This window comes from Thermococcus waiotapuensis, assembly GCF_055384795.1.
In genome coordinates this window covers 1697392-1753844 of the sequence record NZ_AP042429.1, presented here as the reverse complement: position 1 = coordinate 1753844, position 56453 = coordinate 1697392, and the positions used below count along the sequence as shown (strand labels likewise).

59 protein-coding genes, 4 pseudogenes and 1 CRISPR repeat array (2 of these 64 only partly in view) are annotated in these 56453 nt (G+C 52.3%); of the genes and pseudogenes, 24 read left to right on the top strand and 39 right to left on the bottom strand.

Going from position 1 to position 56453, the window contains the following annotated elements; translation table 11 throughout:
* Positions 1–156 carry the 3' end of an iron-sulfur cluster assembly protein gene (locus tag ACZ47M_RS09685; RefSeq protein ID WP_315341433.1) on the top strand. The gene continues 183 nt to the left of window position 1, outside the view, so 156 of the gene's 339 nt are visible here — the last part of the coding sequence; its start codon lies off the left edge, out of view; its stop codon occupies positions 154–156.
* 14 nt (positions 157–170) lie between these two features.
* Positions 171–521 carry an iron-sulfur cluster assembly protein gene (locus ACZ47M_RS09680; protein ID WP_315341435.1) on the top strand — a complete coding sequence of 117 codons (351 nt, stop codon included), beginning with the start codon at positions 171–173 and terminating at the stop codon, positions 519–521.
* A 178-nt stretch (positions 522–699) separates the two neighbouring features.
* On the opposite strand, the pseudogene ACZ47M_RS09675 reads toward ACZ47M_RS09680, so the two are convergent.
* Positions 700–3095: pseudogene (locus tag ACZ47M_RS09675) on the bottom strand (heavy metal translocating P-type ATPase).
* 111 nt (positions 3096–3206) lie between these two features.
* Here ACZ47M_RS09675 and ACZ47M_RS09670 point away from each other — a divergent pair.
* Positions 3207–3803, top strand: a complete 597-nt coding sequence (locus tag ACZ47M_RS09670; protein WP_315341438.1) for a TRASH domain-containing protein — start codon at positions 3207–3209, stop codon at positions 3801–3803.
* Positions 3804–3814: 11 nt separating this feature from the next.
* Here ACZ47M_RS09670 and ACZ47M_RS09665 read toward each other — a convergent pair whose 3' ends face one another.
* Positions 3815–3976, bottom strand: a complete 162-nt coding sequence (locus tag ACZ47M_RS09665; protein ID WP_315341441.1) for a hypothetical protein — start codon at positions 3974–3976, stop codon at positions 3815–3817.
* Positions 3977–4060: 84 nt separating this feature from the next.
* On the opposite strand from ACZ47M_RS09665, the gene ACZ47M_RS09660 reads away from it, so the two are divergent.
* Positions 4061–4204: a magnesium transporter gene (locus tag ACZ47M_RS09660; RefSeq protein ID WP_315342179.1), complete on the top strand. Its 144-nt coding sequence runs from the start codon at positions 4061–4063 to the stop codon at positions 4202–4204.
* Between the two features lie 13 nt (positions 4205–4217).
* A complete protein-coding gene (locus ACZ47M_RS09655) occupies positions 4218–4310 on the top strand; it encodes a TRASH domain-containing protein (protein ID WP_464883413.1) in 93 nt (30 codons plus the stop codon).
* Positions 4311–4331: 21 nt separating this feature from the next.
* Here ACZ47M_RS09655 and ACZ47M_RS09650 read toward each other — a convergent pair.
* From ACZ47M_RS09650 to ACZ47M_RS09635, 4 genes and pseudogenes are all read right to left on the bottom strand, one after another.
* Positions 4332–4836: pseudogene (locus tag ACZ47M_RS09650) on the bottom strand (SagB/ThcOx family dehydrogenase).
* A gap of 100 nt (positions 4837–4936) precedes the next feature.
* Positions 4937–5155 (bottom strand): heavy-metal-associated domain-containing protein, encoded by a 219-nt coding sequence (locus ACZ47M_RS09645; RefSeq protein WP_315342182.1) that lies wholly within the window; start codon positions 5153–5155, stop codon positions 4937–4939.
* 87 nt (positions 5156–5242) lie between these two features.
* Complete coding sequence (locus ACZ47M_RS09640) at positions 5243–5617, bottom strand: DUF302 domain-containing protein (RefSeq protein ID WP_315341443.1); 375 nt, start codon at positions 5615–5617, stop codon at positions 5243–5245.
* 2 nt (positions 5618–5619) lie between these two features.
* Complete coding sequence (locus ACZ47M_RS09635) at positions 5620–6012, bottom strand: CoA-binding protein (RefSeq protein ID WP_315341445.1); 393 nt, start codon at positions 6010–6012, stop codon at positions 5620–5622.
* A gap of 198 nt (positions 6013–6210) precedes the next feature.
* Between ACZ47M_RS09635 and ACZ47M_RS09630 the strand changes: the two genes are divergently transcribed.
* Both ACZ47M_RS09630 and ACZ47M_RS09625 read left to right on the top strand, forming a co-directional pair.
* Positions 6211–6327 (top strand): hypothetical protein, encoded by a 117-nt coding sequence (locus ACZ47M_RS09630; RefSeq protein ID WP_315341447.1) that lies wholly within the window; start codon positions 6211–6213, stop codon positions 6325–6327.
* Between the two features lie 69 nt (positions 6328–6396).
* Entirely contained in the window at positions 6397–7356 is a 960-nt protein-coding gene (locus ACZ47M_RS09625; protein WP_315341449.1) for an aromatic ring-hydroxylating dioxygenase subunit alpha, read from the top strand.
* Between the two features lie 34 nt (positions 7357–7390).
* Here ACZ47M_RS09625 and ACZ47M_RS09620 read toward each other — a convergent pair whose 3' ends face one another.
* A complete protein-coding gene (locus ACZ47M_RS09620; RefSeq protein ID WP_315342185.1) occupies positions 7391–7960 on the bottom strand; it encodes a peroxiredoxin in 570 nt (189 codons plus the stop codon).
* A 138-nt stretch (positions 7961–8098) separates the two neighbouring features.
* Between ACZ47M_RS09620 and ACZ47M_RS09615 the strand changes: the two genes are divergently transcribed.
* Positions 8099–8662 (top strand): NADPH-dependent FMN reductase, encoded by a 564-nt coding sequence (locus tag ACZ47M_RS09615; RefSeq protein ID WP_315341452.1) that lies wholly within the window; start codon positions 8099–8101, stop codon positions 8660–8662.
* Positions 8663–8665: 3 nt separating this feature from the next.
* On the opposite strand, the gene ACZ47M_RS09610 is transcribed toward ACZ47M_RS09615, so the two are convergent.
* The 7 genes from ACZ47M_RS09610 to ACZ47M_RS09580 form a co-directional block, all read right to left on the bottom strand.
* A complete protein-coding gene (locus ACZ47M_RS09610) occupies positions 8666–9112 on the bottom strand; it encodes a hypothetical protein (RefSeq protein WP_315341455.1) in 447 nt (148 codons plus the stop codon).
* A gap of 97 nt (positions 9113–9209) precedes the next feature.
* Positions 9210–9332, bottom strand: coding sequence for a hypothetical protein (locus ACZ47M_RS09605; RefSeq protein ID WP_315341458.1), 123 nt, complete (start codon positions 9330–9332; stop codon positions 9210–9212).
* Positions 9333–9901: 569 nt separating this feature from the next.
* Positions 9902–11925: a CRISPR direct-repeat array (repeat unit 30 nt; unit sequence GTTGCAATAAGACTCTGAGAGAATGGAAAC).
* 126 nt (positions 11926–12051) lie between these two features.
* The gene (locus ACZ47M_RS09600) at positions 12052–12816 is read right to left on the bottom strand and encodes a sulfite exporter TauE/SafE family protein (protein ID WP_315341461.1); all 765 of its coding nucleotides are present in this window, start codon (positions 12814–12816) and stop codon (positions 12052–12054) included.
* A gap of 4 nt (positions 12817–12820) precedes the next feature.
* Positions 12821–13246: a type II toxin-antitoxin system VapC family toxin gene (locus ACZ47M_RS09595; RefSeq protein WP_040681371.1), complete on the bottom strand. Its 426-nt coding sequence runs from the start codon at positions 13244–13246 to the stop codon at positions 12821–12823.
* Complete coding sequence (locus ACZ47M_RS09590) at positions 13212–13484, bottom strand: AbrB/MazE/SpoVT family DNA-binding domain-containing protein (protein WP_237705083.1); 273 nt, start codon at positions 13482–13484, stop codon at positions 13212–13214. Before ACZ47M_RS09590 ends, ACZ47M_RS09595 begins: the two co-directional genes overlap by 35 nt.
* A gap of 34 nt (positions 13485–13518) precedes the next feature.
* The gene (locus ACZ47M_RS09585) at positions 13519–14514 is read right to left on the bottom strand and encodes a M42 family metallopeptidase (RefSeq protein ID WP_315341470.1); all 996 of its coding nucleotides are present in this window, start codon (positions 14512–14514) and stop codon (positions 13519–13521) included.
* Between the two features lie 10 nt (positions 14515–14524).
* Positions 14525–15526 (bottom strand): 2-hydroxyacid dehydrogenase, encoded by a 1002-nt coding sequence (locus ACZ47M_RS09580; RefSeq protein WP_315341473.1) that lies wholly within the window; start codon positions 15524–15526, stop codon positions 14525–14527.
* 126 nt (positions 15527–15652) lie between these two features.
* Here ACZ47M_RS09580 and pdxS point away from each other — a divergent pair, with 126 nt between their 5' ends.
* On the top strand, positions 15653–16660 hold the full coding sequence (gene pdxS / locus ACZ47M_RS09575; protein ID WP_010476996.1) for a pyridoxal 5'-phosphate synthase lyase subunit PdxS: 1008 nt from the start codon (positions 15653–15655) through the stop codon (positions 16658–16660).
* Positions 16661–16688: 28 nt separating this feature from the next.
* A complete protein-coding gene (gene pdxT, locus ACZ47M_RS09570) occupies positions 16689–17282 on the top strand; it encodes a pyridoxal 5'-phosphate synthase glutaminase subunit PdxT (RefSeq protein WP_315341476.1) in 594 nt (197 codons plus the stop codon).
* A 61-nt stretch (positions 17283–17343) separates the two neighbouring features.
* Here pdxT and ACZ47M_RS09565 read toward each other — a convergent pair whose 3' ends face one another.
* On the bottom strand, positions 17344–18012 hold the full coding sequence (locus tag ACZ47M_RS09565; protein ID WP_315342189.1) for a TIGR00703 family protein: 669 nt from the start codon (positions 18010–18012) through the stop codon (positions 17344–17346).
* A 122-nt stretch (positions 18013–18134) separates the two neighbouring features.
* On the opposite strand from ACZ47M_RS09565, the gene twy1 reads away from it, so the two are divergent.
* The 10 genes from twy1 to ACZ47M_RS09515 all read left to right on the top strand — a co-directional run bounded on the left by twy1 (position 18135) and on the right by ACZ47M_RS09515 (position 29554).
* Complete coding sequence (gene twy1 / locus ACZ47M_RS09560; RefSeq protein WP_315341479.1) at positions 18135–19136, top strand: 4-demethylwyosine synthase TYW1; 1002 nt, start codon at positions 18135–18137, stop codon at positions 19134–19136.
* Between the two features lie 139 nt (positions 19137–19275).
* The gene (locus ACZ47M_RS09555) at positions 19276–20376 is read left to right on the top strand and encodes an FtsZ/tubulin family protein (RefSeq protein ID WP_315341482.1); all 1101 of its coding nucleotides are present in this window, start codon (positions 19276–19278) and stop codon (positions 20374–20376) included.
* Complete coding sequence (locus ACZ47M_RS09550) at positions 20369–20989, top strand: hypothetical protein (RefSeq protein ID WP_315341485.1); 621 nt, start codon at positions 20369–20371, stop codon at positions 20987–20989. Before ACZ47M_RS09555 ends, ACZ47M_RS09550 begins: the two co-directional genes overlap by 8 nt.
* Before the next feature lie 36 nt (positions 20990–21025).
* The gene (locus ACZ47M_RS09545; protein WP_315341488.1) at positions 21026–21634 is read left to right on the top strand and encodes a class III signal peptide-containing protein; all 609 of its coding nucleotides are present in this window, start codon (positions 21026–21028) and stop codon (positions 21632–21634) included.
* 2 nt (positions 21635–21636) lie between these two features.
* Entirely contained in the window at positions 21637–22071 is a 435-nt protein-coding gene (locus ACZ47M_RS09540) for a hypothetical protein (protein ID WP_315341491.1), read from the top strand.
* Positions 22072–22096: 25 nt separating this feature from the next.
* Positions 22097–22531, top strand: coding sequence for a hypothetical protein (locus tag ACZ47M_RS09535; RefSeq protein WP_315341495.1), 435 nt, complete (start codon positions 22097–22099; stop codon positions 22529–22531).
* Positions 22528–24027 carry a hypothetical protein gene (locus tag ACZ47M_RS09530; RefSeq protein WP_315341498.1) on the top strand — a complete coding sequence of 500 codons (1500 nt, stop codon included), beginning with the start codon at positions 22528–22530 and terminating at the stop codon, positions 24025–24027. The genes ACZ47M_RS09535 and ACZ47M_RS09530 overlap by 4 nt, the downstream gene beginning before the upstream one ends.
* The gene (locus ACZ47M_RS09525) at positions 24024–26264 is read left to right on the top strand and encodes a hypothetical protein (protein WP_315341501.1); all 2241 of its coding nucleotides are present in this window, start codon (positions 24024–24026) and stop codon (positions 26262–26264) included. Before ACZ47M_RS09530 ends, ACZ47M_RS09525 begins: the two co-directional genes overlap by 4 nt.
* Complete coding sequence (locus ACZ47M_RS09520; RefSeq protein ID WP_315341505.1) at positions 26264–28780, top strand: DUF2341 domain-containing protein; 2517 nt, start codon at positions 26264–26266, stop codon at positions 28778–28780. The genes ACZ47M_RS09525 and ACZ47M_RS09520 overlap by 1 nt, the downstream gene beginning before the upstream one ends.
* 9 nt (positions 28781–28789) lie before the next feature.
* Complete coding sequence (locus ACZ47M_RS09515) at positions 28790–29554, top strand: DUF2101 family protein (RefSeq protein ID WP_315341507.1); 765 nt, start codon at positions 28790–28792, stop codon at positions 29552–29554.
* A gap of 322 nt (positions 29555–29876) precedes the next feature.
* Here the strand turns inward: ACZ47M_RS09515 and ACZ47M_RS09510 are convergent, their stop codons facing one another.
* The 7 genes and pseudogenes from ACZ47M_RS09510 to ACZ47M_RS09480 all read right to left on the bottom strand — a co-directional run.
* Positions 29877–30446, bottom strand: a complete 570-nt coding sequence (locus ACZ47M_RS09510) for a GMP synthase subunit A (protein ID WP_315341510.1) — start codon at positions 30444–30446, stop codon at positions 29877–29879.
* 49 nt (positions 30447–30495) lie between these two features.
* A pseudogene (locus tag ACZ47M_RS09505) lies at positions 30496–30624 on the bottom strand (antitoxin AF2212-like protein); the annotation flags it as partial.
* Positions 30625–30634: 10 nt separating this feature from the next.
* Positions 30635–31558: a glutamine-hydrolyzing GMP synthase gene (guaA, locus tag ACZ47M_RS09500; protein WP_315342192.1), complete on the bottom strand. Its 924-nt coding sequence runs from the start codon at positions 31556–31558 to the stop codon at positions 30635–30637.
* Between the two features lie 67 nt (positions 31559–31625).
* The gene (locus ACZ47M_RS09495; protein ID WP_315341516.1) at positions 31626–32621 is read right to left on the bottom strand and encodes a formate--phosphoribosylaminoimidazolecarboxamide ligase; all 996 of its coding nucleotides are present in this window, start codon (positions 32619–32621) and stop codon (positions 31626–31628) included.
* On the bottom strand, positions 32618–34756 hold the full coding sequence (gene purL, locus ACZ47M_RS09490; protein WP_315342195.1) for a phosphoribosylformylglycinamidine synthase subunit PurL: 2139 nt from the start codon (positions 34754–34756) through the stop codon (positions 32618–32620). Before purL ends, ACZ47M_RS09495 begins: the two co-directional genes overlap by 4 nt.
* Before the next feature lie 245 nt (positions 34757–35001).
* Positions 35002–36162 (bottom strand): ABC transporter permease subunit, encoded by a 1161-nt coding sequence (locus tag ACZ47M_RS09485; protein WP_315341519.1) that lies wholly within the window; start codon positions 36160–36162, stop codon positions 35002–35004.
* A pseudogene (locus ACZ47M_RS09480) lies at positions 36155–36802 on the bottom strand (ABC transporter ATP-binding protein); the annotation flags it as partial. The pseudogene ACZ47M_RS09480 and the gene ACZ47M_RS09485, both read right to left, overlap by 8 nt.
* A 106-nt stretch (positions 36803–36908) precedes the next feature.
* On the opposite strand from ACZ47M_RS09480, the gene ACZ47M_RS09475 reads away from it, so the two are divergent.
* On the top strand, positions 36909–37415 hold the full coding sequence (locus ACZ47M_RS09475; RefSeq protein ID WP_315341522.1) for an ATP-binding cassette domain-containing protein: 507 nt from the start codon (positions 36909–36911) through the stop codon (positions 37413–37415).
* 5 nt (positions 37416–37420) lie between these two features.
* Here ACZ47M_RS09475 and purQ read toward each other — a convergent pair whose 3' ends face one another.
* The 7 genes from purQ to purD all read right to left on the bottom strand — a co-directional run bounded on the left by purQ (position 37421) and on the right by purD (position 44393).
* Entirely contained in the window at positions 37421–38092 is a 672-nt protein-coding gene (purQ, locus tag ACZ47M_RS09470; RefSeq protein ID WP_315341525.1) for a phosphoribosylformylglycinamidine synthase I, read from the bottom strand.
* Between the two features lies 1 nt (position 38093).
* Entirely contained in the window at positions 38094–38336 is a 243-nt protein-coding gene (gene purS, locus ACZ47M_RS09465; protein WP_010476954.1) for a phosphoribosylformylglycinamidine synthase subunit PurS, read from the bottom strand.
* Between the two features lie 125 nt (positions 38337–38461).
* Complete coding sequence (locus tag ACZ47M_RS09460; RefSeq protein WP_315341528.1) at positions 38462–39664, bottom strand: MFS transporter; 1203 nt, start codon at positions 39662–39664, stop codon at positions 38462–38464.
* Between the two features lie 167 nt (positions 39665–39831).
* The gene (locus ACZ47M_RS09455; protein ID WP_315341530.1) at positions 39832–40653 is read right to left on the bottom strand and encodes a hypothetical protein; all 822 of its coding nucleotides are present in this window, start codon (positions 40651–40653) and stop codon (positions 39832–39834) included.
* Positions 40650–41825 carry a hypothetical protein gene (locus ACZ47M_RS09450; protein ID WP_315341532.1) on the bottom strand — a complete coding sequence of 392 codons (1176 nt, stop codon included), beginning with the start codon at positions 41823–41825 and terminating at the stop codon, positions 40650–40652. The genes ACZ47M_RS09455 and ACZ47M_RS09450 overlap by 4 nt, the downstream gene beginning before the upstream one ends.
* 98 nt (positions 41826–41923) lie before the next feature.
* The gene (locus tag ACZ47M_RS09445) at positions 41924–43066 is read right to left on the bottom strand and encodes a formate--phosphoribosylaminoimidazolecarboxamide ligase family protein (RefSeq protein ID WP_315341535.1); all 1143 of its coding nucleotides are present in this window, start codon (positions 43064–43066) and stop codon (positions 41924–41926) included.
* Between the two features lie 10 nt (positions 43067–43076).
* Complete coding sequence (gene purD, locus ACZ47M_RS09440) at positions 43077–44393, bottom strand: phosphoribosylamine--glycine ligase (RefSeq protein WP_315342201.1); 1317 nt, start codon at positions 44391–44393, stop codon at positions 43077–43079.
* Positions 44394–44727: 334 nt separating this feature from the next.
* Between purD and ACZ47M_RS09435 the strand changes: the two genes are divergently transcribed.
* The 3 genes from ACZ47M_RS09435 to purE all read left to right on the top strand — a co-directional run bounded on the left by ACZ47M_RS09435 (position 44728) and on the right by purE (position 46418).
* Positions 44728–45168, top strand: a complete 441-nt coding sequence (locus ACZ47M_RS09435; protein WP_315341538.1) for a hypothetical protein — start codon at positions 44728–44730, stop codon at positions 45166–45168.
* Positions 45155–45916, top strand: coding sequence for a hypothetical protein (locus tag ACZ47M_RS09430; RefSeq protein ID WP_315341539.1), 762 nt, complete (start codon positions 45155–45157; stop codon positions 45914–45916). The genes ACZ47M_RS09435 and ACZ47M_RS09430 overlap by 14 nt, the downstream gene beginning before the upstream one ends.
* A gap of 67 nt (positions 45917–45983) precedes the next feature.
* A complete protein-coding gene (purE, locus tag ACZ47M_RS09425; protein WP_315342204.1) occupies positions 45984–46418 on the top strand; it encodes a 5-(carboxyamino)imidazole ribonucleotide mutase in 435 nt (144 codons plus the stop codon).
* On the opposite strand, the gene purT is transcribed toward purE, so the two are convergent.
* From purT to ACZ47M_RS09375, 10 genes are all read right to left on the bottom strand, one after another.
* Positions 46419–47708 (bottom strand): phosphoribosylglycinamide formyltransferase 2, encoded by a 1290-nt coding sequence (gene purT / locus ACZ47M_RS09420; RefSeq protein ID WP_315342207.1) that lies wholly within the window; start codon positions 47706–47708, stop codon positions 46419–46421.
* 82 nt (positions 47709–47790) lie between these two features.
* Positions 47791–50232 (bottom strand): 6-pyruvoyl-tetrahydropterin synthase-related protein, encoded by a 2442-nt coding sequence (locus ACZ47M_RS09415; RefSeq protein ID WP_315341541.1) that lies wholly within the window; start codon positions 50230–50232, stop codon positions 47791–47793.
* 13 nt (positions 50233–50245) lie between these two features.
* Positions 50246–50998, bottom strand: a complete 753-nt coding sequence (locus ACZ47M_RS09410; protein ID WP_464883399.1) for a hypothetical protein — start codon at positions 50996–50998, stop codon at positions 50246–50248.
* A 168-nt stretch (positions 50999–51166) separates the two neighbouring features.
* Positions 51167–51940 (bottom strand): oxygen-binding di-iron domain-containing protein, encoded by a 774-nt coding sequence (locus tag ACZ47M_RS09405; RefSeq protein ID WP_315341546.1) that lies wholly within the window; start codon positions 51938–51940, stop codon positions 51167–51169.
* Positions 51941–52747, bottom strand: a complete 807-nt coding sequence (locus ACZ47M_RS09400) for a hypothetical protein (RefSeq protein ID WP_315341548.1) — start codon at positions 52745–52747, stop codon at positions 51941–51943.
* Entirely contained in the window at positions 52744–53058 is a 315-nt protein-coding gene (locus tag ACZ47M_RS09395) for a hypothetical protein (RefSeq protein ID WP_315341551.1), read from the bottom strand. The genes ACZ47M_RS09400 and ACZ47M_RS09395 overlap by 4 nt, the downstream gene beginning before the upstream one ends.
* A 147-nt stretch (positions 53059–53205) precedes the next feature.
* A complete protein-coding gene (artF, locus tag ACZ47M_RS09390; RefSeq protein ID WP_315341553.1) occupies positions 53206–53694 on the bottom strand; it encodes an archaeosortase family protein ArtF in 489 nt (162 codons plus the stop codon).
* Positions 53672–54835, bottom strand: coding sequence for a helix-turn-helix domain-containing protein (locus ACZ47M_RS09385; RefSeq protein ID WP_315341555.1), 1164 nt, complete (start codon positions 54833–54835; stop codon positions 53672–53674). Before ACZ47M_RS09385 ends, artF begins: the two co-directional genes overlap by 23 nt.
* Positions 54829–56184, bottom strand: coding sequence for a glycosyltransferase family 2 protein (locus tag ACZ47M_RS09380; protein WP_315341558.1), 1356 nt, complete (start codon positions 56182–56184; stop codon positions 54829–54831). The genes ACZ47M_RS09385 and ACZ47M_RS09380 overlap by 7 nt, the downstream gene beginning before the upstream one ends.
* On the bottom strand, positions 56181–56453 hold the end of the coding sequence (locus ACZ47M_RS09375) for a beta-galactosidase trimerization domain-containing protein (protein WP_315341561.1). 1035 nt of this gene lie beyond the right edge of the window; the window shows 273 of its 1308 coding nt (coding positions 1036–1308); its start codon lies beyond the right edge, outside the window — the gene reads right to left on this strand; the stop codon is at positions 56181–56183. The genes ACZ47M_RS09380 and ACZ47M_RS09375 overlap by 4 nt, the downstream gene beginning before the upstream one ends.

The window sequence follows — 56453 nt, the reverse complement described above, 5'->3', positions numbered from 1 at the left end:
AACCTGATCGGCGAGAGCGCTATTGCCTACTCGAAGATAATCGGCGACATAATGGAGCGCTTTGCCCTCGTGAAGTTCCAGAACGTTTACGTCTACGACCTTGGCAACAACATCGTTGGGGTCTTTGAGAACAAAAAGTATAAGCCAGAGATCTGAGAAAGGTGGTTTGGATGGGTTTGTTTGGCCTTTTTAAATCCCGCGGATCCCGGAATGAGGCCACTGGAAAGAGGCTTCCTCCAGAGGTTCAAAGCGTCGTTGAGGTTCTCAGGAGCGTTAAGGACCCGGAAACGGGCCTTAATATCGTTGATGAGGGTCTTCTCTACGGCCTCACCGTTGAGGGGAAGAACGTTGACGTGTTCTTCCTCATGGCCCGCTCAACGCCGGAGTGTCACTTTTGCCAGATGCTGGCCATAAACGTCCAAAATCGGATTCTGAGGGATGTTATCTCAGCCCTCAAGAGCGCGGGATTTGAGAAAATCAGGGCCTACAACGAGCTGGGTCTGCTTCTGGCCGAGGGATGAACTTTCTGGTGCAAGGGGAGTTAGTCCTGGCAGGGTTGGAAGGGCATCAATAGACTGCGTGGCTACACAGCCTTAAGCTTAATCAGGTTCTGCCTCGCTACCCTCTGCCGTCTTTCAGATAGACGATAGTAGGGACGTAAAGCTTTCTATTCACCTCCGCGAAATAAGAACAGAGGGCTTAGATTTTGGCCCTTTTGAGCAGGAGCGAGTTTGTAACGACGCTCACGCTGCTCATGCTCATCGCCCCGGCGGCCCACTCCGGCCTGAACTCTATCCCGAAGAGGACAAAGGCCAATCCCGCCGCGAAGGGTATGAGAACAGCGTTGTAAAACATCGCCCAGAAGATGTTCTGCTTTATTTTGCCGAGGGTCTTCTGGCTGAGCTTTATGGCCTTCACAACATCGAGCGGGTCGTTCCTCATGAGAACTATGTCGCCGCTCTCCATCGCTATGTCAGTCGCGTTTCCGATGGCTATGCCTATGTCGGCCCGGGCCAGGGCTGGCGCGTCGTTTAGGCCATCCCCAACGAATATCACTATCTCCCCTTTTTCCTGGAGCTTTTTCACTTCGCTGGCTTTCTCGCCGGGCATAACCTCCGCGAGGACGTAATCAACGCCGAGGGCCCTTCCTATAGCCTCGGCCGTTCTCCTGTTGTCCCCGGTTATCATGCCCACCTTCTTGCCCATCCTCCTGAGCTCCTCGATGGCCTCTCTGGCGCCTTCCTTTATCGTGTCCGCTATGCCGAGGACTCCGGTTATTTTCCCGTCCACGGCAACTATTACGGCCGTCTTCGCCTCGTTCTCAAGCTTTTTCAGAGTTTCCTCGACTTCGTCAAGGTTTAGGCCGCTCTCGACCATGAGCTTCCTGTTGCCCGCTAAGACCTTCCTCCCGCTGACCACTGCTCTAACGCCCTTCCCCGTTATCGCCTCAAACCCCTCGGGCTCCCAAAGCTCAAGGCCGAGTTCCCCAGCCTTCCTCACCACCGCCTCACCGAGCGGGTGCTCGGAGCGTCTCTCTGCAGAGGCAACCAGCTTTAAAAGCTCTTCCTCGCCCATTCCGAAGGCTATAACGTCCGTAACCTCCGGCTTTCCCTTTGTGAGCGTCCCTGTCTTGTCGAAGAGCACCACCGTTGCCTTCCTCGCTATCTCGAGCACTTCGCCGTTTTTAATGAGTATACCCATCTCGGCCCCCTTTCCCATGCCGACCGTTAAGGCTGTTGGAGTAGCAAGCCCAAAGGCGCAGGGGCACGCTATAACCAGAACGCTGAGTAATGTAGTGAACGCGAAGAGGAGAGGTTTACCCGCCACAAAGTACCAGTAGGCAAAGGAGAGGAGCGCTATGGTGAGAACCGCGGGTATGAAGTAGACCACGATTTTGTCTGCTAATCTTTGTATCGGCGGCTTCGTGTTCTGGGCCTCCTCCACGAGCCTTATTATCTGAGCAAGAACCGTGTCCCTACCCACGCGCTTCGCCTCGATTTTAAGGACGGAGTTTTCGTTTATCGTCCCTCCTATGACCTCGTCACCCTTTCGCTTGATGCTGGGCATCGACTCGCCCGTTATCATGGACTCGTCAACGTAGCTCTCCCCCTCGAGAACGATGCCGTCTACCGGAATCCTCTCCCCGGGCTTCACTATAACTACATCCCCCACCCTGACCTCGCTTAGTGGTACCACGACTTCCCTCCCGTCCCTTAGCACGGTGGCCCTCTTTGCCTGAAGGCCCATCAGCTTCTTTATTGCTTCACTCGTTCTTCCTTTGGCCCCCGTTTCGAGGTACCTCCCGAGGAGCAGAAAGGCCATTAGCAGAACGCTCGCCTCGTAGAAGTTGAACTCCGTGGGAATTATTCCGGCAGCTGCCAAAACGCTCGCGAAGTAAGCCGAGCCTATCCCGAGGGAGTACATGACCTCCATCGTCAGAGTCCTATGCCTGAGCGAGGAGAGGGCCTTCCCGAATATGCCCCTGCCGGCGTAGGCTATGGCAAGCGTCGCCAGAACGAACTGGAGCGGCATTAAATGAGGCATCTCAAGCCCGAAGCGACTGGCCTGCATCGAGGCGAAGAGCGCTATCCCTATACTCCACGCGACGGCCAGCTTCCTCTTCATCTCCCTCAGGGTTTTTTCCCTCAGTTCTCCCTCGATGTCGTGTGTTTCTTCTCCCTCCACGCCGATGAACCGGTAGCCCAGACTTTCAATAACCTTTCCGAATCGGTATTGACCACGCTCGGGTCGTAGCTCACCATGGCCCTCTCGGTTCCCAGATTCACGCTCGCGTTGAGAACGCCGGGAAGCCCTTTGAGCCCGGTCTCTATAGTTCTGGCGCACATGGCGCACGTCATTCCTCCGATTTTAAGTACCGCTTCTTTCCTCTCGCGCACCACGGTGTAGCCGGCGTTTTCTATGGCCTTAATGATCTGGTTCAGACTAACTTTCGACTCGTCGAAGTTTACAAGGACAGTTTCTGTTTCTATGTTTGCCCTGGCGTCTTTAACACCCGGAAGCTCCCTGAGGGCCCTCTCTATGGTTTTAACGCACATCGCACAGGTCATGCCGCTGACCTTGAGGGTGATCTCCATTTTTTCACCCGTTGATTACTACGTTGCCGGCCTTAATGGGGTTATTTTTTCCAATCTGGAAAGCAGAGCCAGAAAATTTTTATAGTTTGGAACCGAGTTAGGGGTATAGGCGTGAAGATTGACGAACTTGACCTGAAGCTTATCTACCTTTTAATAGAGGACTCAAGGCTCAGTATCTCGGAACTGGCTGAAAGGCTCGGGGTGAGCAGGCCTACCGTTCGGGCGAGGCTTGAGAGGCTTGAGAAAGAAGGAATAATCCAGGGCTACACCGTAAAGCTCAACCCCGAGCTCCTAAGGGCGCACAACGTCGTCGCGCTCATCGTGGAGACGGATGAGCCAGAGAAGATGAACGAGTTCGAGGAGATAATCGAGATAAACCGCTTCACGAGCAGGAAGTACCTAATAAAGATAGCCGTTGAGGGCATGGAGGAGCTCAAAAAGGTCATCGAGGGAGCCGGTTTCGAGGTCATCGAGATAATGCCCATCCTGGAGAGCGTGGAGAGGGAGAACCCGCCAAAGGTCAAGGTGACCTTCAAGTGCGACTACTGCGGGAAGGAGCTCGTTGGGGAACCCCTGGTGTACAGGTACCGCAACAAGGTGTATTTCTTCTGCTGTCCGACCTGCCTGAGGGAGTTCAAAAAAGCCAGGGAAAGCATAGAAAAGTTCAAGCCAAAGGAAGAAGAAAACGCCCACGAAGGGCACCACTGAGGGGGAGCCGGTCACTCTTCTCTTTCTTCAATTCCCATGTATCTCTCGCAGACCTCATGCATCTCCTTCATTTCTTCCCAGTCAATACCCATGTGCTCCTCCATCTCGGCCTCCATTTCCTCATGGATTTCCGTGGAGTCCTCGCTGGCCCTCATTGGAAACTTCATAGGCATCGGCATCGTCCGGTTTCTTTTTAACAAACCGTTGGAATAGTCCTGCCGTTCATTCTCCTCTACCCGCTCCCCGTCTTCGTGGCAATGTGGGTTGCCTACTTCGCCGCGATACTCGGAGACAGGCTCGGACCTGACCCGGACAATGTAACGGTGCCAACGATAACGACGCTGGCGGACATATTATCGACGCTCTTCGTGGTTCTGGTGGCCCGTCTGATGGTGAGTTGATGAAAAATACGGTATCCTCTTTATTTGCGACTGCTGCGGGAAAGAGATTACCAACGAGCCGATACTCTACAGGCTCGCACTGCGATTTAGTTTTGGGAACTTCTAATCTATTTCTAAACCACTGCTTTTACTCTGCAGGTCTTCCAACTGGGAAGATGTAGAGAGGTTCTCCTTCAACGCCGATTATTCTCTTGACCTCCTCGTCCCTGAAAGCGCCAACGGCAACGGTTCCAAGGCCTAAAGCCGTCGCCTGGAGATAAATGTTCTGCCCCATATGCCCCGCATCAATGTGGACGTACCTTATCCCCCTCTGCCCGTACCTGCTCGTCGTCCTTTCGTAGTGGGCCACTATTACGATGTTGATGGGGGCTACCTCAACGTGCCCCTGTCCAAGGCATGCGCTTGCGAGTTCCTTTCTCATGTCCCCTTCGCGAATAAGCCTTAGGGTGTGATTCCTCCCATCGTAGTGGTAGAGACCCGGCCTAAGGCCTTCCACATTGCCCAACACCATGGGAAAGCTCTTCAACGGTCAGCGGTTCCGCCCTATATCTCCTTATGCTCTTTCTCCTGTGTATTGCTTCCTCGAGGCTCATTTCACCTTGAGTCCTCGGCCCGGGCAGTTTGACCTCCATACCATCACCTAAAATTAGTGAGCGTTTTTTCACATAAAGGTTGCCCCCTGTTCTGGGCCCAGGGAAAAGCGAAAATAGTGGGGTTTCCGCTTCCGTTCAATCAGTGTTCAGCCAGCTTTACCTCGTAGCCGTACCTTTCGATAGCTTTTATTATCTCCTCCAGGCGGACCTTTCCGGGGTCGAACTCCACCACGGCCGTTTTAGTCTCTAGGTCAGCTTTCCCCTCTGCGCCAGCACTCCTTATGGCATTCTCAATCCTCATAACGCAGTGCCTGCAGCTCATGTTGGGTATCTTCAAAACAGCCTTCGTCATTAACATCACCACTCGGAACTCGGAGGGAAAGCTTATGGGGCTTATCCTTCCCGGAATGGAAAACCCGCAGAAAAAAGCCTGAAAAATTGGAAATCATAGGGAGTTTATAATCTTGACAAGTCTTTCCTCCATGGGCCTCACGAGCCTGACTACCTCTTCTCCGGCTATTCTCCATGCTACACTCGGCAGGGTAACCCCGAGGTAGTTCCCGTCCTCCCTACGGTAGCCGAAGCCAGTGCAGGGGAGAAGGGCGCCTATGTTGGAGTCTATTCTGACCAGCTCTGCCACGAGCTCCCTGTCGCAGATGAAGAGGAGGTGATAGTCCGCTATTACCCCGTCTTTCCGCTCCACAATGGCCACGGGAACGCGCTCCCCGATCAGGAGAAAGCCCTCCTCCTCAAGCTTCTTCTTAAAGCGCTCCCAGAGGAAGTCAAGGTCTTCCTCAAACTTTCTCACATAGTAGAACACCCTCACACCTCCAGGAACAGCTTCTTATCGCTTGTTTCAACCATTATGCACTTCCCAATGCTGTATTCAACGCCAGCTCTTTCAAGGAACTCTCTTATTTCCTCGCTCTCAGCCCCCGGCTGGAACCAGAGCTTTTTGAAGCCTGCTTCAACGGCCTCTTTTGCAACTTCAAGCCCTACTTTTGGCGGGACGACGAAGACTATGACGTCAACGTCCCCCGGAAGCTCCCTGACGCTCCTGTAGCACTTTACGCCTTCAATTTCCTCGTAGTTTGGATTGACTGGAAAGACTTCAAAGCCCTTCTTCAGGAGGTCATTGAGGATTATGTTCCCGTACTTGGTCGGGTTCGGGCTTGCCCCAACGAGCGCTATCCTTCTAAAATTTTTCACGTCCATCTCTTCTCACCGCCCCTGAATCGCGCACACCCTTTTTATACGTTTCTGGGCAAAACTGTATAAAAATGTACGCTGAAATCCCATAGGGCACCGCGAAGAACTCTCTGAAGTTTGATGGGGCAAGCCGCAGTCCGGCGAAGGTAACGGAGAACCTCCGGCTGGCGTATCTGATAGCCCCGTTCCCTCTCCTCACGGCAGTTGCCCATTTTAGGGAGCCGCCAACATTATAAAGGAGAGAAGGTCTACATACTGCTGAGCCTCACTTCAAAGAGCATACTCGTCTGGCAGGTTTACGCGGGAACATTGCAACCTTGAGGTGATGGCAATTTGGAGGCTCGGGGTGTTGTCCGAAATTCGGCCTGACCGCTGGGAGGCGGGGAAAACATGTGGTTCGCGATACTCTCATCGAAAGAGGTCAGAAAGGACAGGCCCGTTGGCGTTGTGAGGTTTGGGAGGAACATAGTCCTGTGGAGAGATGAAAACGGAAAGGTAAACGCAATCGAGGACTTCTGCGTCCACAGGAGGGCTAGACTTTCTGCAGGCAAGGTCATAAACGGCAGACTCCAGTGCCCCTTCCATGGCTTTGAATACGATGGGGACGGCAGAGTAAAGCTTATTCCCGCCCTCGGGAGAAGCTACAGAGTCCCTGAGCGGTTTTCGGTTAAAGCCTATAATGTGGTTGAAAAAGCTGGCATGATATGGATGTGGTTCGGAGATGGAGAACCGAGGGGTGAGCCAAGGTTCTTTGAGGACATAGACGAAAAGTTCGCCTGCGCGGAGATACGGGAAACCTGGAACGTCCCGTTTCCGAGGGCTGTGGAAAACCAGCTCGACGTCATGCACCTTCCCTTCGTCCACAGGACTACGATAGGCAGGGGAAACAGAACCCTCGTCAACGGTCCAGTTGTGAAGTGGATCGATGGGGACAGCTTCGTCTTTTACGTTTTCAACGAAGTCGATAGAGGACAGATCGCCAAAAAGCCCGAGGAGCTCGAGGGTCTCGAATCGAGGGTCTACCTTGAGTTTATATTCCCCAACGTGTGGCAAAACCACATCTCAGAAAAAGTGAGGGTTGTAGCGTTCTTCGTGCCCGTGACCAAGGAAAAAACAATGATTTACCTGCGGTTCTACATTAAGGCCACTGGAATAAGGCCTTTGGATCGGTTAATCGCAAAGCTTGGAATGCAGTTCAATAAGGTTGTTCTGCATCAGGACAGACGCGTCGTCGAGACGCAGGAGGGGGACATAAGGAAGGACAGCCTCGTCCAGGGCGATCTTCCAATCATGGAATTCCGCAAAAGACTTTATGGGGAGAAAAAACTCGTGGAATTTTTGTTCGGCTGAGGGAAGGCCGGGAAACCTTTGAAAAATAGAGGAGTCAGAGCTTCCCCACGAGGTCAAGGCTGACCTCAAGGGCCTCCCTGCCTGGCTCCCAGCTCGCGGGGCAGACCTTGCCCGGGTTCTCCCGGACGTACTTCGAGGCCCTGAGCCTTCTGAGTATCTCCCTGGCGCTCCTGCCTATGCTTAAGTCGTGCATCTCCATGTGGACGACCTTTCCGTCGGGGTCTATTATGAAGGTGGCCCTCCAGGAGAGTCCCTCGTCCTCGATGTAAGTGCCGAAGAGCCTGCTCACCTTTCCCGCTGGATCGGCGAGCATCGGGTACTTGATTTTCCTTATTCCCGGGGAAGTGTCGTGCCAGGCCTTGTGGACGTAGGCAGTATCGGTTGAGACGCTTATTATCTCCGCCCCTTCCTTTTTGAACTCCTCGTAATGGGCAGCGAGCTCCTCAAGCTCCGTCGGGCAGACGAAGGTGAAATCGGCCGGATAGAACGCTAAGACGACCCATTTTCCTCTGTAGTCAGAGAACCTCAGCTTCCCTATCTCGTCCTTCTCGGGGAAGTAGGCAGTTGCCTCAAAGTCCGGAACGGTTTCTCCAACCTTCACCATTCGCATCACCGCTTGATATTAGGTATTCCTAATTTAAAAAGGTTCCTCTAACAAAATGGGAAGTTTCGAAGTCCTGCGCTTTCCGATTTGGAAGGGAAAGTTAAATAACCCCTGGAACGAACCCTCTCAGGTGGTTGTATGAAGGTTAAGATAATTCTCGGGACGGCAAGAGAAGGGAGGAAGAGCGAGAAGGTGGCAAGGTATCTCCTCAGAAAGGCGACCGAACTTGGCTGGGAGGCGGAGCTGATAGACGTGAAGGACTACCTCCTCTGCTACACCCACCGCTGGAAGGTAACGCCCGAGATGGAGAGATACCGGGCAAAAATCATTGAGGCCGATGCCCTCGTCATAGTTGCGCCCGAGTACAACGGGAGCTATCCGGGAGAGCTCAAGATACTCCTCGACACGATTTACGACGAGTACGAGGCTTTGCCCGTTGGAATAGCCACTGTTTCGGTCGTCACAGGTGGGACGAGGCTCCTGATGGAGCTGAAAACGGCCATGCTCAACTACCACATGTTCCCCGTTGGGCAGGTGCTCTTCTACAACGTTGACGATATCTTTGAGGGCGAGGAGCTTAAGGACGAGAAATACAAAGAGAGGGTTGAACGGCTTTTCGGGACCCTCGAGAAGTACGCAAGGGCACTAAGGCCGATAAGGGAAGAGGTTAGGGAAAAGCTTGGGGTGAACGGGCACCCCTAAACCTCAGTCACCCATCGTGGCGAGGTGGATTCCAAGCAACAGGAGGAAAACTGCCGCGAGGATCACATGGAGAACCTTCCACCGTCTCATGACCCTCACGAGCTGCTTAAGAGCCCTGCTTTCCTTTTCCCTCGCGGCCTTTTCGATCTTTGTGTGGATGTACCTCCCGTAGAAGCCGCTGATGTTCAGGAGGATTAAGGTTATGGCCATTCCGAGTCCGGCTTTGCCGTAGGGAGTTGAGTAGTCGGTGCACGTCGCGAAGTGAGCCAGGGCCAGCAGGGTCCCCACTACAGTGAAGGCGTGGTGTATCGTCATCGGATAAACCGGGCCAAAAACGGTAATGTAGGGCCTTTCGGGCCTCACAACTATCCCCGGTTCCCCCTTTCTGTGCTCGATGAAGAGCCTCCTCTTTGTGAGTGCGTAGTAGGCCGTGCCGGTGAATATCAGCATTACTCCAAGGGCGGCCAGACCGCTGAATTTGGCTTCTCCCTTTTCACCTCCCCCTCCGCGAGCACAGGGCCCGGAAAGAGGAGGAGGGCCAGAGTTATCACTGCCAGAGCCTTCCCTTTGGCTTTCGTTTTTCCTTCCCTCCTTCCTTAATCGCGAGCGGAACGTAATGATACCGGTAAACATCGAACCGCTCAACCCTCGCAAAGAGGCGCCCCGGCATTTTAATGGCTTTTTCCTCGGCTATCCTTTCTTCATGAGGCCCTTTGACGATTTACATACCACCATCAAATAAAGTAGGCCGCTGAGGTTTTAAATTTTTTGTATCACGTTTAGGCTGTTTTGTTTCTGGAATTGTTCTTTCTGAGGGCTGTTTTTCTGGAGACCTCCCCGGTGGCGGCCCTGGAAGTCTTTAGTAACCTTTTGTTATTATCTAACATTTTGTTACAGGTTTTTGTGCGTTTTGTAACGAATTTTTTTCGGAGTTTTGAGCGGAGGAAGGGGAGGGCCTGGAATCCAGCCCTTCCTATGGAAATTGGAGTTTTTTGAGTTTAAATGGTTTAAACGCCATTTTTGCCTGTTTGGGCTCTTTTCCTTCCTTTGGAAGTCCCATGCTCATAAGAGTGCACCATGGGAAAAGTCCTGCTTGTTAGCTTTGTCCGTTGAGTTTGGCCTTTCAATAGCCGGAAATCCGGTCTTTTGGGGGCTCTTTTAAGGCCCCTCCATAGAAAAACTTATAAAATCCGGGGATTAATATGGTCTTGCAGGACAAACTGAGGAGAAACCCGCCCTGTTGCAATAAGACTCTGAGAGAATGGAAACGTAGCAGGCTTTTGAGAGCTTCTGCGAAGCAGTCTATGGTTGCAATAAGACTCTGAGAGAATGGAAACCAATGCAAGAACAGGACTTGGAAATGGCCCTCTTAATCGTTGCAATAAGACTCTGAGAGAATGGAAACATATTAGTATCAACAACTAAAACTTTCTCATCCATACCAGTTGCAATAAGACTCTGAGAGAATGGAAACTACGGTTCACAACATGTAACACAATGTTACAAGCAAAGTTGCAATAAGACTCTGAGAGAATGGAAACGCATAGTCGGGTGGGCAACAGGACTCTTCGTAGTCTTTAGTTGCAATAAGACTCTGAGAGAATGGAAACCATCAACTGATACGCCCAGCACTACAGAATCCGGTTGTTGCAATAAGACTCTGAGAGAATGGAAACTACGGAATAGCATTTACTGGGGAAGTATATGGAGGGTGTTGCAATAAGACTCTGAGAGAATGGAAACGTAGAACCACTAACAGTCCGAACATACGCCTCAATCATGTTGCAATAAGACTCTGAGAGAATGGAAACACATCACCATAAACTATAACAGGCGTATAATCACCACTACGGTTGCAATAAGACTCTGAGAGAATGGAAACTGGTGCTTACCACACTTACATTCTGAGCAAGAAGTTCTGTTGCAATAAGACTCTGAGAGAATGGAAACCTTTTGAGGGGACAACTACAGCTTTTCCCATAACCCTGTTGCAATAAGACTCTGAGAGAATGGAAACATGGAAACCGGTGACATCATAGGCGCCGGCATAATGGCCCACGTTGCGTTGCAATAAGACTCTGAGAGAATGGAAACAGATTTTAAACCCCGTGTGCTGATGACCCCGAACGAGGTTAGTTGCAATAAGACTCTGAGAGAATGGAAACCGACTTCTGTGACAGGGGCACGTGCCCTCTGGCGAACAATGTTGCAATAAGACTCTGAGAGAATGGAAACCCGAGGGAGACAGGTTCGCCGTCACCTTTGACACTAACTGGGTTGCAATAAGACTCTGAGAGAATGGAAACACTCGGCGGGCGTGTGTGCCCAGCCTTCAGGCGGCTGGGTTGCAATAAGACTCTGAGAGAATGGAAACTCATGGTCTATCATTACACCGGTCTTCAGAACCTTCCCGTTGCAATAAGACTCTGAGAGAATGGAAACAATAGCCTCTATAGCTCTTATGGTCTCCCTTAAGGGCGTTGCAATAAGACTCTGAGAGAATGGAAACCCTCATATTCGGCGCCTGCAAACTATTCCTCGCAACCAGTTGCAATAAGACTCTGAGAGAATGGAAACGACAGTCGCAGCTGGGTGATTGATAGGACTTGGAAATCGTTGCAATAAGACTCTGAGAGAATGGAAACCCACCGTGTGGGGAAGCGGCTCTTCGGGGAGCTTGAGGGTTGGTTGCAATAAGACTCTGAGAGAATGGAAACCTCAAAATCTCTTTGATTTCATTTTCTAATATCTCCAGAGTTGCAATAAGACTCTGAGAGAATGGAAACCCCTTTCTCTGTCGTCCCAGCGTATAAGGTAACCTTATCATGTTGCAATAAGACTCTGGGAGAATGGAAACCATGACATCAGATATCTTATCAAAAATCCATCTCTTCTGTTGCAATAAGACTCTGGGAGAATGGAAACATGTAGACACTGCTCCCGACTGTCTCGTTCTTGAACTTGTTGCAATAAGACTCTGGGAGAATGGAAACTGAACTTTCTTATCGCCTCGACCTCGTCCCTCATCATGTTGCAATAAGACTCTGGGAGAATGGAAACCCTACCCTCTATTTTCTCCAAGCCCCGCGACATAGATGTTGCAATAAGACTCTGGGAGAATGGAAACGAAGTCCTTCATGCACATCACCACTGATATATGCGTTTGTTGCAATAAGACTCTGGGAGAATGGAAACTCGGCGTGGTCAGCCTGACTTTCTCTGGAAAGTCCTGGGTTGCAATAAGGCCCTGAGAGAATTGAAAGATAAGAACACAGTTCTAACCGGGCTTTGATGGGAGTCTTAGGAAACTTCGAGGGGGTGGGGGACGGGACGTCCCCCCAGACAATAGGACTCTGGGAGAATCGAAACAGGAAGACATAAACAAAAGCTCACGGGACGGCAAAGCCGAGTCCCCGGAGCACCATCCTGATGGCCAGGAGGGCCAGGACAACCGCAAAGGCCTTGCTGAGTGAAGAGGCTTTAGTTCTCTTCGCTATCCTCGCACCGATCTGGGCGCCGATTATGAGGCCCGGCACGAGGAGGAGAAGCCACTCCACCTCAACGTTGCCCATCATGTAGTGCTTCAGAGCCCCGCTCGTTGAGGTGAAGACTATCGCAAAGCTCGAGGTGGCTACCGCATAGTGTATCGGCATGCCCATGGCAGTAAGGAAGGGCACGTTTATAACCCCTCCCCCGACGCCCAAAAGCCCGCTGGCTATCCCCGCTATGAGGCCGCCGAGGAGGATCAGCTTGTGGTCGAGCTTTACCTCCTCAATCCTGACCTCGTGCGGCTCGGCGCTCTTCTTCCTGTAAATCCCTATCGCGACGAGGAAGAGAACTATACCGAAGATCACATTCAGCTGGGAGGCGCTTATGTAGGCCGTCGCCCACGCGCCTATATACGCCCCCGGGACTGCTGTTAACGCCAGCAGAAGACCGGCTTTGTAGTGTATCCTGCGCTGCCTTTGGTAGGCTATGGCAGAGCTGAGGGAAGTAAAGACTACGGCCGCGCTCGAAGTTCCAACGGCGTGGTGCATCTCGACGCCGAGGAGGTTAAGGACAGGCACTATCAGGAAGCCCCCGCCGAGGCCGAACATTGCCGCGAGGGCTCCGATGAGGACTCCAACGCCGAAGTAGCCCAGGTATTTGAGCACGGAATCACCTCCGGATTAGTCTTTTAATTGCAGTTGTAACGCTCCAGACTTCAATCAGGCCTGCTTTAGAAATCTCCTCAAAGTGCCTGTCGTTCGTGATTAATACGGCTCCAGTTATCAGACAGGTCGCTGCGTGAACAGCATCCGCAACCTGGCTTTTTGGGAAGTAGGACAGCACCTTTCGAACGTCCTCAGGCTTTGGGTTCACAAGATCAACCCTACTCACCAAAAACTCATAAAAATCCATGGCATCGAGCCTCTCCGCGTATTTCCGGTACTCTGCAAGCAGGACGTCGTTTGCTATGAGTCTATACCTGCTGCTGGAGAGTAAGTGGAGGAGTAGCTCGGTCGTGTCGGTCCATCCCCGCTTTACTGCGGCAATGAAGACGTTGGTGTCAATCAAAAACTTCTCTGTACTTTTTCCTGGCAACCCTGTTCCCCTCTTCGGCTGTCTCCATCTGGAGCTTCTCAAGGTCGACGTCTTTTGCCTTTTCTATCAGGCCCTCGAGCATCTTTTTAACGTTGAAGCGCTTTACAATGAGAGTATCGCCGTCTAGCTCTGTAACCACAAACTCTTCACCAGGCTTTATCTTCAGCTTTCTCCTTATCTCCTTCGGGATGACTATCCTGCCCTTTTCGTCCACCTTAGTCAGTCCCACTTTTCCCACCAATCCCACTTTTCCTGGGGGTTATAAAAATTTCTCAGAGCTCAAAAGCTATCGCCTCGATGAGCTTTATCAGCGCCTCGAGGTCAGCTAAATGGAGCGTCTCGACCTCGCTGTGGAGGTACCTTATGGGCACGCTCAAGGCCAGAACCTCGCTCTTGTGCTGGAAGACCGATGCGTCCGTCCCACCGCCGGTGACGCCGACCTGGAGGGGGATCCCGTTCCTGCGGGCGATTTCAGCGACTTTTCTCGCGAGGGCCCTGGTGTAGATGGCAGAGCCATCGACGGCCCTTATCACGGCGCCCCCGCCGAGCTCAACGTCGCCGGTTAAGTCCCCGCAGCAGGCGAAGGAATCCACCGCAAAGGCGTACCTGGGGGAGTACTTTTCGGCCAGGAACTTCGCCCCGTTGAGGCCCACCTCCTCCTGGACTGTGAAGGCGAAGATGTATCTGCCATCGAGGTCATGGTCAACGAGGTCTTTGATGGCCTCAACGAGGGCAACCACCCCAAAGCGGTCGTCCAGCGAGCGGGTCGAGACGTAGCGGTCGTTCAGAACCGCGAAGTGCTTCTTGAAGACGGCATAATCAAGAACCTTAACGCCGAGCTTCTCCGCTTCTTCTCTGCTCTCCGCACCTATGTCTATGACGAGCTTGCTCCATGGCACCGTTTCGAACTTCTGCTCAAGGTTGAGGTGCACCGGGAGTGCCCCGATAACGCCGTCGAGCTTCCCTTTCTCGGTGATGACATCTAAATGCCTCCCGTACAGAAGGCGGTCGTCGATTCCCCCAACTTTTCTGAAGGTCAGCTTCCCGTCGGGCCTTATTCCAGTGATGAGAAGACCTATCTCGTCCATGTGGGCCATGAAGATGGCCTTAAGCTCGCCCTCGCCGAGCTCAACGACGAGGTTCCCGATGGTGTCAACGGCATAGTCCGCGTATGGCTCCACCCACTCAGCTATCTTTTCCCTGACCTTCTCTTCATAGCCTGAAACACCCGGAATCCGTGTAATCTCCCTGAGTTCCTCAACCAGCATTCCAGCCACCTCAGAGCATCTTGACTTTCTCAGGCGGACGGATTTTAACTACTTCCCGGTTCACGAGGTCTTTCGGAACTTCGCCGCGGAGGACGGAGAGGAGGTTTCTCACGGCCTGAAAGCCCATGTCCTCCATGGCTTCCCTTGAGAGGCCCGCGTGGTGGGGCGTCAAGACGGTCTCCCGCTCGTACTTGAAGAGCTCGTGCTCCCGAACTGGCTCTTTCTCGAAGACATCGGTGGCGTAGCCCTTGAGCCTGCCCTCCTCGATGGCCTTAACGACGGCTTTCTCGTCCACGAGGGTCCCCCTGCCAATGTTCACAAGGTACTTACCCTCAAGGAGCTTTATCCGCTCCCCGTTGATGATATGGTATGTCTCGGGCGTTGCTGGGAGTGCTAAGATAACGATGTCGCTCTCCCTCAGGACGTCCTCCAATGGTTTGTAAACTGCCCCAACCTCTTGCTCCACAGCTTCTTTCCTCGAGCGCGACCAGTATAGGATTTCCGTCCCTAAGGCCTTCATCCTCCTCGCTATCGCCTCTCCTATCGCCCCCATGCCGAGGATTCCCACCTTCTTGCCGTAAACCGTCTCTACGTCCTGGAAACTGCTCCATATCATGGCATGGCTCTCCCACTTTCCGGAACGGACGAGCTTATCGGTGTAGGCTATCTTCCTGAGGAGAGCGATGGTCAGGCCGACGGCAAACTCAGCGACTGCCTCGCTCAGAACTCCGGAAACTTTTGTAACGTAGATCCCACGTTCGGTCGCCGCTTTCACATCGACGTGGTCGTAGCCAGCCGAGTGGCAGCTTATCACCTTCAGCCTCCCGGCCATCTCAATGACTTCCCTCGGGAAGGGGTTCAGGGGCGAGATTATGACGCCGTCGAACTCCCCTATGCGCTCCCTGAGCTCTTCAACGCTTGGCTCCAGGATGAACTCAACGTCTGCATACTTCTTGAGCTCTTCAAGCGGTTTGCTCTTCATCTTAAAAAGAACTGCCACCTTTGGCCTCACAGTACCACCGTTAAGATATCTGTCGAAATGGTTAATAAACCTGTCGGGGAAACTGTGGGGGAAAACATCCAAAGTGGAAAGGCTTATATCTTCCCCCTCGAACAACAAGTGGACGGGGTGATCGATATGGGAAAGCTCGACGTTATCGAGGTTAAGGGCACGGAGAGATTGAAGAGGGGCTTCGCCAGGATGGTGAAGGGCGGCGTCATAATGGACGTCACCAACGCCGAGCAGGCGAGAATCGCTGAGGAAGCTGGTGCAGTGGCCGTTATGGCCCTCCACCGCGTTCCGGCAGATATCAGGAAGGCCGGCGGAGTCGCGAGGATGGCTCCGATAGAGAAGATCCAGGAGATAATGGACGCGGTAACTATTCCCGTGATGGCCAAGGTCAGGATAGGCCACGTCGCAGAGGCGAGGATACTCGAGGCCCTGGGCGTTGACATGATAGACGAGAGCGAGGTTCTCACCCCCTCTGACCCGTACTTCCACATCGACAAGCGCGAGTTCAAGGTTCCTTTCGTCTGCGGCAACAGGAACCTCGGCGAGGCCGTCAGAAGGATATGGGAAGGCGCGGCCATGATGAGGACTAAGGGTGAAGCGGGAACAGGAAACATCATCGAGGCTGTAAGGCACGTCCGCCTTCTCCAGGACAACATAGCCCTAATCCAGCGCATGACCGACGAGCAGGTCTACGGCGTTGCAGAGAAGTTTGCTGAACCCTACCTCAGGCTCGCCCTGGAGGTCAGGGAGATAAGCGGCCTCCCGAAGCAGGTTCTTGAGAACGAACCGGTCTACGGCCACTACACCTACCGCGAGATCGTCGAGGGCCTCTACAGGATCCTTTTAGAGATCAAAAAGCTCGGAAGGCTCCCCGTCGTCAACTTCGCGGCTGGAGGAGTTGCCACCCCCGCAGACGCCGCCCTGATGATGCAGATGGGCATGGATGGGGTATTCGTCGGCTCCGGAATCTTCAAGAGCTCCAACCCGCCCAAGATGGCGAGGGCCATAGTTGAGGCCGTAAACCACTGGGACGAGCCCGATGTATTGGTTGAGATAAGCAAGGAGATCGGAGAGCCCATGCACGGCCAGGAGATAGAACAGCTCGAGGTTCGCCTCGAGGAGAGGGGCGTCTGAGCCTTTTTTCTTTTTTGGGGTGGTCGGAATGGTCAAGGTAGGGGTCATCGGCCTCCAGGGGGACGTGAGCGAGCACGTCGACGCAGCTAAAAAAGCCCTCGCAAACCTCGGTGTTTCCGGCGAGGTCTTCTGGCTCAGAAGGCCGGAGCAACTCGAGGGAATCTCCGCGATAATAATCCCCGGTGGGGAGAGCACGACGATTTCAAGGCTTATGCTTAAAACCGGCCTCTTTGAGCCGGTCAAAAAGCTCGGTGAGGAAGGATTGCCAATAATGGGAACCTGTGCCGGGCTGATAATGCTCTCGAAGGAAGTTGTAGGGGCAACGCCGGAGCAGAGGTTCCTTGAGCTACTCGACGTTAAGGTGAACAGAAACGCCTACGGCAGGCAGGTGGACAGCTTTGAAGCACCTATAAAGCTTGCCTTCAGCGATGAGCCTTTCATAGGTGTATTCATCCGCGCCCCGAGGATAGTTGAGCTTTTGAGCAGCAGGGTGAAGCCGATAGCCTGGCTCGGGGACAGGGTTGTTGGCGTTGAGCAGGACAACCTGATAGGCCTCGAGTTCCACCCCGAGCTGACTGATGATACGAGGGTCCACGAGTACTTTTTGAGGAAGGCCCTTTGATTTTATCTTAACTTTAAAGGCAAAAAGAGGCTGAAGCCGGCTGGGCCTCTCCGCTATTTTTTCAGTCGAGCATGGCCAGGACTTTGTCTACTTCGTTTGAGACCTCGACGTCGAAGAGGTGTATCGTCGGCAGAAGCCACCAGAGGCGGTAGTGGTGTGCCTTGTCCTCCTCGCCGAAGTACTGGAAGACGAACCTTCCAAAGCCAGTCATGTCGCGGTGTATGTCCCTTACCTCCCTCAGAACCTTTCTGACCTTCGGTGGATACTCCTCGTAGGTCAGGGGCAGGCTCTTCACGAAAACCCTGTCCTTGAAGAAGTCCGTGGTAAGGCCAACGCTCCCAACGTGCTTCTCCAGCTGGTTGAACTTCTTCTCAGTCCAGAAGCGGTGGAGGATCAGTCTCGGGTCTTCCTTCGCGAGTGGAAAGTCCCCTTCTTCCGTGTCGAGCCAGAACTCCAGATAGGGCTGGCCCTTTTCTACGACTATCCTCGCCAAAAGTCTGGCGTCCTTTGGTATTTCCCTCCGGGTCTCGCTGATATGGTACTCCTTACCGTCCTGCCTATAGGTTTCGCCCTCCTCCCTGGTTCCGACGTTTGAGACAAAGTAGGCCTCCCTGCCGTCGATAGTTCCGAGGTGAAGGTCGTAGCCCCAGGCTTTTAGGTCTTTAAACCCGAACCTCCTCACGGCAGGGACAATCCCGGTGTTCTCGACGATATAGTAGCCTTCGAGCATTTTTCTCACCGTTAGTAAATAAAATTGCTGGCCTTATAAAGTTTTCCTGGAACAGGGCTGGCCAATCAGGTTTTTAAAGCACCCGACGAAGACTCAACAAAGATTGGAGTTAGGTGAGGCTAATGGCGATAGTGGTGAACTCAAACCCAAACATGCCTGAGGAAATCGCTCTCCTCTTCAGGAAACAGCACTACGAGCTCGTGGGGAGGCACAGTTCGGTGAAGCTCTGCCACTGGCTCAAGGAGAGCCTCACCGGCGGGAGGTTCTGCTACAAGCAGAAGTTCTACGGTATAGCGAGCCACCGCTGCCTCCAGATGACGCCCGTCACAGCATGGTGCACCCACAACTGCATATTCTGCTGGCGCCCGATGGAGGGCTTCCTGGGAACGGAGCTTCCCCAGCCATGGGACGATCCGGCATTCATCGTCGAGGAGAGCATAAAGGCCCAGAGGAAGCTTTTAGTTGGCTACAAGGGCAACCCTGAGGTTCCGAAGGAGAAGTTTGAGGAGGCCTGGAACCCAAGGCATGCCGCCATAAGCCTCTCGGGCGAGCCAATGCTCTACCCCTACATGGGTGACCTCGTTGAGGAGTTCCACAGGAGGGGCTTTACCACATTCATAGTCACGAACGGAACCGTCCCCGAGAGGCTCGAGGAGATGATAAGGGAGGACAAGCTCCCCACCCAGCTCTACGTCTCGCTTACTGCGCCTGACATAGAGACATACAACAGGGTGAACGTCCCGATGATACCCGACGGCTGGGAGAGGATAAAGGATACCCTACGGCTCATGAAAGACGCTCAGACGAGAACAGTGATAAGGCTGACCCTTGTTAAAGGCGAGAACATGCACAACCCGGAAGGATACGCCGAACTGATTAAGATAGCAAACCCGATGTTCGTCGAGGCAAAGGCCTACATGTTCGTTGGCTTCTCAAGGAACAGGCTCACCATCAACAACATGCCAAAGCACGAGGAGATCAGGACCTTCGCTGAGGAGCTTGTGAAGCACCTCCCCGGATACCACATCGAGGACGAATACGAGCCGAGCAGGGTAGTTCTCATAATGCGCGACGACGTAGATTCCCAGGGCAGGGGCCTGAACGGGAGGTTCATAAAAGGCTGATTCCGCTCAGGCAACCCTTTCTCTTCTTTTTCTAAACTCACTTAGGTGCAAGCAACGTCCAGAAAACTTTATGTATTCCCGGGGAGTTATTACAGTCAGGGTCACGGGAGCTTTCAACCGTTGAGTTGGGTGATGTGACGTGAGAGCTTTGATAATAGGGGTCGGACAGTGCGGGACTAAAATAGCGGACATCTTCTCCCTCGTGGACTTTGAGAGCCTGGCCATAAACACTTCAAGGGGCGATTTGGAGTATCTAAAGCACATTCCGCCTGAGAGAAGAATACTGATAGGAGAGAGCTTAACCGGGGGGAAGGGGGTAAACGCCAACCCCGTTCTGGGGAGAGAGGCCATGAAGCGCGATCTCCCCATGGTTATGAAGAAGGTTTCCTCGATCGTTGGTTACGAAGACGTTGATGTATTCTTCCTCACTTTCGGCTTTGGCGGCGGAACCGGGGCCGGGGGAACGCCCGTCCTTGCCGAAGCCCTGAAAGAAGAATACCCGGACTCGCTGGTGGTTGCGATAGGGGCACTGCCCCTGAAGGAAGAGGGGATAAGACCGACGATAAACGCGGCGATAACCGTAGATAAGCTTTCAAAGGTTGCCGACTCAATAATCGCAATAGACAACAACAAGCTCAAGGAAGGGGACCTGGACATAAGTCAAGCGTACGAGAAGATAAACTACACAATAGCCGAGAGGATAGCATCGCTTCTGGCACTCATAGACGTCCCGGGTGAGCAGACGCTGGATGCGAGCGATTTGAAGTTTGTCCTCAAGGCCTTCGGAAGCTTTGCCACGGTTGGCTATGCCAAATCCCGGGCCGATCAGGTGAAAAGCCTCTCGAGGCTTATAGCAAGGTCTTTCGAAAGCGAGGGGCTCTACCTTGAGGTCAACGTTGAGTCCGCTCTCTACGGCCTCGTGGCAATTCACGGGCCCCCTGAAGTGCTGAAGGCGAGGGAGATATTTGAAGCCCTGGACGAGCTGACCGGAAGAATAAAAGGCAAGCAGATTTTCAGGGGTTTTTATCCAGATCCCCGGGAGAGGGATGTTGAGGTTGTGACCCTCCTGAGCGGGATTTACGAGAGCAAAAGCATAGAGGACATAATAACCACGGCAAAGAGGTACGCTGAGTCCTTCATGAAAGCAAAAGCCGAAGCAGAAGAAAAGAAAAAAACCCTCCTGACCGGACTCCCGGACTTCGATGACATTTACCCTGCGGAGGGGGAGCTCGATGGATGAAATAAGGGACTCCGTGGAAGTTGCCTTAGAGCTGGACGCGAAGGGAGTTTATTCTCACATAGCAGAGGAGAGCGCTGAGGACATCAGGAGGATAATCTCCTCCATAGATGCCGAAAGGGCCATGAAAAAGGGCTTTAAGGTCTACTACAAAGACGACTGGGACGAACTCATAAGGGAGAGGATAAAGAAAGGAAAAAGGCACACCGCATTCGACTTCTACAACCCGGCGCTCTTAGACATATGGGAGGCAAAGGTTAAGGAGCTCAAAAATGTAAAAAAGACCGAGTATTTCCTTTACGCATTAATAGGAGCCGCGTCTTTATCGTTAATCCTCGCCGGTCTGTCTCTCTGGTGGCCCATGGCGTTGCTGGGCTTAATCCCGCTGCCCCTGGTGGTGTGGGTCCACGACAGGGCAAGGGAGAAAAGGGATCTCATATACCACCAGCTCGCACAGTTCTTCATAGACGAGATGAGGGCCCTCCTAACGAGACATTCCCTTGACCCGGAGAAGTTCAGCTTCAAGGTCTTCAACGACGACTATTTTGAAGTTAAAACGGTAAAGAAGGGGCCGGAGACAGTTGCAGTTGTCGATATATCCCATGGCAAGGGTTAAATACACCCAGCCTCAAAAATATTATGAGGGGGAGAGATGGGTAGGAAGGGACAGGTCTCACTGGAATTCCTCTTTGTGTTCGCGATAATGATGATTCTCCTGGCTTATTCAATCAACAACGTAACGTTCAAAGAGGGCTCAACATCGGTTGAAAACCTGAGGATACAGGTGGCACTGGAGGAGAAGAGCCTCGCAAATGCCATCTCGAACACGATAAACCAGGTCTATGCCCAAGGGCCGGGGGCCAAGGCCACCGGTTACGTCCGCGTAAATTACCTCAGAGACCCTCAGATGCTGGAGAAGGCGACCGGAGTAAAAAGCCCTAAAGTGTTCATAACCTACGAAAACGGCCCGCTCATAACGATTAACGGAACAGGATCCACTGTGGTTCTCGCGGGGCCTGATAAGAACGCCTTCTGGAGCGAATCCATGTATAAAAAGATACTGTCCTCGAATAGCTCAATCTGGTCACCCAAAGGAAGTGTTAACGTGGACTCCAAAACGGCATACGGCCTGGAGATAAACCCGAACGACCTGCCCCCAACCCTTAGGATAGTGGTTGAATGGAACCCCGATGCACCCGAGGGCTGGAAATTCAACTCAACGACTGGAGAGATCAGGATAAACATAAAACCCGGTGGGTGAAGATGAAAAGGGCGCAGATCACGTTTGATTTCCTCATAGCGGTAATGCTCATAACCGTGACAGTTGCGGGGATTGTCTCGGTGGCCTCCGGTGAGATAGAGAGCGCAGGGGTACTCGACACCACGGCAAAATTGAAGGTCTTTGCCGTTGACCTGAGGGACACGGCGGTTAAATCATATTCGGTGGGAACAAACTTCACAATAATCAAGAGCTCCCCGATCGGGCTTTCAAACGGCGACGAAATAACAGTAAAACTCTATTCCAGCAATTCCACGATACTAATCACGGCCAAACTCGGTGGAAAAACTTTCGTTGTCGGACAGAACGTGCCGGTCCCACTATGCGACTCGGAGGTTGAGCTAACGCCCGGAGGCGAGAGCTTTAACGTAACTGCAGTCAGCGCTGGGGGGCGGAGATGTGTTACGGTTAAGAAGTAAAGCCAGAGCTCAGACCGCCCTTGAGGTGCTGTTCCTGACGGGGATAATCCTCCTGGGGGCGGCGTTAGTGGTGGGGCCGTACCTTAAGACAAACAGCAGCTCGGAGCTTATATTTCACGTTAGAAGTCAAGCAGAGAGCGCGTGCGCGTATTTAAACACCGGGGTGGTCTCAAAGGATGAGAAATACGGGCAGTTAAACGCTGTGATAGTCTCGGCCAACTACTCATCGATTGGATGCATAGTGAGAGGCGTCGGGATAACGCAGGAAGATGAGGGCTCGGTGTCCGTTAAAGTGTCCGTGGGATACCACAAAAACCTGGATCAGGACCTGCTCAAAAACGCTGTATCTGACTTCATAAAAAGGGAGCTGAAGTCGAGGGGCGGGTTCAGTGAAAGGGACGGGGAACTGTATTACTGGGGGAGGAGAGTTATAATAGACCTCGAGGTGAGAAAAGAATGAGCTCGAGACGTGCCCAGCTTCTCTCCCTTGACGCCATGGTTTCCCTCGTGATAGTTGTGTTCGTCTTCACCGCAGTGCTCAACACCTCATCCGCCCTAAAGGGGGAGATAACTTCAATGCTCGGCTGGTACGAGAGGGCTAACATAGCGGACAACATGCTTGATATCATGATAAAGACCCAGGGCGAGCCGGCGGACTGGTACCAGAGCCCAGGTTCCGTTAAAATCGTCGGACTTCGCAGCGACTCCTCTTTGACCGGTGTGGACTACAAGCGGGTTAAGGCCCTGGCCCTGAATTTTAATAACAAAAACGTCTCAGGCGCCCTGAATAACATGGGCACGGGCAAAGACTTCCTCCTCGAGTTTTACATTTCATCCTTTAATGTAAGCATCGAGGGAAGGTTTCCGAGGGTTCACGTACCAAACATTACGTTTGCAGATAAAAAGGGTGGTGGGGTTAGATTTGACATTCAGGGAAGCCCCAATGGCAACGACTACTTCTCTGTGAGTTACATTAAGATCACAAAGGCAAACGGTAGTGTCTACAAAAATGAGAACATAACAAGGCTCAGTAATAACCTGAACATCGAAGTAAACCGGGGGGACATAGTTGAAATCGTCACTGCTTCAACCACCTACATAACGACTACGAACGCCGAGGTTCCTTCCGGGCTTTGCAACAGTGCTTACTCCCGTGGAAATACCTGTGTGATCGGGCCCCTCCCTGAAAACACAAGGATTACCATATATGCCACAAACCCACAAAGTAACTTCAAGATACAGTTGGAAAATAAAAATAATTGGAAGCGCATCCGCCTGACCTCCGGAGAAGGAAACGTCGTCGTCACGGTTTCTGCCTACGACAATACCACTCCCAAGATCTCCTCCAGCTACACCTTTTACACGAGCCTTATGGAAAAGAAGACGCCCACCTACTGGTTCGCCGTCATCAACGGAACACCCACCCAGGATAGGAACAGTGTCCTCGCCTCCATGGACAGGTCACCCTGGATAGAGCCCGCTGAGAGAAGGATAACGATAGCTCGCCTCGAGTATAACCTGTCTGCGGGGCCGTCAGCAACGGACCCAATGGTTTACGGCCTGCTCACCAGTCAACTACCCCAGGGTGCTTATCTCTCGGTCAGCGCTCCGAATAGCCAGGGGAACGCCACGTTCGTTGCATTATCCGGTTCACGTCTCCTCGGGCTGATGGTATACAGGGATAAGACGGGGGGCATTCTCAGGGGGGTTCTGGTGGAGAACAGGACCTCGGGCGTTGTTCTCAAGTATTACTCGGGAACGGCTTCCTCTATTTCAATCCCTCTCAAGGACATATTCGGCGAGGGGAGTGGCATGGTGTTAGGTCTCTGGTTCTATTCCCTCAACGGGTGGGCGAGGGGTGATGTTTCCATCAATATCGAGCCGAGCATAGAGTGGAGCCTCAAGCCGAAGGCCGAGCCGGCCCTTGTAAAACTGACGGTGTGGGATGACTCATGAGGAGGGGGTTTGTTTTCACGCTCGATGCCATGCTTTCGCTTGTCCTGGTGGCTTTGTTCATAACCAGCATGGTAGCGATAACCGACAGTACTTCCCAGGTTTATTCAACCTATATGCGCTCCCAGTCCCAGTACATAGCCATGGACACCCTCCAAACGCTTAGAACTGTCTCGCTGAACCAGCTGGTTCCTCAGGAAAAGATAAATGAGTGGTTGAAGGATGGAACCCTCGATGAAGAACTCGTGAGCCCCGAAATGACCCCACTGGACATAGTCGCTACCTACTGGGCCACAGAGCCCTTGTATCCCTCCATGAACCTCCGCCACAAGGCGGAAGTGATCCTCGGCTACGTCCTTAATCAGAGTTTGAAGGGGTACAACTACGAGCTCCTCATAAACAACTACACGAGCCCCTATTTGAGGGAGGTTGGCTCCAACTATTCGAAGGCGCCTGATGTTTCCCCGGCGACACTGATTATGAGTGGCTACGCCTACAACCAGACGCCGAGGGGCTACATGGCGAGGGCTTATTTGACGAAGATAACGGAGAAGACAACTAGTTACACATACTTTGGAAGCTCCGCGTTCGCCTATGCTCCAACCAACACAGATTACACTATCGTGCGATACTACATTCCAAATGAAAACGAACTCCCGCCCGATGCAAATATAACTTCAGTGGAGTGGTTCCCTCAGCCAAGATGGTTTAGCCCATCTTCCTACATGAGGCTGTTTATAGACGGGGAACCCGTGAAATGCGGACAGTTTAGTAGTAGTGGGTTTGTGAAGTACTCCACGTGGGAAATACTAAAGGACAGCAATCCAAACGACGAGAACTCGTGCAACATGCTGGAGATACTTCAGAGACACAGAGACCTTAGGAGACATATTTTTGAGGTGTGGGTCTATAATCCGGGTTATCAGGATGGAGAAAGTTATAGCGGTGGTGTTCACCCCAATTCATTCATAACTTTAACTTACACTACATCCCAGCCCGGTACGTTTAGATACCCCCAGACAGTTCACTTTGACGGTATTAAAACTTCTCATCCCTTCCAAGTTGAAAACGCTGTGTTTATACCCGGCAAGTTCAGGGGTATTAACGTCCAGGTAAAGATAGTGAACGCATCGAAGCTCAATATAAAGCCAAAACTCTACGTGACGTACCTAAACACAAGAGTCGAGATTGGAGAAGGGACTACCAGCGGTGTGGACGTGTTCACTTGGGACAATTCCACGATTATGAACGCACTCAAAAATTCAAAAATCTACCCACAAAATCTCTCCAACGCATATCTATGGATCGCAGTGACCTTTGGAATGGAATATAAGTCCCCCTCATATGGAGATACAACAACCTTCAAATACCCTGTCAGAATGGATGAAACGGACTCTAAAATTGACCTTGAATACATCCCCCCTATATACCTCGACCAGTATACAATCGACTTTACAAAACCTATTGGCCCTTCAAGTGTTACTGATTATACTTTTCAAGAAAGTGCTTATCAAACGGACTTCTACACCATGCTGGAATGGAAATTCAGCATTCCTCAGGGGACCCAGCCGTTGCTCTTCAGACTCCATATTGTTAGACTTTGGAATGTTAACTGTAGGGATAGTGATGATTATAAACAAAGTCTCAGTATCAAAAACGATAAAACAGGTGGATGGATCACAGTGTACTCCCACCCCCCAAAACCCTTTATAGATCCCGCCTTCACGAGATGGGGAATCGTGAACGGAATAGTAAGCAACTCAGGGAACCCCATAGAGAATGCCCTGGCGGAAGGAGACAATTACATTAAAGCTGAGACAGGGATTTGCTACGTCATGTCAAAGGAGTTCACCACTGGTGATTTCACTTATGCCATAAAAGCCTACGCAGGCTACGGCGATGTCTTCCCAAGGTTCATGCGTCCCGGGTGCAAGGGGTACAACATAACCTACTACTGGCAGGACAGTTCAGTAACCACGCCACAACAGGCTTACATCCTTGCTGGGAATGAACCCTACTGCAGTGTTACCACTGATGAACTCCTAAATGGAAGAAGAACCTACGCCGTTGATGACGCAATAATAAGGCTCTTCAACAACCTCGGTGGCGATGGCACCCAGAGAAGTCCTATACTCGTAAAGCTCCCAAATGAGGTGAACATAGACTTCGCCTCGATGGGCAACATACCCGGTCTATTCCAGCCCATCCAGATAACGTTAAGGGTGTGGAGGGAGGGATAATGAAAAGGAGGGGCTTTTTCCTGAACTCTGCGGCAATAATCCTTCTCATACCGCTCCTTCTCCTCCTCGCGACCTACGAGGACGTATCGTCCCAGATAATAACGGCCCAGAGCGAGAGGTCGCAGATAGAGAGGACCTATGATGTTGTTTCTTTCCTCAATTCAGAATTCCAGAAAGCCCTTGAGATTTCGGGGAAGAGGGCCGTAGTTGCGGCCGTTGATTACGTCGCAACAACTGGCAACTTCATAAATCCAAGCTACAAAGCCAACAAAACGATAGCCGATTTGATGCTCAACGGTAATTCTGAGTCAATAACAAACTACGACCCGGGCAGAATTATGCAGGACCAAACCCTCAGAGTTTGGTTCTCCAACCTTGGCTCTCTGCTACTGAAGCAGGGTTACGATTTGTCTGGGGATATCTCAAAGGCGGACATCACAGTTGCGCCACTCGACGCGTTTACCCTCGTTATCAAGGCGAGGATCCCCCAGGTGACGGTTAAGGACTTATCGGGTAAAGTCGTTTACAGCGGCCCAATTCCTTCAAGCGGGGGCTACATATACTCAACCGTTGATCTCCGCGATCTTGAGGACCCGATGTTTTCGGCCTTTACGGGGGGAAGATATCAGCGCTCTATCAAGGCCTGTCCAATGAGCTATCCTCAACTGGGCCAGCTACCGATTTCATATGCCAACGGCTCCGGAGTTTCATCCATGGGGTATATTGTGGGAAACTTCAGAAGAACCCCTGCATATCCTTCTGACCTCGAGTACCTCGGGTACAACGAGACCCATGTCTGGGATCAGAATGGGAACTACCTCACGAACTTCACGATCAATGGGATACAGGCGAAAACAACGGACTTCATAGGATTCGATGGTGACTTGGGTGTTCTGGTGTTCCCGGGAATACAGGACGGCTCCGGAAGCGGTGGTGCGGGCAGTAACTGGTGCTCTCCGCTGGAATACAGGATAAATCTGACCATTCAAAACCAGGCGGGAATCGATTTGAACGATTACCAGATTCCAATTTTAGTAGGCACTGAGAAGGGATTTACAGTGCAAATCTTGGACATTATCTTCCAGAACACCTCAAACACGTACTCCAACACCCGTGATAAGTACAGGACGAATGCCTCCATAGCTATCTACGACTCAAACTGCAATCCAGTGCCTTTCTGGATTGAGTACTGGGATCCAGCAAATAAGAAAGCACTGATCTGGATAAGGGACACAGTTCCCAGGGATAATCAAAAAACATACTCTCTTTATTTCGGTTCAGGAACACCTACAAAGGGAAATGGTAACGATGTTTTTATATTCTTTGATGACTTTGAAGATGGGGTGTGGAGTGACAAATGGGTACAGGTTGATGAAGCACCCACTGAGAACGGGGGGTACTTATACATAAACGGGGGGAGGGACTCTGTCGCCGTGCGTTCTAAAAACGAAATAAACTATGACGGATCATTTGCCATAAGATTTAGAATGGCTCCAAGCAATAATAACAAGGACTGGGACAGTGGGGTTGGATTTCAAGACAGCACATCTGGAAGATTATGGCCAATGTATTTTACGGATGATGTAAAGGACAGAAATGAGGGACTAGTTATTCACGAGGGTGAATGGTGGCAGAGAACTACAGCAAACTCCAAGAGAACAGGCACCGATTTCCACCTCTATGAGGCGAGACTCAGAGATTCAGGTAGTTGGTATGATCAAAATACTAAAAGGTATAGCGCTAATTTTGTTGATATAACGGATGGGAGAGCCAACTATGATAGCTCATATAATAACCAAAGGTTACTTGATCCTCCAGCGTTGAAGTACCTCTACATTGTGAATGACAATGATGGAAGCGGAAACCAGGGAATTTACGACTACATCCTTGTAAGGAAGTACCCCTCCTCAGGTGATGCCTTGAATGATCCAAACTTCAATGGAATAACCCTCTATTGGAGGACTACGGATCTTTCTCGGGTTATTGAGCGGAGACCTTCGTCTAGTCCCCCTGGTCAAGCCCAAAATTCCCTTGGTAAGGCATATGATATCCAGACCTTTGTGGACTGTTTGATAGACCAGAGATACATCGCAACTGAAAGTGGCTGGTCGTTCTTTGAGAGGCTTGAGGGTAGCAACGGAAACCATAACAGCTACGTAAACCTCGCCCACAGCATTCAGGATGAAATGAAGTACAAGTATGGGGACAAGTACTACCCAATAGGCCTTGTCAGCTTCATGATTCCCCACGCCCTCTACGACGGAAAGCTTCTCAACCTCATGAAAACTCTGGGGTTAGCGAGTACGAACGTTAGTAGCGCTGATTACTACTTCCTCACCTATTACTTCAAAAGAGGGCCGAAAGTGGAAGGCTACCGCGTCTGGGGAATATCCCAGGGAGTTTTATCGACTGGAGACCTCAGCAATGTTCCATTCTTTATCGATCCAGGGACGGCAAAGGAAGTCCTCGGGACTATAGGTGCCTGTGATTTACTCTATGGATACAGATGCAGCTGAGGTGAAATCATGGGGTTAGATGACCTGCTCTACTCGCTTGGAGAGGCCACGGAAGCGCTCGTTTCAGGGATAGGCAGTGCAGTAAAGGACATAGTGTTTCCGGAGAAGGCAGAGAGGCCACCTGAATTCAGATTCCTGAAGAAGCTGACAAAAAAAGACCTCACAGTGCACGAGTTCATCAGCCTCAAACTTCAGCTCGTCCTCCTGGCTTATCTCTTCCTTTCACTGCTTACAGCAGTTGCATTGAAGGGCCACGCGTACCTTTTCCTCCTGTTCATCTTAGAGTTCCTTTACATGCGGTACATCATAAGGAAGACCTGGGACTTCATAATCAACCCCGGGGCGTACCGCTTTTTCTATTACGGGATATCCACCCTGGCTTTCCTCTCCTTTGAGGGGTACCTGATCCTTAGGGAGCTGAAGCCCGAGGTCTATCACTACTACGCTTACCTGCTAACGGTCTTAGCCGCTGTTCTGGTTTTTCGGTGGTATTTCAAGAGGAAATACGGCAGGGACTACACCTTCGGTGTCATCGAGGAGGTCAAAAACGGTTTAGTTAGGGTTTTCGTGCACGATGACATAGCGGCCAACATTAAGCCGGGTTATTACTGGCTTCCCGAGGTAGAGGAGGCCAAACCCGGGCGCGTCGTAAAAATTCTCATTGAGGATAGGACATTTAGAAGCTCAAAGCCCGTCAGAATCCTCGAGGTGTATTTAGAGGACATGGCTCAGTCCTCCGAAACGGAGACGGAACCAAAGGAAGAAATCGAGTAGAGGATGAGGAGATAAACCGAGTGGTGCGGTTCTATCAGGTTCGTCTTGACAAAGCTTTCGCCTTTTCTCGGTATTTTCAACGATTCCACCGCACTGCAGTGGGGGAAGACGAAGGCCACCTCCCCCCGGAACTCAACGTCGTAGCCCAGGCCCCGGCAGACTCGCCGAAGGAACGACCTAAATTCCCTCCACTTTGGGATGTCTGTTTTATAATAGATCGTGTGCCCCAAAGTATCACCAAAGAAAGTAATGAGGGAACCTTTAAAAGTTTTTCGCTGGAGTCGGTGTGATGGCCAAACCTCGGCAGAAAGAGGAAAGATGATTAGCCGAGCTCCCCGCAAAGTTTCGCAAAGTTGCGGTAGACCTCGACACCCATCTCCGTGTGGGCCACCTCTGGGTGGAACTGCACGCCGTAGATTGGAAGGCTCTCGTGCTTCATAGCCTCAACCGGGCAGGTCTCGCTCCTGGCGAGCAGCTTAAAGCCCGGCGGGAGTTCTTTGACCTCGTCCATGTGGCTCTCCCAGACCTTAAGCCTCTCCGGCAGGCCCTTGAAAATGTCGTCCTCCTCAAGGATTTCAATCTCAACTAAACTGTATTCCGCTTTATCGCCCCTGCCGACTTTCCCGCCGAAGTGCCTCGCTATCAGCTGGTGGCCGAGGCAGATTCCTAAAATCGGCACGTTAAACTCGTCGTAGTGCTCCAGAACTGCCCCACAGTTGCCGGTCCTGTCTATGTCCGGCCCGCCGGAGAAGATTATGCCCTTTGGCCTCATCGCCTTTATTTCCTCAAGCGGCGTCGTGTTGGGGATTATCTTCGCCTCCACTCCCAAATAGCGGAGCGTCCTCCAAATTCTGTGGACGTACTGCCCGCCGTTGTCCATAATCACTATCATGAACTCACCCCCAGGGATTTGAAAAACTCGTCGGATTCTTCAACCAGGGGTAAATCCACACCATGAACTTCTGCCCCTCCTTCAGTTTCAGGGGCTTTAGGGGCTTCAGCACGCCGTTTTCGTAGACCACCTCAATTACCTCCCCATGCTCCCACCGTTTTAGGCTCGACTCAAAGATAATAAAGTTCTCACTCGAACTCTATCGTCGCGGGGGGCTTGTTGGTGATATCATAAAGCACCCTCCCGACCTCTGGAATCTCGCTCGTTATCCTGAAGGCTATCCTCTGGAGAACCTCGAAGGGGACGTTCATCGCGTTTGCCGTCATGCCGTCGAGGCTCTCAACGACGCGAACGGCCACCGTTTCCTTGTAGGCCCTTATATCCCCCTGGACTCCGACGGTTTTGACGCCGAGGAGAACCGCGAAGGCCTGCCACGGCCTCAGCCCGGCCCTCTGGATTTCCTCCTCGACTATCGCGTTCGCTTCCCTCACGATTGCAACCTTCTCCGGTGTTACCTCCCCGAGGACTCTAACGGCCAGCCCGGGCCCCGGGAAGGGCATCCTGTTGTATATCTTCTCTGGAAGGCCGAGCTCCCTGGCGAGCTCCCTTACTTCGTCTTTGTAGAGCTCCCTCAGCGGCTCTATCAGCTTCAGGTTGAGCCTCTCCGGAAGACCGCCGACGTTGTGGTGGCTCTTTATCCTACCCTGGCTCTCGATCCAGTCCGGGGCGATGGTCCCCTGGATGAGGAACTGGGCATCTATCCCCCTCGCGACTTCTTCAAAGACCTCGATGAAGACCCTGCCGATTATCTTCCTCTTCTCTTCTGGATCCGTTACGCCCTTAAGCTCCCTGAAAAAGCGCTCGCTGGCGTTGATGTAGTGCAGGTTGAGCCCGAGCTCGTCGCGGAATGTCTTAACGACGAACTCAGGTTCCCCCTTGCGCATAAAGCCCGTGTTGACGAAGACCGCGTGGAGCCTATCGCCTATTGCTCTGTGGGCAAGAACCGCGGCAGTTGAGCTGTCTACACCACCGCTGAGCGCTATTATAGCCTTCCCGTCCCCGACGGTCTTCCTTATCTCTTCAACCTTCTCCTCGATGAACCTCTCCCACATGGGCACCACCTTTTTGCGGGCATTTGGAGGTCAACATATAAACTTATCCTCGTGAGTTTTGGCAAGTTTATGTCAAAATTTCCCCGAGCCTATCCTCCTCAAGGGCCTGCCTCAGTTCCATCGCAATCCTCCTGCCGGTGCTCATGGGAAAGTCATAGCGGAGCCAGGTGTAGGGCGAGCCGTTGATGAAGGGGTTGGTTCCCGCAACTATTCTCGCCGAGATCTCAAAGACGACGAACTCAAGCTCCTCAGTAAAAACCCCTTCAAGGCAGAAAGGCCCCCAGAGACCGCCCATGAGCTCTTCAGCCGTTTTCACGACCCTTTCGCCGGCCTCAATCACGTCCATCAGCAGGCTCTCGCGGAGAACTATCGGGATGTTTCCGACCACCGTGTAATTTGTCTCCAGGTCAAGCTCAAGCTGTTCTCTGGCGGGTATCCTGCCCATTGCATCGGCGTTGCTCTCGTAGCGCCTGTCAATGCTCATCAGCTCAAGCTCGCGGTTGAGCTTTGAGTAGAAGAAGTGCGGGTAAACCGGGACGCCGAGGACGTATTCCTGAATCTGAACATTGGACAGGTCTTCCTTGCTCCTTACCCCAAGCCTCTCAGCCTTTTCCCAGAATTCGGCCGGATTTTTAGCGAGGAAGTAGCCCTTCCCGCCCTTTGCGCCGTGGGGCTTGACGATAACCGGGCCATCAATGTCATCAGGGTCGTCATAAACCCTCGGGAGGCGGAGCTTTGCCCTTTCGAGCCATATCCTCTCGAGCTTCCGGTCGCTCTCCCACCTAAGCACCCCTTTGTTGCCGTAGTAGGGAACGCGCATTTTCTCTACAAGCTCGATTCCGAGGTGCGCCACGAAGGAGCCAGTGGGGATGACGACTGCCCCGAGCTCAAGCAGTTCCTCCTCGGGGTAAGCCCCTTCGATGAAATTATCCGCCACAGGGAAATACTTCGTGTAGAGGGGCTTAACTCTGGAAGGCCCGAAGGCGACAGTCTCAAAGCCCTCGTCCTTTGCGCCTCTGAGTATTTGGAGAGCCGAGTGGGAGGCGTATGTAGCGACCCTCATTCCCCCTCACCCAGAAGCCTCGGTAGGGACTCGTAAACTTCCCTAAGCTCGGGAATTGACTTCCTGAGGAGCTCTTTTCCGCTCCAGCGGAAGATTACATCTCTTCCCCCTGCCCTCCCAATGACGGCGAAGTGCCTGAAGATGCCCTTAAGCTCGTTTAGGCTCTCCCTTTGGAAAGCCACGACGTAGCGCCCGTGGCTCTCGCTGAAGGCCACCTCCAAGGGGCTGGGGTTTCCATCCGCGGGAACCTCCGAGAGGTCGACCTCGAAGCCGGTTCCGCCAGCTAAGGCCATCTCCGCCAGAGCGACCGCTATGCCGCCCTTGCTGACGTCGTGGACTGAAATAACGAGGCCCTTCTCGATGGCCCTGAGAATTCCCCCGGCGTTGGCCTTCTCTTCCTCAAGGTTCACGCGCGGGGTCCTTCCGCCCTCCACTCCAAGCCTCGCGTAGAGCTCAGAGCCGCCGAGTTCTCTCCCCGTAACACCAACAACGCCGATGAGGAGGCCTTCCTCGAGCCCCATCGAGGGAATCTTCTCAAGCTTCACCTTTCCGAGGCCCGCAACCACGGGCGTGGGCTTTATCGGTTTCCCCGCTATCTCGTTGTAGAAGCTCACGTTGCCGCTTGCGTAGGCCAAACCGAAGGCCTTTGCTGCATCGGCCAATCCCCTAACAGTCTCGGCGAAGCTCCAGTAGACCTCGGGTCTCTCCGGCGAGGCGAAGTTGAGGTTGTCAACGAGGGCCAACGGTTCCGCCCCGACGCTGACGAGGTTTCTAACGACCTCTGCAACGGCACCCATGGCGCCGTGGTAGGGGTTGAGGTAGCTATGGCCGGGGTTTCCGTCCGCTACGAAGGCAAGGCCGTATTCTTCGTTGATTTTAAGGACAGCCGAGTCCCTCCCGGGCTTTACAGCTGTTCTCCCCTGAACCTCGTGGTCGTACTGCTCCCAGACCCAGCGCTTGCTCACGATGTTTGGGCTGCCCCAGACGAGCTCGAAGGCTTTCCCGAAGTCAATCTCCGGCGTTTCAACTTCCCTTTCCAAACTGTGAGGCCTCATCTCCCATTCTATCGTTGGAACGTCCGCGAGGAGCTCAATCGGCAGGTCTGCGACCTTCTCTCCGTTCCAGTAGACGATGTAGCGTGGCTCCTCGATGACCTCTCCTACGACCGCCCAGTCCAGCTCGTACTTCTCGAAAACCCTTCCGATTTCCTCAACGTCTTCAGGCCTAACCGCGAGGAGCATCCTCTCCTGGCTCTCGGAGATCATGACCTCAGCGGGACTCATGCCGGGCTCTCTGAGGGGAACCCTGTCGGCGTAAATTATTACACCGAAGCCCTTCTTCCCGGCCATTTCGGAGGAGGCACAGGTCAAACCTCCGCCGCCGAGGTCCTTAAGTGCTTTCACCTTTCCCGTGTAGACAGCTTCAAGTGTCGCCTCGATGAGGAGCTTCTCAGTGAAGGGATCAGGAATCTGCACGGCGGAGCGGTCTTCCTCTTCTTCTCCCAGCTCTTCGCTCGCGAAGGTTACACCGTGGATTCCGTCCCTGCCCGTCCTATTGCCGGCGAGGATGAGCTTGAGGCCCGCCTCACTGAAGTAGCTGTGCACGAGGTGCTCGGGCTTCATTATCCCAACGCAGGCCACGTTGACGAGGGTGTAGTTATCTAAGCTCTCATCGAACTCGGCTTCGCCGCCGACCGTCGGGACGCCTATCCTGTTGCCGTAGTCGGCTATACCTTTAACGACGCCCTCGAAAAGGTACCTGTTGCGCTCCCCCTCCAGCGGACCGAACCTTATCGAGTCGAGGAGTGCAATTGGCCTTGCGCCCATGGCGAGCACGTCTCTAACTATCCCGCCAACGCCCGTCGCGGCACCGCCGTAGGGCTCCACTGCAGAGGGATGGTTGTGGCTCTCTATCCTCACGGTTATCCACGTCTCATCATCGAACCTGATTATTCCCGCGTCCTCGCCGGGGCCGATGACTATGTACTCGTTCTTAGTTGGCAAAAGCCTCAGCCAGGGCCTGCTGGACTTGTAGGAGGCGTGCTCGCTCCACATAACTTCTAACATGGCCTTTTCAAGCTCGTTCGGCTCCCTGCCGAGCCTTTCGCGGATGAACTTCTCCTCGTGGGGGAACATCATGAACCCTCCAGTTATTGACGTATTAATGTAAAAAAGACCTGTTTTTAAGGTTTATTTTGACTGAAAAATGTTAAAAACTTAAATCCAAAAGAGCGTCGCCGGTATGTCCTTTACCCTTTCGTCCGTGTAGTTGATGAATGCCTTGAGAAGGCGGTAGGTATGAAAAACAAGCGGCTGGATTGAAAGTTGAAATACTTGGCCAGAATTGATAGAATGGAGCGAGTGAACATCTTGACACCCCTTCACACCTTTATCCTTACCAGCCACCGGAGGCTCCCGGCGTCGATCCTCTTGGTCATTAAAATGCCGCTGTTGAAGACCCAGACGGCAAGCTTGAGCACCGCCACATTCCAGAGGAGCAGATAAAGCAGTGCCCCGAGGGCTATAGCGTAGTCGCCAACCATCGCGCTCAGGAAGGCCTGAATAGGTGCGTAGCCCGGATCCGCCTTTACGAGAATTTCCCATGCTCCGGATGGCTCAACACCGCTGAGGAGAACCATCACCGGGATGAGGTAAACAGCCTCAACGAGGCCCGCTATGCTCAACGCACTCCTCACGTCGAGCGTGAAGAGCGAAACTAAAAGGCTCGTCAGGAGCATCAGGAGGAAGAGGAGGAACGTCCCGGCCGATAGGGCGAGCAGAGGCACCAGGCCCAAGGAGACGCCACCCCCACCACCGGAGCCGGGTGAGAACCTGGCAAAAACTGCGAACGAGAGGACAAGGGAGGCGAGCACGAGCAGGCTGAATGCTATCGAGCTGAACACCTTGGCGAGTATTATCGATCTTCTCGAGACTGGTAGCGTGAGGAGGGTCTCAAGAGTCTTGTTTTCCCTCTCCATGGCCACCGATGCGGCTACCGCCTGGGAGGCATAGATGGCTATCACAAAGAGAACAAAAGGCACTGCCAGTGAGCTCTTTAGGAGCGATGAGATGTACCTTGATGGCTCAACGTTCAGAACGCCCCCACCAACTTCTATCATAAACTCCTGCTTAAGGGCCGGCAGAACCCCGCTCCCAAAGCTCAGTATGAGAGCCCTCAGGGTCCCGGTTGACCTAACCCTCTTGAAGTCGAGGGGGTTTGAAAGGCTAACCCGAATCAACAGCCGTGGGGATGTACTGTTTTCGATGGCCTCGGAGAAGCCCGCGGGAATCACGAGTGTTATCCGGGAGCTTTCGTTTATTTCAACCCCGCTCTCCCGGAGAAATTCCACGAGGGCCCTGGAATATTCTCCTTTATCGTTGTCAATGACCCTGACGGCCACTTTGGTGGAATGACCCGATGAACCAATGGCCCCCGAGAGAACCGGTATAAGAATGAGGGGGAGTAATATAGCCGTTAAAAGCCTCCTGTCCCTGAGGATATCCATAAGCTCCTTCCGGAACATGATCCAGAGCTCACCCATAGAAACCCCTCCTCGAAGTTTTCACAAAGACTTCCTCAAGGTTTTTAGAGCTGTACCTCTCCTTCAGCTCCTCGGGCCTTCCCATCTCGACTATAGTTCCCCTGTTGATTATCGCGACCCTGTCGCAGAGGAACTCGACCTCGAGCATGTTGTGGCTCGAAACGAGGACTGAAACACCCCTCTCGCGTGAGAACCCCTTTATTAGCTCCCGGATTTCGTGGGCGTTCACGACGTCCAGACCGCTCGTGGGCTCATCGAGGATCGCCAGCTTCGGGACGACCATCAAAGCCCTCGCCAGGAGAAGCTTTCTCGTCATGCCCTTTGAGTAAGTTGAGACCTTGTCGTCCAGCCTTACCCCAAGGTTCGCTATCCCGATTCCGAGTTCAAGCATCTCATCGGCGTCCTTCCCAGTCGCCTGGGAGTACAGGCCGGCCATAAAGCGGAGGTATTCCCTTCCGGTTAGGTTTCTGTACGCTCCGGCCTCTTCCGGCAGGTAGCTTATCAGCTTCCTGACCTTTTCGGGTTCCTTAACAACATCGTGTCCCATAACTTCGGCCTTCCCCCGGTCTGGTGGTATCAGGGTCGCGAGGATCTTCAGGGTAGTACTCTTGCCGGCCCCATTCGGCCCGATTAAACCGAAGGATTGACATCATTTCCACCTCATGCTATTTGGTCTGAGTGATAGAAGCTATTAATTTAACCAAGACGAAAAGAGAAACGAGTGGTATCAAAAGCTCTCCGCTGGAATGAGACAGAAGGTCTACCTCGCGTTGCCATTCATTATTCAACCTGAGGTCATCATCCTGGACGAACACACGGTGTACTTAGATATGTTCACAAGAAGGAAAGTATGGAACGCAATTCTCGAGCTTTCAAAGGATTTTGGCACCACAATACTCCTGGCGACCCACAACCTCCATGAGGCTGAGAGGCTCTGCGATAGGATACTCTTCTTCAACAAACAAAAAATAGCCGAGGGCAAACCTCAAGAACTCGTCGAGAAAGTTCAAGCCCTAAAAGCGGAGAGGAAGCTGATTGTCAAAATTAATGGAAAGGGGGACGTTAATGAATTCAGAGGTGTAATTCAAAATATCGAGGTCCAAAGTGATGGAAAATTCACGTGCCTCCGGCTTTATTTCAGGAGCGATGAGCTCCAAGACATCATACGACTCCTGGCCAGGTACAGCGTAGTTGACCTCCAGAGTGTCCCGGTGACCCTTGAGGAGGTCTTCCTGCAGTTATGCAAAAAATAGAGAAATCACTTCCTCGCCCACTCGACCATGCTCTTGAAAACCTTCAACCCGTCCTCACTGCCAAGGAAGCGGTCGCTTGCCCTTTCCGGGTGGGGCATGGTTCCGAGGACGTTCCCCCTCTCGTTTGCCACAGCCGCTATGTTAAGAACAGAGCCGTTCGGGTTCGCCTCTTCCGTTACATTTCCTTCCCCATCGCTGTACTGGAAGACTATCCTGACCTTCGATGGGTCATCAACGTAGTAATTGCCCTCTCCATGGGCAATCGGCATCCTTATGACTTCCCCGGTCTCGTAGAGGGAAGTGAAGGGCGTCCCATTATCGGCAACCCTGAGGTAAACCCACCTGCAGAGGAAGCGCGGGATCCTGTTCGGTCTCAAGGCACCGGGCAAAAGGCCGGCCTCGGTTAAGATTTGAAAGCCGTTGCATATCCCGAGGACGGGCCTTCCCTCATTGGCGAACTCCTTTACTTCCTCCATTATCTCCTGCCTGGCCGCTATTGCCCCAGCGCGGAGATAGTCCGCGTAGCTGAATCCGCCGGGAAGGACTACGCCGTCGAAGTCTTTCAGACTGTTCCTGTACCAGACGCGCTCCGCCTCGGCGCCGGCCTTCCTTATAGCTTTCTCCGTTTCAAAGTCGCAGTTGGTTCCGGGGAAAACGACGACGGCGAACCTCACCATCTCAGCTCACCGGCTCTATTCTGTACTCCCAGCTGTGGATGAGCGGGTTTGCCAGAAGGCGCCTGCACATCTCCTCGACCTCTTCCTCCGGGCTCTCGCTCTCCAGCTCGAACTCGAAGTACTTGGGGACTCTGAGGTTCTCAACCGCGTAGCCGAGGTTTCTCAATGCTTTTCCAATTACCCTTCCCTCGGGGTCGTTCAGGCCCTCCTTAAGGCGAACGGTAACATTGACCCTCCACTTCATCGGCACCACCTTGTCAGAAAAATGTAAAAATTGTGGGTTTTTAAGGTTTATTTTGACTTTTAAATGTCAAAGAAAACCGCCGGATATCCAGGTGCAGGGGATTGAAATAAAAAAGAGTGAAGAACTTAAGCCCCGGCTTCCTCAACGGGGAGTCTCATCCTGGAGGAAGCCAGGAGGAGCAGTATTCCAAGAAGGCTCATGCCGAGGTATATTGCCATCCCCGCTCCAACGCTCTTCACCAGGACGAACATGACGTTCGGGGCGACTGCGTTGGCAGAGTTGGATATCAAACCGAGGGCAAAGCTGGCCTCGGGATAGATTTCCTTCGGGTAGGCCGCCGGAGCGGTCGTCCAGAAGGCCGGGCCAGTCCCCTGGACGATGCCAGCTATGGCAAAGCCGAGGAGGGCAAGGGTGTAGTCGTTCGCGCTCGTCGCTTTCCAGACTATGAAGAGACCTATGAAGGTCACGATATAGGAGAGGGTCATGACGCTGACGATGGCTTTGAAGAGGCCGCGGTTGGAGGTGTTTTTGAGTGAGAGGCGATAGCCAAGGTAGCCCATGATGATGGACCAGAGCCCCATTGAAACTTCAAGGGCCATGACGAGGTTGGCCTTCTGGGCCTCGGAGAAGCTCACGTGGTTAAGGGTGAACGAGCCGAGGGTGAAGACCACCCACAGCGCCGGGAAGAAAGTGAAGCCAAAGACCCAGGTGAAGGGCATCCTCCAGACGCTGGCCCCCTTTGCTGAGTGCTTCTCCTTTGGTATCTCGAAGTCCTCAACGAACAGCCACCAGAGGGCAAGCATCACGTACATGAGGACAGCGGAGATAAGGAAGGCCTCTTTGACTGAAGACCAGCTCGCTTCACTTCCACCGGCCCACTTGGCGAGCCTTATGCCGTAGATTCCGCCCCAGAAGATTCCCGAGAGGACTATCCCCTTGGCGAAGGGCCTCTCCGCAACGAAGAGCCCTGCGATCTGGTTGCTGAAGACCGCTACTAAGGCAACTATGAAGCCCTGGAAGAAGCGTAGCGCAACAACTCCCCACCAGTTCGGCATGAAGGGAATCAGGAACTGGGGTATCGCCGCGAAGCTGACTATTAAAGCCACGCTCCTCTTAAAGGAGCCCTTAAAGAGGCTGGTTCCCCCGAGGAGGAAGGCTATGAAAAGGCCGACGACGTAGGCCGTCTGCTGGTAGTTCAAAGCCGCCTCGGTTATGCCGTAGTGGTTGATAACCGCGTCCTTGAACTTTTCAAGCATGTGCATCGTCCCGAAGCCGGCCGCGACGAGCAGCATATCCATGATAACGAACTTCCACCTGTTGTCGCTCAAATTACCACCCCCGGACAAGGCTATGGGAGCAAGATGTAGCTCCGGTGGAGACTTAAAAACGTTCCCCGAATGGGATATGGCCTTTTCCTGGAAAAACCGGAATTTAATTGGTTTTTATCAGAAATCCAAAAAATACCCTGCGGATTGAAGGTGGGAGTAAAGAATGCTCAGGACTCTATGCGTATCTCAACGAGACCGTTCATTCCGTTGATGTTATATTGCAACTTTAGACTTTCTGAATTTACGCCGATGATAGCCCAGAGTTCAACATTCCTCTCTTCAGGGTTCTCTACACTCCAACCCGCGATGTTTCGGGAAAAGCTGGAACGATCATGTACAATAACTCCCTTGGAGTTTGAGGCACTTGGGTCATAGGTGGTGGTTGGATCGTAGTCCAGAAGTTCCCCGTTCAGTGGAATCAGGTAAAAATCCACCTTTTCCTTCCCTGGCACGATTGTTTTCAGGATGAGCCGGCGCCTGTAAAGTTCGCCCCCTACTGCGCTCCAGTTTTCGGGCGGAGTTTCAACCCGGAGCACCGGCGTGCCAAGAAGTACTCCGGAATTTCCAGAGTAGAGGCCCAGGCCCCAGCCCGATCTTTTATCCAAGACTTCGCTGGCCCATTCCAGAAACTGTCCGAGATCTCCAGATAGGAGGAGAACCATTCTTTCGTTGTAAATTAAGATTGCCTCCGGCGATACGTTGAGGGGAACGATTGACAGGGTTACGTTGAGTATACTTTCCAGCCTGGGCAATTTAGGTATCCCGACTATCAGAGCGGGCTTACTGCTCTCCACGGCAACTTTACCTACGTTAGAAAAATCCACCACCTGGAGTTCCTGTCCTTTGTTTGAGAACCTAACATCGAGAGAAACGTTTGAAAGGTAGACTGGCCTGAAGTTGACTGTTTTCTCCCTTGAAGGGACATTTTCAAAATAGACCCCCATTGAAGCCAGGGTGAAGACAAGGAGGAGGACACCAAGAACCTTCATCCTTTGACGCCCCATATGACAACCGCTCCATATCTGCCTGAGTAGTCCCAGTGATAACTCAAACAGTGACCAAATATGCAGTAGTCCCCAACTTTTTTTTTGCCCCACTGTCCTCCATATTCAACTTTCCAGAGATAAGTTCCCGGTGCCTGAGGCACGCGTATTAGTGCTCCAGGTTGAATCCTAAACGAATCTTTCCCCACAAATTTACCTTCATCGATATCGTGCCACCAGCTGGCTAGTTCCCTTGAAAAACTGCTAAGATCATGAACCACAACGTCTGAAATGGAATACGACCAAGACATTCCGGCACTTACCTCTGGGCTATCTGCTACAGAAGCCGATACCGAGACCGTGACTGTAGAAGTGCCTGTCGTAGTGGTTGGACTGTAATCCGAAAGATGGCTAGGAGGGTTATACTCATCAACATCTATGGAGTTCCATAGATCAGCATTACGCCACCCATTCTTCCAGTATAGATCGCCGGGTTCCGTTTGAACTACAAACTGGTATACAAACCAGTTGTATGTTGGATTGGACTCTCCCAGCATGTATAATCTATCGTGGACACTTAAAATTCCATAGGGGGAGAATTCCCATGAATATGACAGTTCCCCCAGAAAATTTCCGGAGCTTTCTTGGAAATCTATAGTTCTAACTGCCGATGTTTTTGATTGGGATAGCTCTACAGGTTGTTTCTCACTTTCAATCTTCTTGATCTTCTGATACATGGATACCACAGACTCAGCTCCGGTATATTCATGGGAGAGGATTTTGCCCCCAATTTTGTTACCTACTTTCCGTGGAACGTAGCCTATAACGACTTTATTTATTGGGATCTCCTTCCCATCGACAATCCTCGCCACTTGAACAGCAACGACGTCTGTACTGTTAAGGATCTCATGGAGAACCCTTTCAGGATTTCCAACCACTATAACTGGCCTGAGCTTTGAGATTTGTGCATTAATGTACTCTCTTGCAACTTTGGGTTCAACGTTATCAACGTTAATAGCCAAGATTGAACCCTCAACGTTTTCTCCTGGATCATTATCGAATCCAATCATGGCAACGGCGGGATGTTCTTCCGTGTCAATGTTACTACTCGGATACGCTAAGATAATTGAGCCTGTTGCTAATACCAAAAGCAGTGCTAATATTGTTTGTCTTCTCACGTGAGATCACCAATCTACACTACTTGCAGTATTTATATTTAAGTTTTTTTGTCCGATTTGTTGGGAGCTATTTGCGAGTAAATAAAAAAGGAAACAGTTCACGTAACCACCTTCTCGAGCTCATCCAGCTCAATCGCGCGCTTTATCTCGAGAGCAATTCTTCTACCTGTGCTCATGGGCTTCCTCCAGAGGGAGTTCCCGTAGGGGTGGCCCATGGCCATGTGGATGTTCGTTCCACCGCCCGTTCTTGGAGCCACATCGTAGATGTAGAAGTTGAGATCTTTATCCACGGCCGTCTGGAGTGTGAAGGGCCCGATTATTCCTGGCGGATAGTACTCCTGCGTTGCCTTCACGTATTTTTCGGCCATCTCGAAGACCTTCTCAAGCAGAGATTCCCTGAGCGTGGAAGAGGCATGACCGCAAACGGTGTACTCCGGCTCGAACTGCCATTCTGGTAATGTCAGCTGCTGGCTCGCCGGAAGCCTTACATGCCCATCAAGGCTCGTCTCAAAGCGCCAGTCTATCCCCAAAAGCTCAATCTCCCCGTCAATTGGCGAGTAGAAGAAGTCGAAGTTGAAGACAGGGCCGATTATGTAGCGCTCTATTCTCGCTTTAGCCAAGTCCTCCTCCGTGATGACGCCCAGCCTGATGAGCTTCCCGGCCTTCTCGCGGAACTCTCTGTAAGATGCCGCCGTGAAAAAGCCGCGTTCAAGCCTTTTCTTGGCGTGCGGGAGCTTTACTATAACCAGGCCGACGTTGTCTATCTCCTCCGGCTTTACTTCCTCCGGATAGGGGAGCTTAGCTTTCTCAAGGAGCCAGTAGTAGCTCTTCTCTTCGCTCCTCTCCTCACTCCGGAGCAAGTTCCTGTTCCCGAAGAGGGGGACGCGGAAGTCGTTCTCAACCCTCTCAATGCCTGTGTAAACCACGAAGGAGCGGTTTGGGACGAAGATAACGTTCCTCCTGATGAGCTCATCCTGGACGTCGATGACCTGGGCGAACTTGTCGACGACAATAACCTCGTCTATGAAGCCTTTGGTGAGGCCGTCCCTCGTCTTCCTGAGCTTAAAGTATTCTGCGTAAGTCCTGTGCCTCCCGCGCTGGGCCACAACAAGGACGGAAAGGCCCTCTTCCTTAGCGCCATCCGCTATATCGAGGGCTGAGTGGCTCCCGATTACGCCGACCGTTATCCTCTCAGGGTTGTATTTCTCAAGGATTCCCAAAATCTCGTCGCGGCCTATCATTACGACCACCTCAGCAGGAATTCGGCTCGAACTCCTTGCCAAGCTCCCTCATCAGGCGAATCCTCTTTTCGACGCTCTCCCTCGTTCCGACGTCCCTCCTGTAGAAGAGCTCACCCCTTATGTGCGGAACCGCGCTTTCGGTAATCCTCTCGGCCTCTTCGAGGGTCTCCGCTATTCCAGCGACCGCTATCGCCCTTGAACCGAGGAGGGTGAAGTTTTCATCTATGGAAGCGTAGTAGAGCCTCGCGCCGTTCTCTTCTATGGCTTTCTCATTGACCTCGACCTTGACGCCCTTGATTGGGTTCACCGGGTAGCCCTTTGGCACAAGATACTTCACGACCGTTGCTTTCTCCTCGAACTCCGCTTTCCTCAGGTTTCCGTCCACTATTCCTTCCGCTATCTCCGTCAGCGGGGTTTTAAGGAGCGGGAGGACGTTTATCGCCTCGGGATCGCCAAAGCGGGCGTTGTACTCTATGAGGACTGGCTCCCCTCTGCTCAGCATGAACTGGCCGTAGAGGATGCCCTTGTAGGGCGTTCCCTCTTTTCTCATTGCCTCGATTGTTGCCCTGAGCGTTTCAAAGGCCCTCTCGTAGTCCTCCTTTGTAACAAAGGGGAGCAAATGATTGGAACAGGAGTAGCTACCCATGCCCCCTGTTATCGGCCCTTCATCGTTCTCGTAGGCATGCGGGTAATCCTGCGCGAGCGGCATTGGAAGGATATGCTTCCCGTCGCAGAAGACCTGGAACGTGAACTCAACGCCATCTGTTCTCTCCTCCACCAGAACCTTTCCGTCGCGCCTTATCAGCTCCTCCGCGTAAGCTTTAGCCTCGTCGTTGTCCCTCAGCTGGTGGCCGACGACCCTGACGCCTTTTCCCCCGGTGAGGCCGATGGGCTTAACGACAACCGGCCCCCCAAATTCATCTATCCACGACCGCATCTCAGAAACGTCGTTGAAGACTTTGAACGCCTTCCTTCCCGGGATTTTGTGCCTTTCCATGAAGGCCCTGGCGAAGGCCTTGTCCGTTTCTAGTTTAGCCGCTTCCCTGCTCGGACCAACCGCGGGAATGCCGTTTTCCTCGAGGACATCAACGATGCCCTTCTCGAGCGGCGCCTCCGGGCCTATGAAGGCCATTTCAACGCCGAACTCCTCGGCGTAGGCGAGAACCTTCTCCACTTCCGTTTCGTTAGCCAGGCCGTAACCCTTCGCGAGCCTTGCGAGGCCGGGGTTTTTATGTTTTGAGACCACGTAGAGCTCGGCCCCGCTCTTCACCAGTGTCTCCCCTATCGCGTTTTCTCTGCCCCCACCACCGACGAGCAGGATCCTCATGAGCTTCACCATATATTTGTTAAAAAGCCCATTTTTTAAGCTTTGTTTTTACATTTAAACGGCAAAAAACTGTTTAATACAAGTTGTGCCATTTACTACAGGGGGTGGCATGGTGATTTCAGAGCTCCTAAATGCGGTCCCAGAAAATGGCATTCTGGCCGTTATATCCGATGGCCCCGATTCCAACGGTGATATCTTCGGGATAAGGCTCCTCAAGGAGCTTGTGAAAAGGGGGGGAGTACGTTTATGTTGTCCTCTATGAGCCTTTCCTGGTGTTCAAGTCGCGCTTGAACGGGAGGGCATAAAGCTCGGGGAGGTTCTGGGCGAGAAGTTCATGGTATTTGACGCCTTTGGGAGCTTTAAGGGCATAGAAAGGGACATCCCTTATGTATACCAGCTCAAGGGATACCTCGATGACGGGGTCTTTGTGGCCAAATACCGCGAGCTCGTGCGGGATTCCCTCAAAAAGCTCCCAACGGACAGAATATGGGTTTTTACTTACCTTAGCTCCGGGGCCTGCAAACTTTTCAAAAACCCCCGGAGGACTTATCCGCAGGTTTGGTGCATTAAGGGAGAGGCCAATGAGCTGATAAGGGACATCAGGGCCGTCATGGTTTATGAAAAAACCGACTGTCCTGACATAGAGGGCTTCATATATGCCTCCTCGGACGTCGTCGTGGAGGTCGTGAGGGAAGGGGCAAAGAGAAAGGCATACATCACGAAAGGCCTCAAGAACGCTGTTTTTAACCCATTCGAGGGTGATGGAGATGATTGAGCTCGGCTTGAGGGAGCTGGACAGGGCCCTCGGCGGAATAAAGAAGGGCTCTTACATTCTCCTGCACGAGGAAGACCCAAGGTCGCTGGGCAGGGAGCTGGTTTTTGAGTTCCTTAAATACAAGCTCGAAAAGGACAGCCTAATCGGGCTCTTCAACATAAGCCACCCCCTCCCGGTGGTGCTCGAAATTATGAGGAAGAGGGGCATAGATGTGGATAGATACCTTGATTCGCTTAATCTGGCGATAATAGACACATTCGGCAGCTTCTACGGGCCGAGGGTGGAGAGAAAGGGAGTATGGTACCTTCCAGGTTCCCTCTCTTACGAACTCCTGTCAAGGAAGTACGCCGAGGCAGTCCGCGCCCACAAGGAGCTCTGGAAGAGGGAGGGAATGTTCGAGGGCAGAGAGCTGTGGGGCGTGGCGATGGACGTCTCTGAGTATTCCCACATCTTCGGTGAGGAAGACGCGCTGAGCTACTTTGAGGTCTCGGCTGAAATAAGGAGGAGACACAGCGCATACAGGGATTATCCCACCGGAACCAACCTCTGGGTGTTCTCGGGAAAGGCTGACAGGGTGTTCTCTTCCATCTACCGCCGTATGGACTACGTGATTAGGACGAGGAGCGAGCTAACGGAAAAGGGGGTAAAAAGATACCTCTACGTCCTCAAGGCGCCTGGAGTGGATGAAGTTATGACCTTTGAGTACTCTTTGGAGAATGAAGGCCTAGCCCTCCGGAGGATTTATTAGCAAAAATTTGTCAAAATCGCCAAAATCTTTTTAAACTTTAGACTTCTTAATGTCAATGGTGGTGGGGGTGAAGGTCCTCGTTGTGATGGGCAGCAAGAGCGATTCGCACATAGCCGAGGATGTCGCCTCGGTTCTCGATGAGTTCGGCGTTGAATATGACGTCGAGGTAGCCTCAGCCCACAGGAACCCCAAGAAGGTTGAAGAGCTGGCTAAGAAGGACTACGACGTCTTCATTGCCATAGCCGGCCTAAGCGCGGCTTTGCCAGGAGTAATAGCCGCTCACACGACCAAGCCGGTTATAGGCGTCCCCGTCTCGGCCAAGCTTGGAGGGATTGATGCTCTCCTAAGCATAGCCCAGCTTCCGCCGGGGGTTCCCGTTGCTACAGTCGGCATAGACAACGGCAAGAACGCGGCGTTACTCGCGGTAGAAATTCTTGCCCTGAAGGACGAAGGGCTGAGGAAGAAACTCGAGGAGTACAGGGAAAAAATGAGAGGGGGCTAATCAGAGGGCGTGTTTCCTTTTCTCATAATCTTGATTCTGCCATTCCGAGCTCCTCGTCCTGAGCTCTATCGAGTGGGCAACCTCCTCGGCCTTTCTCTTAGCGACTTGGACGTCCTTGTCCCAGGCTATTGCAATACCGAGTCTCCTTCCCGGATAGGCCTCGGGCTTCCCGAAGAGCCTTACCGTGGCGTTAGGAACGCTCAGGGCTCTGGCAAGACCGCGGAAGCGCGGGGAATAGCCTGAAACATTGGCCTTTATGACGTGGGTAGCAGCCGGTGTGAGCATTGGGAAGAGCCTGTAGCTGCCAGCCCATTCCCCAGGAATCGGAAGTCCCAGAATAGCCCTCAGGTGGAGCCCGAACTCCGAGAAGCCCGTTGGATGGGAGGCAAGGGTGACCATGCCCGTGTCGTGGGGCCTCGGAGAAACCTCGTTGGCCCAGACTCTGTCACCTTTCACGAACATCTCGACGCCAAAGAGGCCGAGGCCACCAAGGACGTCGGTGATGCGCTCAGCTATGCGGTAAACTTCCCTCTCGGCTTTCTCGCTTATCTCCGCCGGCTGCCAGCTCGCGTGGTAGTCCCCATCAATCTGGTAGTGGCCGACGGGTTTCGGGAAGGTAGTAACGATATCGCCGTTCTCGTCGTAGTGCCTTACGGCGAGCTCGGTTATCTCAACGTCGAAGTCTATGTGCTCTTCCACGATTATCTTGTCGGCGCTTCCCCTTGCCTTCTTCTTCGCCTCCTCCCAGGCCCTGGGTATGTCCTCCGGGCCTTTAACGAAGTAGGAGCCCTTCCCGGAGGAGCTCATTATGGCCTTGGTGTGGCAGGGGTAGCCTATCTTCTCGCAGGCCTCGTAGAGCTCATCCAGAGTTGTTGCATAAGCATAGCGCGAGGTCGGGACTTTCGCTTCCTTAACGAGGGTCTCCCTCGTCCTCTCTCGGTGCATCGCTATCCATGTCGCTCTTGCGTTCGGGACGACGAAGTAGCCGTCCTTCTCAAGCTCAAAAAGGGCGTCAAGGTTTATCGCCTCTATCTCCGGGATTATCGCGTCAGGCTTTTCCCTCTTGACGACAGAGAAGAGAAAATCGGCGTTCTTCATGTCGCCAACGTAAGCCCTATGGGCAACCTGCATCGCCGGAGCGTTGGCGTAGCGGTCAACGGCTATCACTTCAACACCGAGTCTTTGAGCCTCAATCGCTATCTCCTTCCCGAGCTCGCCGCTCCCGAGGAGGAGTATCCTCTGAGCCGAGTCAGTCGTGGCAGTTCCGAGTTCATCCCTCAGGCCAACCATGGGCACCACCACCTGTATTGACGTTTAAATGTTAAAAATCTGAAATATTTAAGCCTTTTTAAGCACAAAAATGGCAATTGTTTCAAATCCTCTTTGGGGGCAAAAGGAGACCCAGCACGAGGAGAAGGGAAAGTAAGCTTAAATATCGGAGGGGTAAGAAGGGGTCTTCAAAGCCCAGCTCAAGCTCGTGCTCCCCTGCTGGAAGGTTCAGCTCGATGAGGCCAAATTCGTTGTTCCTCTCCACCGAAACCATTTCTCCGTCAACTTTCGCCTTCCAGTGCGGGAAGTAGTTCTCGCTTACAATTACTTTCGAAGGCCTTTCAAGGCCGTACCTGAGCTTTATTCTTCCATCGCCGAGCTCAAGAACGGTGTAGTTCAGCTCCGGGACCTGGAGGTATGGAGTGAGAAGCCCCCTCAGGATGGATTTCTCGTAGTCGTTGTTGCTATAGACGGCATGGTATGGGAGGTTCAGGCCGACGAAATAGACGCGCCCCCTGCCGTAATCTTTGTAGCCAAGAACCGTGAGGTTCTCAAGCCTAATCAGGGGCACTATGTCCCCATTGTAAGCGGTGGCCGTCCAGGGCTGGCCCTCGTACTGGAATTCGGAGAACTCTGACGCGTTGAATACTGTTGAACTGAGGTTGGCTCTCCCCTGAACCTTTACTATCAGGGACCTCACGCCCAAGCGCTCCGCCTCCGCATCGGGGCTTCTGAAGGTGTTGATCACCAAAACCCCGCCGTTCTTAACGTACTCCTGCAGGTCGAACCAGACGCCGACATCCCTGTACTTGTAGCCGTTCAGTATTACCAGGGAGTAACTGGAAAGATTTTTGGCGTAATCGTCCACAAAGCTTCCGCGTTCGTAGGGACCCCCAAGGTCAATCGGCCAGTCCCCTATTACGAGAACGCCAGTCTTTGGCTGGAGGAAGGTGAAGTTGTTCCAGCGGTAGAGGTGGAACGGGCCGGAGGAATATACCTCCTCAAAGCCAAAGCCTCTGAGGTTCCCTGTTATATTGCCATAACCCCCGTAGTTCTCGTCGGTTATGACATACTTCACGGAATATGCCCTTAGGGCTTTCTCGGCAAACTCAGGGTCTTTTTCCATGGCGTAGTTCAGGTAAGAGTGCTGGAGATAAGCGGGATCGCCCTGCCTGTACCATCCGTCCAAAGAGGGCTTTCCCACGAGGGCAGGCGTGTAGGCAACCCTGGAGCCTTGGGTAATCCAGAGACCTGACTGATAAAACCTCCAGCCGGTTGAGTTGTCATTCTTAATATAGCTCAGGACGGCCAGGTAATCCCCGGGAAAGCTCTCGGCCTTTAATGAGTCAACCTGGAGCCTGATGTCCGAAAGGGAGAGGACAACGAGAAACGCGAGGAGAATTCCAGCAACTGCCTTTCTTTTTGCGCTATTCCCGATGTTTTGAGGGATAAACCCGCTGAGAACTTCAAAGAGGGCGCCGACGCCGATTGCTCCGGCAAGTGAAAGGCTATCGAGCCATCTGTAGGGAGGTATCATATCGAGGAGGGGAAGCCTGTTGAGGAAAGCCATAGGGCCGTAATAGCCAAGGGAAAGTAATATGGCCACCAGAGAAGCCCCGAGAAGGCCTGCCCCAAGGAGCCTCTGCGGCTTCTCCTTTTTCGCTAAAAGGATTACAATCCCAGCAATCCCTATATAGAAGGCCAACCCCTGGTAGAAGGACCAGGAATATGTGTGAAACAGTAAATCCTCCAGCCTAACGCTCTGGAACTTAAAGAGGTACTCAATGCTGTTCTCCTTTAGGAAGTGGGCGTTGCCCTTCTCCAGCAAAAACGGAAGAACCCAGAAGGATGAAATGGAAAGGGCTGTGATGCTTGCTATGGCTAGGTTAAGGGCGATGTCTCTAACGCCGTTCCTCCTCGTTATCCAGACGTAGGGGAGAAGAAAGGACACCATTAACCCAAAGCTCACGAAAAGGGTGTGGTGGGCCAGCCCAACAACGGCTAAGAAAAGGCCCGAGAGCACGGCGTATCTCCAGTTTCTGCGGGTTATGTAAAGCAGGGCAAGAAGGAAAAGGGGGGCAACGTTAATGGCCAGGAACCTCGGGAAGTTCCCCTCCGGCGAGAGAACCCTCAGGTGGTAGACTGAGAAGGCATAGACGATTCCAGATAAGTATGAAGACGCATCGGGGAAGTCGAGTTCTTTGAGGAGAATCCTGGTGGATAGGGCACCCACCAAAATCGCCAGCAGAACGGTCAGTTTATAGCCTGCTATCGCGGATGATGTTATTTTACCCAGGAGGGCACCGATAAGGTACGAGAGAGGTGGATAAAACCTCAGGAAGGGATAACCGCCGTACCAGTCCTCAATCCATGGGGAGTAATCTTTCATAAGCTTCCATATCTTGAAGAGGTGACCGTAGGAGTCGCCTCCCCATGAGGGTGGATAGCCCGGGGAGAGGAACCCCCTCAACACGAAGAGGGACAGGAAGAAAACGGAGAGTATAAAGAGGGGCTCGCGGATTTTAATCCTTCTGATTTCAACCATGCCCTCACCTATTTCACCCGATTATCGAGGAGAGGCAGTCAAAGAGGGGCTTAAGGAAGGGGAACTCGGGGACCTGGGTGGAATCGACGATTTCTGCCCCACTTTTGTCGTCATTGGTGTCAACAAGCTCCCATGTAAAGAAGTTGTCTTCGCCGTCTTCGAAGTCTTCACGCACAGTATCACTATTGTTGAGGTCTCCTAGCGCATAGGTGTAGACAACGTTGTCTATAACCAGATCAAACTGTTTTCCCCCAGTGAATATCCTCCCTGCCCCAATGTAGCTTACGCTCTTTGGAGTGCTCTTAGAGCTATATACCAGTTGTCCGTCTATGTAGTATTTCAACTCGCTTATTTGTTTCTTTTTGTTGTAAACGACTTCGATCTTGTATGTGTGTGAAGACGAGCCATCGCTTGTTGTATAAACCGGGGTACTGCCTGAAGGGTCACTCGTGCCTGAAAAAATAGCCACAGTCCCGTTCTTCCAGAAGAATCCCCAGGCGAGTCCATTGCTATCCACAAGGGCCATGATAGCCACATACTGCGTCCCCTGGGAGTAGTTGAAGGCGTAGGCATCCCACTGGACGCTAAGGGGGTACTCACCGGAGTTAACCTGCCGGTATACATAATAAGAACTATCCAGGCTGTGATCCCACACGTGGAGCACCTTGCCGCTCATTTCAGCACTGCTAACGTTGCCTAACCCCGTGAGAAGGAGCGCAAGGGCTATGACGGGAACTGCAATCCTCATTCTTGCAACACCAACCATATCTTTCACCTCTATTATCAATACATGTTTGACCTTAAATAACCTTTAGTCAGACTTTCGAACGGTTTAAGGTCAAGCAACTTATAACCATTTCTCCCCAAAATCGTCCGGTTTGTCCTCAAATCTGTCGAACCTCCTTGCGGGAAATTAGAGGAGAAGAGGGAAAATTCAATCCCCATAGAACTCGCCCTCAAAAACGTCTATCCCGACCTCAAGGCCTTCCAGCCAGTTGAGGAACTTTCCCACGTTCTCGTCACTGAAGATAGCCCCGTGCTGCGGCGCTATGATCCTCGGGTTCAGCCTTCTCACCTGTCTAACCCACGCCCGCAAAGCCTTCGTAGAGCTCATGTAGCGCTTGTGAAAGCCCTCCATGTATTTGACATGTTCATCAAAGTCCTCTGCAAAGAGGTACCACTCTCCCTCAGGGAAGGCTGCGGCCCCTATGTCACCGCTGAACAGTATCCCACTCTTCTCGTCGTAGAACGAGAAATTCCCCGGACTGTGGAGGTAGTGGCTTGGAACGGCCTTTATCGTTGAGTTTCCGAGCTTGAAATCCGAGCCCCTGTCAGGAATGCCTATCGTTCTCCCCGCGCTGAGAACTGCAAGGTGCGGGAGAAAGCGAACCCAGAGTTCCGAGATGACGAACTTTGCCAGGGGAGCGTACTCGAACCAGAGGTTAAGGCCGGCTATGACATCTGGATCTTGGTGGGAGTACATGAGGTACTTTATCCGGGTCGGCGGGACTATCGATGAGACGTTTTTAAGAACCCTTGAGAAGACGAAAAAGCCCCCTGGCTCGATTATAGCTGCCTCACTACCATCAACGACGAGATACTGGTTGGTGAGAATCCCCCTCTCGTCTTCGGCTTCCTCTATACCAAGCCAGTAAACCTTGTGTTCGCCATCATCGTACAGGGGATAGCTGTTCATATTCTTTATCATTCAAACACCCCCTATTGGAACCCACACGTTCACCATATAAGTTCCCCGTATTCTGGAAGCTATTTCAAGGGCCCTTCTCGAACCCTCATCGTTCTCTACCTTCACGACCTCCACGCCTTCTGAAGTTCTGTGCTCTATCGCCAGTATTCTGCTCCCGTCGAGGAGAACCTTAAAGGAGCTGGTTCCGTCGTTGGTTATTCCGGAGATGTACAGGATTCTATCCTGTATCGTGGCCCTGAGTTCGCTTATGAGATCGAAGAGGCCCTTTTCACTAATGACGTGAAGCCCACTGTGAACCATTCTTGATTTGGAGAGGAAGCTCGCGACGCTCATTGGGTCTGAGAAGTCCACGTTTGTCGCTATGCTCTCCTTGGTATTCGCTGGAACCCGAATCTGCTCCTGAACCGGCCGGTTCTCGGCCATTTCCTTGAGAATTGACCCTATTTTCTCAACGAAGTCCTGGAGGGTCTTCCCGAGCCAAAACTCTCCCTTCCCCTGGTAAGAGAGCTCGAGGACTGCGCCCGTGTTCTTCCGCCATTCCTTCAGCGTGACCACGAGGGAGATTTGTCCCGTCTCGCCTGTTCCGTCGTATATGTGGCTGTTGTAGTCGGCATGATGTTCGAAGCGATAAACGTCCCTGAACTTGAAGATGAACCTGGGGAGCATTATCTCCGCCTTCAGGCCGTCCTTCATGCTCACTCTTACCACGTAAGGCCAGTTGGTTATGAATGAGGGGGCGTCGTTGAGAACAGCTTCAACCGCTTCCTTGGGGGCGGCTATCTCCACAGTGGTATTTTTTCTCTTCATAGCTGCTCCTCCAGGGCGTGCAGAAGTTTAAGGTATATCCCTTCCGGACCTTCCCTTGGGTCAACGGGAACGATGAAGCTTACCTCGTTTCCCTCTCTGAAGGTAAGGAGTCTCTCTTCTGTGTGAAGAACCACGTCCATCTCGGTCACGGAAGCCACTCCGTTCAGGACCCTTGCCCTGCCAACGAGGTGCGGCACGGCCAGCTGTAAGCCCTCGACTATCTCTCTCCAAAGCGAGTATATTGCCTCGAACGCTTCTGGTGTTAATATCGGCCCGCTATTCCATCCATATGAGTCCGTAACTGCCTCCATCTCATTCACCTCCGTACGATCTTTCCTAAGAGATTGTTCCTGGTCATAATTAGTGTATTCGACTTTAAATAAACCTTAGCTAGATTTTCGAACGACTTATGTTAGGTTAACCTTATAAATTTAGCGGTGCCGTTTCACCTGTCCCAATCAATTTGGACGAAGGCTCTTCACAAACGCGCTCGCGAGGAGAAGGACAACCACCGTGAACATGAGGAGCGGCCCTATGGTGTAATGGAGCAGCGAGAAGGCCCCTTCTCCAAAGGTATGGTATGCGTATATGGCCAGAAAAATCCTGCCGAGGTTTAGGAGATATATTACTGACACGCCGATGAGGTATTCCCAGAGATGCCTCCTGAGCTTTGGGATAGCAAAGTAGACCACGGTGTAGAGGAGTATACTGAACATCCCGCTACACTCCCATGTTATCTCGAAGGTCATCCTCTCGCCGGGCAGATATATCATGTTCCCAGCGAGGGCGTTTTCTATTCCAACCATTGAAAGGAGGCTGTGTATGTTGGCGGCTTCAACCTTTATGAGAGGCCCTCCGTACTTGACGCCCAGAACCATGACAACAACGGTTGAAACTATGAGGGAGCCTATGAACACGGCAAGCTCAGGTATCTTCGGCAACTTCATAGCTTCCGTCCTCCCTTGACTTTATGAGGCCGTACTCTTCAAGTATGCTAAGGTTGTAGTGGACGGTGGACTTGCTGAGCCCGAGAACTCTGGAGATTTCGCTGAGGGACTTTCCCTCCTTAACCATTTTCAGAATTTCCCTCCTCGTTCTGTTCTCAAGGAGGGACGCTTTTATTGCCTCTCTTCTTTTTCCTGCGGGATAGAAGATCATCGTGTTGCCAACTTCCGTCTCGTCCACATAACCGGACCTCTTGAGTACAGAGAGGTGCCACTTGGCATTGGTTCTCGAGATTGAGAACATCGATGCGACGTCGTTTACGGTCGTGTATCCCTTTGCTTTTACGTACTCGTAGATGCCCCTCCTCACTTCGTTCTTAAGGATTTCCCTCGCAGGAAGCATGTAGGCACCCAATGCCAGGACAAGACCCACCAAAAACTCCCTGAACCTCTGGATGCGCGGATTGTGGGAGTTGAGCGCGTAGGCAACCGCACCCGCGGAAGCCAACGCCCCGATTGCCACACTCGTGAGGGGGACGCCGCCTTTGTAGTGTCTTATTATGGCCACCACGAACTCCGCAACCGCAGGGTTTTTTGTATCAAGATAGAGAGCGCTTGGGTTTATGGCGATGATCACAAACCTCCCTTCACCGACCCTTAGCTCGCTGACCACTGGGATATCCCCAGAGAGGAGCACCGGTTTGGCCTTTCCACCAACGAGGGCTATGCCGTAGGTATCTGAGTCGTAGGTGAAGGAGGTAAACTTCAGATGATCGTTCGGCGATATCTTAACTAAGCCTGTCTTCGTGAAGTTTATTGTCAGACCGAGAACTCCTAATATTCCAGGCCTGTCATTTTCCAGCGTCCTGAGGGTGTTAAGCCCAACTATGACAGTCCTCCCGGCCTTTGCTTCCGACAAAAGAGCCAAGGCTTTTTCTCTCATGCTTTCGTTTAGGAATCCGTAGTTGAGGTCAAGGGCGAGGATTATATCGCCATCCCCACCGGGGGCAACTTTTTCCTTCTCGGAGATGGCCTCGTAGAGGGGCATATCCCCCTGATCTGAGTATAGGTAGATAGCCGTCGAGGTTACGGGGGGTAAGACGAGGACAAGAATAAAAGCTATGGCGAGCAACTTTCTCACCATCCCTGAACCACCCCCCTCATGTACCGTAAGGTGGCATCAACCTTTATTATCGAGAGCAGGGGGTTGTAGAGGGTATAGTAGAGAAGGATTGGGGTGAGATAGCTGAAAGCCCTGGCCAGGCCGTACTCTATCGCCATTGCAATTGAGCTCATTAAAACCCCGGGGAGGTACTGGAGAGTAAAAACAAGGAAAAAGAGAAACGCCATGACCATAGGAGGTAAAGTGAAATCGAGTACCCTGATATCGAAAACGTATTGCAGTAGAACCATCGTGGGGAAGGACACCATGCCAAACACATGTATAAAGGAAAGCAGGTACTCCAGAAGTATAATGTGGGCGAAGAGGAAGAAACCCTTCTCACCGTATTTCCAGTTGAGTATCATGTCCCTGTGCTTGGCCATAACCTGAAGACCCCCATAGTACCACCTGAGCCTCTGTCTGTAAGCCCTCCTCCAGCTGGTCTTCGGATACGTGTAAATAATGGCATTTGGCTCAAAGACCGAATCAAGCCCTGCTCTATGAGCTATCATACCGAGGTCAAAGTCCTCCGCCAGCGTATCCTTCGGCACTGTTTGGAGCCTCTTGAGGAAGTAGGACTTGAAAGCCGAAAAGGCTCCGGGAACAACGAGGAGCCACCCGAGGTAGGACTGAACCCTCCTGCCAACCTCAAAGGAATGGAGAAACTCTATCTCTTGAAACTTTTCCAGGAGGCTGCCCTTTATGGGAGCAATTCGAATTATGCCGGTTGATACTCCAATGTTAGGCTTAGTGTGAAGACTTTCCACGAGGTATCTCAGGGACGAGCCCGTGCCAAAGTATGAGTCTGCGTCCATCGTGACTATCACATCTCCAGTGGCCGCTTTTATGCCATCCTCAAGGGCTCTTGCCTTTCCGAGGTTCGTCTCGTGGGAAATTACCTTTGCCCCCCATGAGGAGGCTATCTCAGCCGTCGCATCGAGGCTTCCATCGTCAACAACTATGACCTCAACGAGATTGAAGGGGTAGTCCTGGTAGTAAATGCTCTCAAGGAGGCGCTCTATGTTCATTCCCTCGTTGTAGGCGGGAACAATTATGGAAACCTTAGGATAGAGACGTGGATATTTAGTGGCTCCCTCGGAACTGCGGAAATATATGTAGAATATGAAATATGTCGCATAGGCCGTTATCACGAAGGCGCCCGTTAAGTAGAAGAGGTACCTGACAAAAGAATACACCGGATAGTGTTCAACCCCCGGAAAAAGACGTCGCGAGGTTTCCCAGGCAACGTACTGAAGCATAGTGTAGTCTAAGTAGACCAGATAAATGGAGATTATGAGAGCCGAGAGGTAAGAGGCTATCTTTCTTCTCATACCTCGAACCACCTGGCTAAAGCCTTGGTCGGGTAAACTTCGTAGTCAAACATTATCTTCCTGAGCTCCACGACACCGTGTTTGGAGAGGTGCCTCAAAGTTTCGAGGACGTCGTAGGGAGGCATGTTAAGGGACCTCGCCAGGTCGAGAACCCTAATGCCCGGGTTCATGGTAACCTTCTCCATCAGCCTGGAATACCTATCAGCTGCCCAAGCTGCCACCCCCTCTATTTCCTTTCCTCTTAGGGTTATGAGAACGTCCCTCTCCCC

Coding starts and splice junctions, on each gene's coding strand:
- ACZ47M_RS09680 (WP_315341435.1), top strand. CDS start 171: ATGGGTTTGTTTGGCCTTTTTAAATCCCGCGGATCCCGGAATGAGGCC.
- ACZ47M_RS09665 (WP_315341441.1), bottom strand. CDS start 3,976: ATGCCTATGAAGTTTCCAATGAGGGCCAGCGAGGACTCCACGGAAATC.
- ACZ47M_RS09660 (WP_315342179.1), top strand. CDS start 4,061: ATGTGGGTTGCCTACTTCGCCGCGATACTCGGAGACAGGCTCGGACCT.
- ACZ47M_RS09645 (WP_315342182.1), bottom strand. CDS start 5,155: ATGTTAATGACGAAGGCTGTTTTGAAGATACCCAACATGAGCTGCAGG.
- ACZ47M_RS09635 (WP_315341445.1), bottom strand. CDS start 6,012: ATGGACGTGAAAAATTTTAGAAGGATAGCGCTCGTTGGGGCAAGCCCG.
- ACZ47M_RS09625 (WP_315341449.1), top strand. CDS start 6,397: ATGTGGTTCGCGATACTCTCATCGAAAGAGGTCAGAAAGGACAGGCCC.
- ACZ47M_RS09620 (WP_315342185.1), bottom strand. CDS start 7,960: ATGGTGAAGGTTGGAGAAACCGTTCCGGACTTTGAGGCAACTGCCTAC.
- ACZ47M_RS09615 (WP_315341452.1), top strand. CDS start 8,099: ATGAAGGTTAAGATAATTCTCGGGACGGCAAGAGAAGGGAGGAAGAGC.
- ACZ47M_RS09610 (WP_315341455.1), bottom strand. CDS start 9,112: ATGCTGATATTCACCGGCACGGCCTACTACGCACTCACAAAGAGGAGG.
- ACZ47M_RS09605 (WP_315341458.1), bottom strand. CDS start 9,332: ATGCCGGGGCGCCTCTTTGCGAGGGTTGAGCGGTTCGATGTTTACCGG.
- ACZ47M_RS09585 (WP_315341470.1), bottom strand. CDS start 14,514: ATGCTGGTTGAGGAACTCAGGGAGATTACACGGATTCCGGGTGTTTCA.
- pdxS (WP_010476996.1), top strand. CDS start 15,653: ATGGGAAAGCTCGACGTTATCGAGGTTAAGGGCACGGAGAGATTGAAG.
- pdxT (WP_315341476.1), top strand. CDS start 16,689: ATGGTCAAGGTAGGGGTCATCGGCCTCCAGGGGGACGTGAGCGAGCAC.
- ACZ47M_RS09565 (WP_315342189.1), bottom strand. CDS start 18,012: ATGCTCGAAGGCTACTATATCGTCGAGAACACCGGGATTGTCCCTGCC.
- twy1 (WP_315341479.1), top strand. CDS start 18,135: ATGGCGATAGTGGTGAACTCAAACCCAAACATGCCTGAGGAAATCGCT.
- ACZ47M_RS09550 (WP_315341485.1), top strand. CDS start 20,369: ATGGATGAAATAAGGGACTCCGTGGAAGTTGCCTTAGAGCTGGACGCG.
- ACZ47M_RS09545 (WP_315341488.1), top strand. CDS start 21,026: ATGGGTAGGAAGGGACAGGTCTCACTGGAATTCCTCTTTGTGTTCGCG.
- ACZ47M_RS09540 (WP_315341491.1), top strand. CDS start 21,637: ATGAAAAGGGCGCAGATCACGTTTGATTTCCTCATAGCGGTAATGCTC.
- ACZ47M_RS09530 (WP_315341498.1), top strand. CDS start 22,528: ATGAGCTCGAGACGTGCCCAGCTTCTCTCCCTTGACGCCATGGTTTCC.
- ACZ47M_RS09525 (WP_315341501.1), top strand. CDS start 24,024: ATGAGGAGGGGGTTTGTTTTCACGCTCGATGCCATGCTTTCGCTTGTC.
- ACZ47M_RS09520 (WP_315341505.1), top strand. CDS start 26,264: ATGAAAAGGAGGGGCTTTTTCCTGAACTCTGCGGCAATAATCCTTCTC.
- ACZ47M_RS09515 (WP_315341507.1), top strand. CDS start 28,790: ATGGGGTTAGATGACCTGCTCTACTCGCTTGGAGAGGCCACGGAAGCG.
- ACZ47M_RS09510 (WP_315341510.1), bottom strand. CDS start 30,446: ATGATAGTGATTATGGACAACGGCGGGCAGTACGTCCACAGAATTTGG.
- guaA (WP_315342192.1), bottom strand. CDS start 31,558: ATGTGGGAGAGGTTCATCGAGGAGAAGGTTGAAGAGATAAGGAAGACC.
- ACZ47M_RS09495 (WP_315341516.1), bottom strand. CDS start 32,621: ATGAGGGTCGCTACATACGCCTCCCACTCGGCTCTCCAAATACTCAGA.
- purL (WP_315342195.1), bottom strand. CDS start 34,756: ATGTTCCCCCACGAGGAGAAGTTCATCCGCGAAAGGCTCGGCAGGGAG.
- ACZ47M_RS09485 (WP_315341519.1), bottom strand. CDS start 36,162: ATGGGTGAGCTCTGGATCATGTTCCGGAAGGAGCTTATGGATATCCTC.
- ACZ47M_RS09475 (WP_315341522.1), top strand. CDS start 36,909: ATGAGACAGAAGGTCTACCTCGCGTTGCCATTCATTATTCAACCTGAG.
- purQ (WP_315341525.1), bottom strand. CDS start 38,092: ATGGTGAGGTTCGCCGTCGTCGTTTTCCCCGGAACCAACTGCGACTTT.
- purS (WP_010476954.1), bottom strand. CDS start 38,336: ATGAAGTGGAGGGTCAATGTTACCGTTCGCCTTAAGGAGGGCCTGAAC.
- ACZ47M_RS09455 (WP_315341530.1), bottom strand. CDS start 40,653: ATGAAGGTTCTTGGTGTCCTCCTCCTTGTCTTCACCCTGGCTTCAATG.
- ACZ47M_RS09445 (WP_315341535.1), bottom strand. CDS start 43,066: ATGATAGGCCGCGACGAGATTTTGGGAATCCTTGAGAAATACAACCCT.
- purD (WP_315342201.1), bottom strand. CDS start 44,393: ATGAGGATCCTGCTCGTCGGTGGTGGGGGCAGAGAAAACGCGATAGGG.
- ACZ47M_RS09435 (WP_315341538.1), top strand. CDS start 44,728: ATGGTATTTGACGCCTTTGGGAGCTTTAAGGGCATAGAAAGGGACATC.
- ACZ47M_RS09430 (WP_315341539.1), top strand. CDS start 45,155: ATGGAGATGATTGAGCTCGGCTTGAGGGAGCTGGACAGGGCCCTCGGC.
- purT (WP_315342207.1), bottom strand. CDS start 47,708: ATGGTTGGCCTGAGGGATGAACTCGGAACTGCCACGACTGACTCGGCT.
- ACZ47M_RS09415 (WP_315341541.1), bottom strand. CDS start 50,232: ATGGTTGAAATCAGAAGGATTAAAATCCGCGAGCCCCTCTTTATACTC.
- ACZ47M_RS09410 (WP_464883399.1), bottom strand. CDS start 50,998: ATGGTTGGTGTTGCAAGAATGAGGATTGCAGTTCCCGTCATAGCCCTT.
- ACZ47M_RS09405 (WP_315341546.1), bottom strand. CDS start 51,940: ATGATAAAGAATATGAACAGCTATCCCCTGTACGATGATGGCGAACAC.
- ACZ47M_RS09400 (WP_315341548.1), bottom strand. CDS start 52,747: ATGAAGAGAAAAAATACCACTGTGGAGATAGCCGCCCCCAAGGAAGCG.
- ACZ47M_RS09395 (WP_315341551.1), bottom strand. CDS start 53,058: ATGGAGGCAGTTACGGACTCATATGGATGGAATAGCGGGCCGATATTA.
- artF (WP_315341553.1), bottom strand. CDS start 53,694: ATGAAGTTGCCGAAGATACCTGAGCTTGCCGTGTTCATAGGCTCCCTC.
- ACZ47M_RS09385 (WP_315341555.1), bottom strand. CDS start 54,835: ATGGTGAGAAAGTTGCTCGCCATAGCTTTTATTCTTGTCCTCGTCTTA.
- ACZ47M_RS09380 (WP_315341558.1), bottom strand. CDS start 56,184: ATGAGAAGAAAGATAGCCTCTTACCTCTCGGCTCTCATAATCTCCATT.